Origin of the sequence: Pseudorhodobacter wandonensis, assembly GCF_001202035.1 — a bacterium.
In the GTDB taxonomy this organism is placed as follows: domain Bacteria; phylum Pseudomonadota; class Alphaproteobacteria; order Rhodobacterales; family Rhodobacteraceae; genus Pseudorhodobacter; species Pseudorhodobacter wandonensis.
Genome location: NZ_LGHT01000004.1, coordinates 1 through 55972, shown reverse-complemented (window position 1 = coordinate 55972; position 55972 = coordinate 1). Strand labels below are relative to the sequence as shown.

General features: G+C 58.2%; 54 protein-coding genes, 1 tRNA gene and 2 pseudogenes (1 of these 57 cut by a window edge). 31 read left to right on the top strand and 26 right to left on the bottom strand.

What is annotated here, in order from left to right; translation table 11 throughout:
• The 3 genes in view from AKU79_RS00390 to AKU79_RS00380 are tightly spaced (at most 4 nt apart) and all read left to right on the top strand, a layout consistent with a single transcriptional unit that may run on beyond the window.
• Positions 1-644, top strand: partial view of an ABC transporter permease gene (locus AKU79_RS00390; protein WP_050521611.1) — the 3' portion only. Its footprint begins 181 nt before the window's first position; only the last 644 of its 825 coding nucleotides appear in the window; its start codon lies off the left edge, out of view; it ends in the stop codon at positions 642-644.
• Entirely contained in the window at positions 641-1210 is a 570-nt protein-coding gene (locus AKU79_RS00385) for a nitrous oxide reductase accessory protein NosL (protein WP_050521610.1), read from the top strand. Before AKU79_RS00390 ends, AKU79_RS00385 begins: the two co-directional genes overlap by 4 nt.
• A gap of 4 nt (positions 1211-1214) precedes the next feature.
• A complete protein-coding gene (locus tag AKU79_RS00380) occupies positions 1215-2123 on the top strand; it encodes an FAD:protein FMN transferase (RefSeq protein WP_050521609.1) in 909 nt (302 codons plus the stop codon).
• Positions 2124-2133: 10 nt separating this feature from the next.
• Here AKU79_RS00380 and AKU79_RS00375 read toward each other — a convergent pair whose 3' ends face one another.
• The 3 genes from AKU79_RS00375 to AKU79_RS00365 are packed head-to-tail and all read right to left on the bottom strand — an operon-like array spanning position 2134 to position 4727.
• Positions 2134-2793 (bottom strand): NnrU family protein, encoded by a 660-nt coding sequence (locus AKU79_RS00375; RefSeq protein WP_050521608.1) that lies wholly within the window; start codon positions 2791-2793, stop codon positions 2134-2136.
• A gap of 3 nt (positions 2794-2796) precedes the next feature.
• On the bottom strand, positions 2797-3993 hold the full coding sequence (locus AKU79_RS00370; protein ID WP_050521607.1) for an NnrS family protein: 1197 nt from the start codon (positions 3991-3993) through the stop codon (positions 2797-2799).
• Positions 3990-4727 carry a 5-formyltetrahydrofolate cyclo-ligase gene (locus AKU79_RS00365; protein ID WP_050521715.1) on the bottom strand — a complete coding sequence of 246 codons (738 nt, stop codon included), beginning with the start codon at positions 4725-4727 and terminating at the stop codon, positions 3990-3992. Before AKU79_RS00365 ends, AKU79_RS00370 begins: the two co-directional genes overlap by 4 nt.
• Before the next feature lie 89 nt (positions 4728-4816).
• Between AKU79_RS00365 and AKU79_RS00360 the strand changes: the two genes are divergently transcribed.
• Positions 4817-5233 carry an RrF2 family transcriptional regulator gene (locus tag AKU79_RS00360; protein ID WP_050521714.1) on the top strand — a complete coding sequence of 139 codons (417 nt, stop codon included), beginning with the start codon at positions 4817-4819 and terminating at the stop codon, positions 5231-5233.
• Between the two features lie 55 nt (positions 5234-5288).
• Here AKU79_RS00360 and AKU79_RS00355 read toward each other — a convergent pair whose 3' ends face one another.
• Both AKU79_RS00355 and AKU79_RS00350 read right to left on the bottom strand, forming a co-directional pair.
• A complete protein-coding gene (locus AKU79_RS00355) occupies positions 5289-5588 on the bottom strand; it encodes a phasin family protein (protein WP_197087156.1) in 300 nt (99 codons plus the stop codon).
• A gap of 239 nt (positions 5589-5827) precedes the next feature.
• On the bottom strand, positions 5828-6727 hold the full coding sequence (locus tag AKU79_RS00350) for a nucleoside hydrolase (protein ID WP_050521605.1): 900 nt from the start codon (positions 6725-6727) through the stop codon (positions 5828-5830).
• 196 nt (positions 6728-6923) lie between these two features.
• Here AKU79_RS00350 and AKU79_RS00345 point away from each other — a divergent pair, with 196 nt between their 5' ends.
• A complete protein-coding gene (locus AKU79_RS00345) occupies positions 6924-7847 on the top strand; it encodes an aminotransferase class IV (protein ID WP_050521604.1) in 924 nt (307 codons plus the stop codon).
• Here the strand turns inward: AKU79_RS00345 and AKU79_RS00340 are convergent.
• Positions 7844-9157: an XRE family transcriptional regulator gene (locus AKU79_RS00340; RefSeq protein WP_050521603.1), complete on the bottom strand. Its 1314-nt coding sequence runs from the start codon at positions 9155-9157 to the stop codon at positions 7844-7846. The two genes, AKU79_RS00345 and AKU79_RS00340, sit on opposite strands and share 4 nt — an antisense overlap.
• A gap of 220 nt (positions 9158-9377) precedes the next feature.
• Here AKU79_RS00340 and AKU79_RS00335 point away from each other — a divergent pair, with 220 nt between their 5' ends.
• The 5 genes from AKU79_RS00335 (at position 9378) to AKU79_RS00315 (ending at position 14624) form a co-directional block, all read left to right on the top strand.
• Complete coding sequence (locus tag AKU79_RS00335; RefSeq protein WP_050521602.1) at positions 9378-10739, top strand: substrate-binding protein; 1362 nt, start codon at positions 9378-9380, stop codon at positions 10737-10739.
• A gap of 130 nt (positions 10740-10869) precedes the next feature.
• Positions 10870-11901, top strand: coding sequence for a branched-chain amino acid ABC transporter permease (locus tag AKU79_RS00330; protein WP_050521601.1), 1032 nt, complete (start codon positions 10870-10872; stop codon positions 11899-11901).
• A 3-nt stretch (positions 11902-11904) separates the two neighbouring features.
• Positions 11905-13089, top strand: a complete 1185-nt coding sequence (locus tag AKU79_RS00325) for a branched-chain amino acid ABC transporter permease (RefSeq protein ID WP_050521600.1) — start codon at positions 11905-11907, stop codon at positions 13087-13089.
• Between the two features lie 11 nt (positions 13090-13100).
• On the top strand, positions 13101-13856 hold the full coding sequence (locus tag AKU79_RS00320; protein ID WP_050521599.1) for an ABC transporter ATP-binding protein: 756 nt from the start codon (positions 13101-13103) through the stop codon (positions 13854-13856).
• Positions 13857-13868: 12 nt separating this feature from the next.
• The gene (locus AKU79_RS00315) at positions 13869-14624 is read left to right on the top strand and encodes an ABC transporter ATP-binding protein (RefSeq protein WP_050521598.1); all 756 of its coding nucleotides are present in this window, start codon (positions 13869-13871) and stop codon (positions 14622-14624) included.
• A gap of 321 nt (positions 14625-14945) precedes the next feature.
• On the opposite strand, the gene AKU79_RS00310 is transcribed toward AKU79_RS00315, so the two are convergent.
• Together AKU79_RS00310 and AKU79_RS00305 are read right to left on the bottom strand one after the other, a co-directional pair.
• Entirely contained in the window at positions 14946-15272 is a 327-nt protein-coding gene (locus AKU79_RS00310) for an AzlD domain-containing protein (RefSeq protein ID WP_050521597.1), read from the bottom strand.
• Positions 15269-15994 (bottom strand): AzlC family ABC transporter permease, encoded by a 726-nt coding sequence (locus AKU79_RS00305; RefSeq protein WP_050521596.1) that lies wholly within the window; start codon positions 15992-15994, stop codon positions 15269-15271. The genes AKU79_RS00310 and AKU79_RS00305 overlap by 4 nt, the downstream gene beginning before the upstream one ends.
• 134 nt (positions 15995-16128) lie before the next feature.
• On the opposite strand from AKU79_RS00305, the gene AKU79_RS00300 reads away from it, so the two are divergent.
• Positions 16129-16869: an SDR family oxidoreductase gene (locus tag AKU79_RS00300; protein ID WP_050521595.1), complete on the top strand. Its 741-nt coding sequence runs from the start codon at positions 16129-16131 to the stop codon at positions 16867-16869.
• Positions 16870-16959: 90 nt separating this feature from the next.
• Here the strand turns inward: AKU79_RS00300 and AKU79_RS00295 are convergent, their stop codons facing one another.
• Positions 16960-17883, bottom strand: coding sequence for a sugar kinase (locus tag AKU79_RS00295; protein WP_050521594.1), 924 nt, complete (start codon positions 17881-17883; stop codon positions 16960-16962).
• The gene (locus AKU79_RS00290) at positions 17880-18389 is read right to left on the bottom strand and encodes a DUF2478 domain-containing protein (protein ID WP_050521593.1); all 510 of its coding nucleotides are present in this window, start codon (positions 18387-18389) and stop codon (positions 17880-17882) included. Before AKU79_RS00290 ends, AKU79_RS00295 begins: the two co-directional genes overlap by 4 nt.
• 63 nt (positions 18390-18452) lie before the next feature.
• Between AKU79_RS00290 and AKU79_RS00285 the strand changes: the two genes are divergently transcribed.
• From AKU79_RS00285 to AKU79_RS00255, 7 genes are all read left to right on the top strand, one after another.
• Positions 18453-19322 carry a formate dehydrogenase accessory sulfurtransferase FdhD gene (locus AKU79_RS00285; protein WP_050521592.1) on the top strand — a complete coding sequence of 290 codons (870 nt, stop codon included), beginning with the start codon at positions 18453-18455 and terminating at the stop codon, positions 19320-19322.
• Positions 19315-19926, top strand: coding sequence for a molybdenum cofactor guanylyltransferase MobA (mobA, locus tag AKU79_RS00280; protein ID WP_050521591.1), 612 nt, complete (start codon positions 19315-19317; stop codon positions 19924-19926). Before AKU79_RS00285 ends, mobA begins: the two co-directional genes overlap by 8 nt.
• A complete protein-coding gene (gene mobB / locus AKU79_RS00275) occupies positions 19923-20414 on the top strand; it encodes a molybdopterin-guanine dinucleotide biosynthesis protein B (RefSeq protein ID WP_050521590.1) in 492 nt (163 codons plus the stop codon). Before mobA ends, mobB begins: the two co-directional genes overlap by 4 nt.
• Positions 20411-22537 carry a molybdopterin-binding protein gene (locus AKU79_RS00270; RefSeq protein WP_231580061.1) on the top strand — a complete coding sequence of 709 codons (2127 nt, stop codon included), beginning with the start codon at positions 20411-20413 and terminating at the stop codon, positions 22535-22537. The genes mobB and AKU79_RS00270 overlap by 4 nt, the downstream gene beginning before the upstream one ends.
• A gap of 145 nt (positions 22538-22682) precedes the next feature.
• Complete coding sequence (locus AKU79_RS00265) at positions 22683-23189, top strand: NUDIX hydrolase (RefSeq protein WP_050521589.1); 507 nt, start codon at positions 22683-22685, stop codon at positions 23187-23189.
• A gap of 100 nt (positions 23190-23289) precedes the next feature.
• The gene (locus AKU79_RS00260; protein WP_050521588.1) at positions 23290-23724 is read left to right on the top strand and encodes a DUF1178 family protein; all 435 of its coding nucleotides are present in this window, start codon (positions 23290-23292) and stop codon (positions 23722-23724) included.
• A 172-nt stretch (positions 23725-23896) separates the two neighbouring features.
• Positions 23897-24142 (top strand): DUF2934 domain-containing protein, encoded by a 246-nt coding sequence (locus tag AKU79_RS00255; protein WP_050521587.1) that lies wholly within the window; start codon positions 23897-23899, stop codon positions 24140-24142.
• Positions 24143-24279: 137 nt separating this feature from the next.
• Here AKU79_RS00255 and ubiG read toward each other — a convergent pair whose 3' ends face one another.
• On the bottom strand, positions 24280-25020 hold the full coding sequence (gene ubiG, locus AKU79_RS00250) for a bifunctional 2-polyprenyl-6-hydroxyphenol methylase/3-demethylubiquinol 3-O-methyltransferase UbiG (protein WP_050521586.1): 741 nt from the start codon (positions 25018-25020) through the stop codon (positions 24280-24282).
• Positions 25021-25081: 61 nt separating this feature from the next.
• On the opposite strand from ubiG, the gene pip reads away from it, so the two are divergent.
• Positions 25082-26053, top strand: coding sequence for a prolyl aminopeptidase (pip, locus tag AKU79_RS00245; protein WP_050521585.1), 972 nt, complete (start codon positions 25082-25084; stop codon positions 26051-26053).
• A gap of 184 nt (positions 26054-26237) precedes the next feature.
• On the opposite strand, the gene AKU79_RS00240 is transcribed toward pip, so the two are convergent.
• The 3 genes from AKU79_RS00240 to AKU79_RS00230 form a co-directional block, all read right to left on the bottom strand.
• The gene (locus AKU79_RS00240; protein ID WP_050521584.1) at positions 26238-27068 is read right to left on the bottom strand and encodes a DUF481 domain-containing protein; all 831 of its coding nucleotides are present in this window, start codon (positions 27066-27068) and stop codon (positions 26238-26240) included.
• 230 nt (positions 27069-27298) lie between these two features.
• Complete coding sequence (locus tag AKU79_RS00235) at positions 27299-28180, bottom strand: LysR family transcriptional regulator (protein WP_050521583.1); 882 nt, start codon at positions 28178-28180, stop codon at positions 27299-27301.
• A gap of 63 nt (positions 28181-28243) precedes the next feature.
• Positions 28244-28717, bottom strand: a complete 474-nt coding sequence (locus AKU79_RS00230) for an RrF2 family transcriptional regulator (protein ID WP_050521582.1) — start codon at positions 28715-28717, stop codon at positions 28244-28246.
• 382 nt (positions 28718-29099) lie between these two features.
• Here AKU79_RS00230 and rimP point away from each other — a divergent pair, with 382 nt between their 5' ends.
• From rimP to infB, 4 genes are read left to right on the top strand one after another with little or no spacing between them, the layout of a single operon-like run.
• Complete coding sequence (rimP, locus tag AKU79_RS00225; protein ID WP_050521712.1) at positions 29100-29720, top strand: ribosome maturation factor RimP; 621 nt, start codon at positions 29100-29102, stop codon at positions 29718-29720.
• A gap of 31 nt (positions 29721-29751) precedes the next feature.
• A complete protein-coding gene (gene nusA / locus AKU79_RS00220) occupies positions 29752-31365 on the top strand; it encodes a transcription termination factor NusA (RefSeq protein WP_050521581.1) in 1614 nt (537 codons plus the stop codon).
• A gap of 14 nt (positions 31366-31379) precedes the next feature.
• Positions 31380-32015, top strand: coding sequence for an RNA-binding protein (locus AKU79_RS00215; RefSeq protein ID WP_050521580.1), 636 nt, complete (start codon positions 31380-31382; stop codon positions 32013-32015).
• The gene (gene infB, locus AKU79_RS00210) at positions 32012-34543 is read left to right on the top strand and encodes a translation initiation factor IF-2 (RefSeq protein WP_050521579.1); all 2532 of its coding nucleotides are present in this window, start codon (positions 32012-32014) and stop codon (positions 34541-34543) included. The genes AKU79_RS00215 and infB overlap by 4 nt, the downstream gene beginning before the upstream one ends.
• A 437-nt stretch (positions 34544-34980) precedes the next feature.
• Here the strand turns inward: infB and AKU79_RS19415 are convergent, their stop codons facing one another.
• The 4 genes from AKU79_RS19415 to AKU79_RS00190 form a co-directional block, all read right to left on the bottom strand.
• Positions 34981-35121 (bottom strand): hypothetical protein, encoded by a 141-nt coding sequence (locus AKU79_RS19415; protein ID WP_050521711.1) that lies wholly within the window; start codon positions 35119-35121, stop codon positions 34981-34983.
• Positions 35122-35216: 95 nt separating this feature from the next.
• Complete coding sequence (mutT, locus tag AKU79_RS00200; RefSeq protein WP_050521578.1) at positions 35217-35615, bottom strand: 8-oxo-dGTP diphosphatase MutT; 399 nt, start codon at positions 35613-35615, stop codon at positions 35217-35219.
• 110 nt (positions 35616-35725) lie between these two features.
• Complete coding sequence (gene argJ / locus AKU79_RS00195; RefSeq protein WP_082223851.1) at positions 35726-37108, bottom strand: bifunctional glutamate N-acetyltransferase/amino-acid acetyltransferase ArgJ; 1383 nt, start codon at positions 37106-37108, stop codon at positions 35726-35728.
• 25 nt (positions 37109-37133) lie between these two features.
• Entirely contained in the window at positions 37134-38021 is an 888-nt protein-coding gene (locus tag AKU79_RS00190) for a peptidylprolyl isomerase (RefSeq protein WP_082223850.1), read from the bottom strand.
• A 200-nt stretch (positions 38022-38221) separates the two neighbouring features.
• On the opposite strand from AKU79_RS00190, the gene secA reads away from it, so the two are divergent.
• The 3 genes from secA to AKU79_RS00175 all read left to right on the top strand — a co-directional run bounded on the left by secA (position 38222) and on the right by AKU79_RS00175 (position 43611).
• Positions 38222-40927, top strand: coding sequence for a preprotein translocase subunit SecA (secA, locus tag AKU79_RS00185; RefSeq protein ID WP_050521577.1), 2706 nt, complete (start codon positions 38222-38224; stop codon positions 40925-40927).
• A 175-nt stretch (positions 40928-41102) separates the two neighbouring features.
• On the top strand, positions 41103-42104 hold the full coding sequence (locus AKU79_RS00180) for a hypothetical protein (RefSeq protein ID WP_050521576.1): 1002 nt from the start codon (positions 41103-41105) through the stop codon (positions 42102-42104).
• A gap of 19 nt (positions 42105-42123) precedes the next feature.
• Entirely contained in the window at positions 42124-43611 is a 1488-nt protein-coding gene (locus AKU79_RS00175) for a phosphate ABC transporter substrate-binding/OmpA family protein (protein ID WP_050521575.1), read from the top strand.
• A 1-nt stretch (position 43612) separates the two neighbouring features.
• Here AKU79_RS00175 and radC read toward each other — a convergent pair whose 3' ends face one another.
• The 5 genes from radC to pyrF all read right to left on the bottom strand — a co-directional run bounded on the left by radC (position 43613) and on the right by pyrF (position 49238).
• Positions 43613-44377: a RadC family protein gene (radC, locus tag AKU79_RS00170; protein ID WP_050521574.1), complete on the bottom strand. Its 765-nt coding sequence runs from the start codon at positions 44375-44377 to the stop codon at positions 43613-43615.
• Positions 44378-44547: 170 nt separating this feature from the next.
• A complete protein-coding gene (gene dnaJ, locus AKU79_RS00165) occupies positions 44548-45696 on the bottom strand; it encodes a molecular chaperone DnaJ (protein WP_050521573.1) in 1149 nt (382 codons plus the stop codon).
• A gap of 75 nt (positions 45697-45771) precedes the next feature.
• The gene (dnaK, locus tag AKU79_RS00160; protein WP_050521572.1) at positions 45772-47676 is read right to left on the bottom strand and encodes a molecular chaperone DnaK; all 1905 of its coding nucleotides are present in this window, start codon (positions 47674-47676) and stop codon (positions 45772-45774) included.
• Positions 47677-47906: 230 nt separating this feature from the next.
• A complete protein-coding gene (locus tag AKU79_RS00155; RefSeq protein ID WP_050521571.1) occupies positions 47907-48527 on the bottom strand; it encodes a TIGR02466 family protein in 621 nt (206 codons plus the stop codon).
• Positions 48528-48539: 12 nt separating this feature from the next.
• Positions 48540-49238 (bottom strand): orotidine-5'-phosphate decarboxylase, encoded by a 699-nt coding sequence (gene pyrF, locus AKU79_RS00150; RefSeq protein ID WP_050521570.1) that lies wholly within the window; start codon positions 49236-49238, stop codon positions 48540-48542.
• Positions 49239-49368: 130 nt separating this feature from the next.
• Between pyrF and AKU79_RS00145 the strand changes: the two genes are divergently transcribed.
• Positions 49369-50142 carry a hypothetical protein gene (locus AKU79_RS00145; RefSeq protein ID WP_050521569.1) on the top strand — a complete coding sequence of 258 codons (774 nt, stop codon included), beginning with the start codon at positions 49369-49371 and terminating at the stop codon, positions 50140-50142.
• On the opposite strand, the gene AKU79_RS00140 is transcribed toward AKU79_RS00145, so the two are convergent.
• Positions 50143-50343, bottom strand: a complete 201-nt coding sequence (locus tag AKU79_RS00140) for a hypothetical protein (RefSeq protein ID WP_050521568.1) — start codon at positions 50341-50343, stop codon at positions 50143-50145.
• A gap of 213 nt (positions 50344-50556) precedes the next feature.
• On the opposite strand from AKU79_RS00140, the gene clpB reads away from it, so the two are divergent.
• Positions 50557-53169: an ATP-dependent chaperone ClpB gene (gene clpB / locus AKU79_RS00135; RefSeq protein WP_050521567.1), complete on the top strand. Its 2613-nt coding sequence runs from the start codon at positions 50557-50559 to the stop codon at positions 53167-53169.
• Positions 53170-53238: 69 nt separating this feature from the next.
• Here the strand turns inward: clpB and AKU79_RS00130 are convergent, their stop codons facing one another.
• Complete coding sequence (locus AKU79_RS00130; RefSeq protein ID WP_050521566.1) at positions 53239-54096, bottom strand: N-formylglutamate amidohydrolase; 858 nt, start codon at positions 54094-54096, stop codon at positions 53239-53241.
• A 232-nt stretch (positions 54097-54328) separates the two neighbouring features.
• Between AKU79_RS00130 and AKU79_RS00125 the strand changes: the two genes are divergently transcribed.
• From AKU79_RS00125 to AKU79_RS18770, 3 genes and pseudogenes are all read left to right on the top strand, one after another.
• Positions 54329-54403: transfer RNA gene (locus AKU79_RS00125), tRNA-Val, on the top strand.
• A gap of 96 nt (positions 54404-54499) precedes the next feature.
• Positions 54500-54625: a type B 50S ribosomal protein L36 gene (gene ykgO, locus AKU79_RS00120; RefSeq protein ID WP_050521456.1), complete on the top strand. Its 126-nt coding sequence runs from the start codon at positions 54500-54502 to the stop codon at positions 54623-54625.
• Between the two features lie 105 nt (positions 54626-54730).
• Positions 54731-55435, top strand: a pseudogene (locus AKU79_RS18770) (fatty acid desaturase); the annotation flags it as partial.
• A 69-nt stretch (positions 55436-55504) separates the two neighbouring features.
• Here the strand turns inward: AKU79_RS18770 and petB are convergent.
• A pseudogene (gene petB / locus AKU79_RS00115) lies at positions 55505-55972 on the bottom strand (cytochrome b); the annotation flags it as partial.

Here is a 55972-nt window from a genome sequence, read left to right as displayed (position 1 = left end):
CGCTTTCCGTTTATCTGGTGCCGTTGGTCGCACTGCTGATGTCATTCGACGCCGTTGCAGGCGAGGTAGAGCGCGGCACGCTGCCTTTGCTGCTAACCTATCCTGTGGCGCGGTGGGAATTGCTGCTGGGCAAGCTGGTGGCGCATCTGGCGATTTTGGCATTGGCGATTCTGGCGGGCTATGGCGCGGCAGCATTGGCGGCTATTGTCACCGACCCGCGCGCGGTGGCGGGCTTGGCTGCGTTGTGGCGGCTAACGTGGACCAGCGTTTTGCTGGGGGCTACTTTCCTGTGTGTCGGCTATGCGCTGTCATCGCTGGCCCGCAGACCTTCGGGGGCGGCGGGGCTGGCGATCGGGGTTTGGCTGGGGCTGGTTGTGCTGTATGATCTGGGGCTGCTGGCGGCGATTGTGGCCGATAATGGCGGCGTTTTCAGCACCCGCGTTTTCCTCTTTGCACTGCTGGCCAACCCGGCCGATGCGTTTCGCCTGTTCAACCTTGCGGCGTCAGATGCCACGGCGGCTGCGGCAGGCGTTGGCGGGGCGGCAGCCAGTATTCCGCTTTGGCAATCGCTTGCTTCGATGCTGGCGTGGCCCGTCGCGGCGCTTGTTTTGGCGGCCGCAGCATTCCGGCGGGTGGTGCCATGAAGCGCTTTGCCCTGATCGTTTGCCTGTTGCTGACCGCGTGCAAAGAGGACGTGGCGCAAGATGTGTCGCCCGTCACGCTGAACCCGCAAGCCGTAGGGCATTACTGCCAAATGGAGCTGCTGGAACATGAGGGCCCAAAGGGGCAGGCGCATCTGGCGGGCCTGCCCGGCGCACCGATTTTCTTTAGCCAGGTGCGCGACGCCGTGGCCTATATGCGGATGCCCGAACAAAGCCACGCAATTCTGGCGGTTTGGGTCAATGACATGGGCGCAGACGGGGCCACCTGGGCCAAGCCGGGCGTCGATAACTGGATCAAGGCGCAAGACGCGACCTATGTGGTTGGCGCCGCTGTCAAAGGCGGCATGGGCGCGCCCGAGCTGGTCCCGTTTTCCGACCCCGCCCGTGCCCGTGCCTTTGCCACGGCCAATGGCGGTACGGTGATGGCGTTTGACCAGATTCCGGATGATGCCGTTCTGGCGCCTGTCGATCAGGATGCCGAAGCACAACAAACAGATACCGATTTTGAACAACGTCTGCGTGCCTTGTCGCGCAAGACCGGAGGGTAATACCATGACAACACGCCGCCGCTTTCTGGCGATCAGCGCCGCCGCCTTTGCTTTGCCAAACGCAGCCCGTGCGCAACCCGTCTATACATGGACAGGCATTGCTTTGGGGGCAGGGGCCACCATTCGTCTGGCCCACCCCGATGCGGCCGCAATCACCACTCGCGCCGCAGCCGAGATCGCGCGGCTTGAAGGGATCTTTAGCCTCTATCGCGCCGACAGCGCACTGTCGCAGTTGAACCGCGATGGCAGCTTGGCCGAGCCGCCGTTCGAGCTGTTGGAATGCCTGTCCATCGCGGGGGCTGTGCATCACGCAACCGGCGGGCGGTTTGACCCGACGGTGCAGCCGCTCTGGGCTGCCTATGCCGAGGCAGGGGTACAAGGCCGTGCACCCGAAACCGCTGTTTTGGCCCACGCACTGGCCCTGACCGGCTGGGCAGGGGTAACGCTGGACGCCGCCGCGATCACCTTGCGCCCCGGTATGCAGCTTACGCTGAACGGTATCGCGCAGGGCTATATCGCCGACCGTGTGGCGGGCCTTTTGGCAGCCGAAGGGCTGACCGATATTTTGGTTGATACCGGCGAATTCCGTGCCGTTGGCGGGCAGCCCCAAGGCGGCGCTTGGCCCGTGAAACTGGCGCAGGGCGGCGAGGTGGCGCTTGCCTCGCGTGCGCTTGCAACCTCGGCCCCGCTGGGCACGCAGTTTGATGCGGCGGGCACCTTGGGCCATATTCTTGACCCGCGGACCGGGTTTACAGCAGCGCCGATCTGGCGCGGGATCAGCATTTCTGCGCGCTCGGCCGCCGTGGCGGATGCACTGTCGACGGCAGCGTGCCTGATGGACAGTGCAGATCAGATCACAGCCAGCCTTGCGGGCTTTCAGGATTGCAGACTGGAATCGGCGGTTCTGGCCTAAGGCTAAGGCGTTACCCGAAAGGGTACACGCCAAACAGCAGTGGATGCACCCAAACCAACAAGGCATAGGTCAGTGCGGCAAGGCCCGTGCGCAGTGCCCCGTTGGCTGTAATGCGGGGCAGCGGCCAACGGGCCGTTGCAGCCCTTAGCGCCAACCATTCGGGCCCCATGTTGCGCTTGTGGCGGCGGTCGATCATCCAAATTCCCATCAGCGCGAACAGGGCAAAAGCGCCGAACATCAGTACATGTGCAAGGTCGCCATTCGGCACCATATGCGCCACCGCCCAAAGCGCCATCGCCACCAGCAAAGGGTGGCGCATCCAGCCGACGATACCGGGATGCGCAGGGTCAAATTCGGCATTGTGTGCCCCGCCAAATGAAAACGGGTTCGGCCTGCCCAGCGACAGCGCCGCAATCAGGCACACCAGCGCCATGGCAATCTGCGGTACCAGTAATTGCCACGGCGCCCAGCTCCAGAGCTCGACAAACGGCGCACGCCCTGCAGCGACAATCAGCCAAGCCAAAGCTGCAATCGACAGCATCGAATAAAGGCCAAGAAACAGCGGCGCGCCAATACGCGCCTCTATCGGCTGGCGAATTTTGGGCCGCAACGGCAGGGAATGCGTGACCAGAAAGCCAACGGCGGACAGGATAAATTCAAGCCAGCCCATTGCCTAAACCTTGGCCCTTGCCCGCAGCAACAGCGGGCCATAAACCACGGCATACCCCGCAAAGCCAAGGCACCACAGCAGGCCTGCCAGATCGTAAAACACCATCGCCTGCGCCGCGAACAGCCCCGCCAGAAACCGCGCGACAACGGCACCCACGATCGCAGCATAGATCAGAACGGTGCCCGTGCCCGCCGTCAGGGCCTGGCCCGTGTGGCCCAGCGTTGCCCGCGTCATCACCGCGACAGTCATCGTGCCAATCGCGCCGGCCATCCACAGATGCTGGGCTGCGATACTGCCGGTCAGGTCAGGCCATAACGCCGATACCCCCATTACCAATGCCCCCAGCGGGATGAACCCATAGGCCAGATGCAATATCCAGACCAGCGGCTCGCGCCTTGTGTGCCAGCCACGCCACCGCCACAGACGCGCCGTTTGGGCCACCGCGCATGCAATCAACAACAGGCCCGTCACAGGTTGCAAAGGTGCGATAACCCACAGCACAATCGCCGCCAGTGTCACCAACACGGCCAGTTTATCAAACTTCCCCATCGGCGCGGGCCGTGCGGCCAACCCCGCCTTGACCAGCCAGTTGCGGGTAAAGGACGGCACAATCCGCCCGCCAATCAGCATGATCAGCGCGATCCCAGCACCCAGCCCAATCCGCAGCCCGACCCCTGCGGCGGCATAGCCCCCCTGCGCGGCCTCATAGTGAAACACCGCATTTCCAAGCATGAAAACCGTCAGAATGCCCAGCACCGCAAGGTTTTTCCAGTTGCGCCCCAAGATGATTTCGCGCGCCAGATAGCCCCAAAGCGTGGCCATGCCCGCAAGGTCAAGCATAGCAATCGCCAAAGGTGGCCAACCCGCCGAAAACATCACGGCAAGCCGCCCCAGCAGCCACAACCCGACCAGCCCCGCCAAAGGCCAGCCAACCACAGGCAGCCGCCCCGACCAGTTCGGCACTGCCGTCAGCAAGAACCCCCCGATCACCGCCGAGACATACCCGAACAGAAACTCATGCGCGTGCCACGACACAGGGTCAAAGGCCGTCGGCAGCGTCAGCGCGCCTGCCAGCATCGGCACCCAAAGCACCATGGCAAGCAAAGCCCATAGCGCTGCCCCAAGGAAAAACGGGCGAAAGCCATAGGTCAGGATGGCAGGGCCGCGCCAGGCGCGCATCTGTTCGGCTGTCGTGGTCATAGGGCCTCGGTGGGTGAAGGAATGGGAAACTGAATGCCGACCTCGGTCAGAATGGCGTTCAGCACAATGTCATGCGGTTGCGGAAAAATCGTCGCCAGCCGCGCCGATTGAAACCCGATGCCAATGGCAAAGGGACGCAGTGCAAGCGCAGCCAGCGTCCTGTCAAAATAGCCGCCGCCATAGCCAAGCCGGTAGCCATTTCCATCCCAGCCAACCAGCGGCGCCAATGAAATATCGGGTGTGCAAACCTCGGCCTCAGGCGGGGGGACCGGAATGTCCCAATCGCCGCGCAGCATGCGGGTTTCGGGTGTCCAGCGGCGAAACACCAAAGGCGCGGCCTTTTGTTCGACCAGCGGCAGGCAAACCACGACCCCTGCGGCGTGCAGATCGGCCATCACCGGGCGCAGGTCAGGCTCGCCCTTGATTGGCCAATAGCCCGAGAACACCTTGCCGCGCAGGTCGCCAAACTGCTGTTTCAGCAACGCGCGCAGATGCAGCCCAAGCGCCGCACCAATCTGCGCCCGCGCCTCTACCCCAAGCGCCTGCCGCGCCGCCCGCAGCTGCTTGCGCTCGGCGCTGCGCCAGCGCGCCACATCGCGGGCTTGTTGCGGGTCCACCGCCAGCGGGTCAAAGTAATCCGGTGCAATCTCACCGGCAAGGCAGGGAGGTGAGGCATAGCTGCCGGGCAGCTCAGGCTCTGCTTTGGGGGGCGGATTGGTACGTGGGTCGGCCATAGCGGCGCCTTGCGACAATTCATGTTGCAACACAGCGTAAACCTGTTAATAGGTATTGTAAATACCTATTCATGGATCGGACCCCGCCCATGCGCCTGACCTCATTTACCGACTATGGCTTGCGGATGCTGATGCGGATGGCCAGCGCCCCCGACAGCGCCTTTTCAACTGCCGATCTGGCACAGGAATTCGGGCTGCCGCGCAACCATCTCAGCAAAATCATGCAACGGCTTTCACGTGAAGGGATTGTCGAGACGCGGCGCGGCGGCGGCGGTGGGGCGATACTGGCCAGACCACCACAAGAGATCCGCCTCGGCGATGTGGTGCGCCTGCTCGAGGCTGACCAACCGTTGGTCGAGTGTTTTCAGACCGCGCCAAACAACTGCACGATTGATGGCCAGTGCCGCCTAAAGGCACATCTGCGCGCGGCCGAACGGGCCTTTATGGCCCATCTTGATGGCGCGACTCTTGCCGATATTGCACTGGCCGCGCCCCTGACCCAGTAGCGGCCAAGGGCCAGCGTAAACGGATACGCGCCCGATCAGCGCGCCAAAATCCAGATTAAAGTGGCACGTCGTCATAGGCGCGCTTCCACGAATAGGCAGCACTTTTTAAACTGTCCGACGCGCCAGACGTCAGGATAGTCATCATCTTGGCCGTCGCGCCGCTGTAATCTTCCAGCGTCTTTTTGTGAAATTCGGCCTGCACTTTCTGAAGCTCTTCAAACGATTTGCACGCCAGCATGGCCTGTTGGGTTTCGATATCCTGTTGAATGCGTGCTGACAGGAACTGCATTGTTTCGGTGGCGACAGCAAACATCGCCTGCATTGCCTGCGCCTGGATCGGGTTCAGGGCGGCCATAGGGTTGGTTTCCGACGGTTTTTTCATTGCTTTGCCTTTCTGCAATCATGACCAAGGACATGCGGGCAAGACTGGTACAAACTCGTGCGGCGCTTGCCTTGTTCACTTGTTGAGTCTGCAGTTTATACCTTCTCACCCAGTCTTGCATTGATTCCTGTCAAATTGCCGACCTGCTGTTCCCTGTTCGGGCTGACCGTCGGGTGCCGGATTGTCGTGCAGGGAATGCAAGGCAAACGGGGTCAGCTGCTAAGCCCGTGCAACAGGGCTGCGCGCAGGGCGGGGGCATCCAACCCCATCGCAACCTTGATACGCAGCGGGCCGGGTATCAGCGCCCCAGTGTCAACATCGACAGCCAACCCGCGTTCCTCAACGCGGAAAAGCTGCGGGTTTTGCGCGAAAAGCGGCACGCAGGGGTCATGCAAAGGGCGGCTTTCGGCGCTGTTGGCCGCGAAATAGGCCTCGATCAGCTCGGCCACGGCAATTGCGGGGGTGTGGCCAGTGGCGTGCAGCGCGGCAATATAGGTGGCATCGGCACGCAACTGGCGCGTGGCATCCAACGGGATCAGCGTCAGGTCAAGCCCGGCCGCCAGCACCAAGGCCGCGGCCTGCGGGTCATGCGCAAGGTTGAATTCGGCCTTTGCGCCAACATTGCCCGGCTCATCGACCGCGCCACCCATTGCAATCACACGGCGGATGCGCGCGGCGGCGGCAGGCGCATGTTGCAGCAACAGCGCAAGGTTGGTCAGCGGGCCAAGGCAGTGCAGGTCGATGCTGTGCGGCGGGTGCGCCTCTAGTATTGCTTGCATGGCAGCTACGGCGTCATGGCTGCGCGGGGCTTGGGCCGGTTCGGGAAATTCAACCCCGCCCAAACCGTCATTGCCGTGAATGCCGGTTTCTGGCCGTGCCTCACGCCCCAAAGGTGCTGCGGCGCCTGCATGCACAGGCGTATCAACCCCCGCCAGCGCACAAATGCGGCCCGCATTGCGCGTGGTCACCGACAGGCCGATATTGCCCGCAACTGTGGTAATCGCCACCACATTCATCCCAGCATGACCCAAGGCATATAGGATGGCAATGGCGTCATCGATGCCGGGATCGGTATCGATGATCACAGTGTTCACATGGGCAGGCTTTGTCATTTCGGGCGGCCCCTTGGGTCAGAGAGTGCAGCAGCGTTCGACGAATCTTTCCTTGAAAGGACAGGCGATTTGCAATCCATTGGCAAGCGCCTTCGCAGGGGGTAGCGTGGTAAAGTGGCGGCCGCCCTTGAACCGCGCGCATCGGCCAGACAGCAACCGACCCGCCCTAACGGGCCCTGAACAAAGAGACTATCATATGAACACCGGCTCCAAGAAAACCACCCATGACGCCGAACAAGACAGCCGCAACCGCGACATCAAGATCTATGTGAACGGCAAAATCGTGCACCGCGATGAGGCCAAAGTGTCAGTCTATGACGCGGGCTTCATGCTGGGCGACGGGATGTGGGAAGGTATGCGCCTCTACAACGGCAAATGGGCGTTTTTTGACGAACATATGGACCGGCTGTATGACAGCTGCAAAGCGGTGTCATTGGATATCGGATTGACCCGTGCGCAAATGGCGCAGGCACTTGCCGATACGGCTGCGGCCAATGGCATGACCCATGATGCGCATTGCCGCCTGATGGTAACACGGGGGATAAAGGACAAACCGTTCCAACACCCCGCCTTGTCGCGGTCCGGCCCGACGGTTGTCATTCTGATCGAACATTCCAAACCCGCTGCCGATGTGCAGAAAAAGGGCATCCGCCTTGCCGCAGTGCCACAGGTGCGCGGGTTGCCGCACAGCCAAGACGCCAAGTTCAATTCGCATTCCAAACTGAATTGCATCATCGCCTGTTTGCAGGCTGAGGCAGCAGGCGCAGATGAGGGCCTGATGCTCGACCCGCATGGCTTTGTGAATACCACCAACGCTTGCAACTTTTTCATCGTCCGCAAAGGCGAGGTTTGGACCAGCACGGGCGATTACTGCATGAACGGCGTCACCCGCCAAAAGGTGATCGACCTGTGCCGCGCCAATGCCATTCCGGTGTATGAGAAAAACTTTTCGCTGTATGAGGCCTATAGCGCCGATGAGGCCTTTCTGACCGGCACCTTCGGCGCGCAAACGCCTGTGGCCTCGATAGACGGACGGCCGATTGGCGATGGCACGATGGGGCCAATGACCCTGCGGCTGCGCGGGCTTTACAAAGACCTTGTGGCCGCGGCAACCGCCTAACCGCGGGGCCTTTCAGCAGGTTCGCGGCGGGCAGGGCAAGTCTCGGCATAACACACGCGGCAGGTGCGACCAACCACGCCGACGGCATCCACCTGCGCCTGACCCTCGGCCAATGGGGCCTGCGGAATAATAAGCATATGCGATTGCATCAACAGGTTGTCGCCCAGCCCGCTATCGTCGGATGGTGTGGCGATGGAATAGGTCAAAACCGTTTCGCTTTCGCGCCCGCTTTGCCGCAGAAACCGGCGGATAGGGCGCAATGGCTGCGTCGAGGCCTGAAACAGCGGCAACATGGCACAAGCACCCGAGTGGCGCGGCACCGAAAAGCCTTTGACCTGCTTTTTCAAAATCAGAGTCCCCGAGGCATCCGCTATGAACAGCCCGACAGGTGTTGGCAGCATCTCTTGCGGCACCGAAGCGATCCGCCTCAACGTGGTTGCCAGGTCGGCACCGACCATGCGGGCAATGGCAATCGGGTCCAACCCGCGACGGCGCAGCGCGGCTTTCAGATCGGCCATCGGAATCTTGCGCGCGTCGCGGATATAGCCTGTCAAATGCGTCACGGCCAGCGCGCGCGCGGCAGATGATTTCAGCCGCGCCGAGCCAAGTATTACCTCTTCGATAGCCGCCACATCCCCGGCTTCAAGCGGCGCAAAATGGTGCGCGTTGTCATCCAGAAACTGCTCCATCTCATCTGGGGGCAGTGCGGCCCCTGCCGCCGCACCTGCGTTGATGCTTAGATAGTCAACCAAGGCCTGCGCCCCGCGTGACAGTCGCGCACTGTCTTCGATGATGTTGCGCTGAAACCTTTGCTGCCACGCGGGTTCCAGCTTTGGCTCGTCTTGCAGAATGCTCGCGCTTGACCGGATCGCGGTGACGGTTGACAAAAGCTCGTGCAGGGCATCGGCAAGCTGGCTGTCATTGGCCAAACGGTCGTTCAGCGTTTCGGTCAGTTGCTCCAGCGTTTGCACGCGGCGGTGGCGCGCGGCCAGCAACCGCGCCCAGGCCGGAAACCGGCCCGAAAACACCTCGGACGCGTCGTAAATACCGTTCAACCCCGGCTCGCTTATCTGGGCGTCGCGCAGGGTATCGGTCAGGCGCGCATCGGCCCCTTCGGCCAAAACCGACGGGTCCACAGCCAGCGCTGCCGCGATATCGGAAAACAGTTTGCCGCCGATTCTGCGCCGGTTGTGTTCGATCTGGTTGAAATAAGATGCCGAGATTCCAACCTGTTTCGCAAGATCGGCCTGCTTGATGCCAAGCCTTAGGCGGTGTTCGCGGATCGATGTGCCGGAAAGCTGCTTTTGCACAGGTAAATTCCCTACCAAGATCAAGGCCCTACTATGCGCATTGTAAATTTATTCGCAAAATTTGCAAGTGCAGCGCAAAAATCTTCGCAAAATTTTTATTGCGTGTAAGGTAGTTGTTGCGAAATTTTCCATTTTGGGTCGATACTAACCTTGCGCAGAACTGCGCGTGGAAGGCGCATCGGGAGGGATGTTTCCACAAAAAACGAAAAGGGAGGATACTATGTCAAATAGCAGATTCACGCGTCGCGGGCTTCTGAAGACAAGTGCTGTCGGTACCGCTGGTTTGGCTATGCCGATGTTTTTCACGTCGCAGGCCAATGCTTTCACCAACGAGCCTACAGGCAGCACCGTTACACTGGGTTTCAACGTTCCTCAGTCCGGCCCCTATGCCGATGAGGGCGCGGATGAGCTGCGCGCATTCCAGCTTGCGGTCGAGCATCTGAACGGCGAAGGCGACGGCGGTATGCTGTCCACCTTCTCGTCCAAGACGCTGGATGGCACGGGGATTTTGGGCAAAAAGGTTCAGTTCGTAACCGGTGATACACAGACCAAATCGGATGCGGCACGGGCGTCAGCCCAGTCGATGATCCAGAAAGACGGCGCTGTGATGATCTCGGGCGGTTCGTCTTCGGGCGTGGCCGTGGCTGTGCAGGCGCTGTGCCAAGAGGCCGGCGTTATCTTCATGGCGGGTCTGACCCACTCGAACGACACCACCGGTAAGGACAAAAAGGCCAATGGCTTCCGCCATTTCTTTAACGCCTATATGTCCGCTGCCGCGCTGGCACCTGTTTTGGCACAGCTTTATGGCACAGACCGCAAGGTCTACAGCCTTACCGCCGACTATACATGGGGCTGGACACAGCAGGAATCGATCAAAGCCGCGACCGAGGCGATGGGCTGGACCACGATCAACGACGTGCGCACGCCGCTCGCCGCAACCGACTTCAGCTCGTACATCGCACCTGTCTTGAACTCGGGTGCAGATGTTCTGGTGTTGAACCATTACGGCGGAAACATGGTGAACTCGCTGACCAACGCTGTCCAGTTCGGCCTGCGTGACAAGCAAGTCAACGGCAAGAACTTTGAAATCGTTGTGCCGCTGTATTCCGAGTTGATGGCCAAAGGCGCAGGCAAGAACATTGCCGGTATCGTTGGTTCGCAGAACTGGGACTGGAAGCTTGAGAACGAAAAAGGCGCCCGCTACACAGGCACCAACGCGTTCGTTCAGTCCTTCGGCGCCAAATACGGCTTCCCGCCATCGCAGGCCGCACAGACCTGCTATGCGCAGACGCTGCTTTACGCCGATGCGGTTAACCGTGGCAAATCCTTCAACCCATGTTCCGTTGTCGAGGCGCTGGAAGGCTTTGAATTCGACGGTCTGGGCAACGGCCCAACCTTGTACCGCAAAGATGACCACCAGTGCTTTAAAGACGTTGTTGTTGTGCGCGGCAAAGAGAACCCAGAGAACGAGTTTGATCTGGTGGAAATTGTCGAGGTTACGCCCGCAGACAAGGTTACTTACGCACCCGATAACCCCATGTTCGCCGGTGGCGATCTGGGTGCTTGCAACCCGGGCGCATAAGCTAAGGCAAACCAAAATGGGCCGGTTGCGTGCGTGTCACGCAGCCGGTTTTGGCCCAACTGCTCCAGCGCGGCGCTGGTGCATTCGCTTTGGGCACACTCCATAAAAATAATATTCCAGGGTGGAGACGATGGACGCAATAATTCTGCAAACCCTTAATGGGCTGGACAAAGGGTCGGCCTACGCCTTGATCGCTTTGGGCCTGACACTGATTTTTGGCACGCTTGGCGTCGTCAACTTTGCCCATGGTGCGCTGTTCATGTTGGGGGCGTTTTGCGCGGTGACCGTGTCAAAGCTGTTCCAACTGTCGCACAAGGCCTCCGAGGCCACGGGTGTGGATTTCATGGGCCAGCCCAAATTCGAAGACGTGCTTTATGTCAAAGAATGGTTTGGCAATGATTTGGGGGCCTGGCTGATCGATTGGTCGGTGCCGCTGTCTATCCTCTTTGCCATCCCGATTATGATCGGCATCGGTTTCATCATGGAACGCGGTCTGATCAAGCATTTCTACAAGCGGCCACATGCCGACCAGATCCTCGTGACCTTTGGTCTGGCCATCGTGCTGCAAGAGGTGGTCAAGTATTTCTACGGCGCAAACCCGATTCCGACCCCATCGCCCATGGCGTTTCGCGGCTCGTTCGATTTTGGTGTGATGCTGGGCTTTGACCCGAATGTGATCATCTACCCTTACTGGCGCATGGTCTATTTTGCCTTTTCACTGACGCTTGTGGGCGGGGTGTTTGCCTTCTTGCAATTCACCACCTTTGGCATGGTTGTCCGCGCCGGTATGGCCGACCGCGAAACCGTGGGCCTGTTGGGCATCAATATCGACAAGCGCTTTACCATCATGTTCGGCATCGCGGCGGCGGTCGCGGGGCTTGCGGGGGTGATGTATACGCCGATCAACTCGCCCAATTATCACATGGGCATGGATTTTCTGGTGCTCAGCTTTGTTGTGGTGGTTGTCGGCGGCATGGGCTCACTGCCCGGCGCGGTTCTGGCGGGGTTCATGCTGGGCATTCTGGAAAGCTTTGCCTCGCTGAACGAGGTCAAGGATATCATTCCCGGCATCGACCAAATCATCATCTATGTTGTTGCAATCATTATCTTGCTGACCCGGCCACGCGGCCTGATGGGACGCAAGGGCGTGATGGAGGAATAATCAATGCTAGGACTTAACCGCAGAGATTTCGCCATGCTGCTGCTGGTAGCAGCGCTTGCCTTGTTCGCCCCGTTCATCCTGAACCCCTTTCCCACGGCCAGTGGCCTGTCGCAGTTCAACGCGGGCTACCCCGATTTGATGCAACGCTTTGTGATCTTTGGCATCTTTGCCATCGGCTTCAACATTCTGTTTGGCCTGACCGGCTATCTGTCCTTTGGTCACGCCGCTTTCCTTGGTGTGGGCAGCTATTCGGCGGTGTGGATGTTCAAATTGCTAAGCATGAACGTCTTGCCCGCCTTGGTCCTGTCTGTGGTGATTGCGGGGCTGTTTGCGCTGCTGATCGGCTATGTATCGCTGCGCCGTTCGGGCATTTACTTTTCGATCCTGACGCTGGCCTTTGCGCAGATGTCGTTCAACCTTGCCTATTCGGTGCTGACGCCCATCACCAACGGCGAAACAGGCCTGCAACTGGCACTGGATGATCCGCGCATCCTGGATGCCGCCAACACCGCAGGCTCAGTGCCGGTGACAAGCCTGTTCGGCCTTGAAATGCGCTCGGCCGTTACCCTCGATCTGGCAGGGTGGAGCTTTACCTTCAGCGTCGGCTATTACCTGTGTGCCCTTATCATGCTGGTGGCGTTCTACATCTCGGTGCGCCTGTTCCGTTCGCCCTTTGGCATGATGCTGCGTGCGATCAAAACCAACCAGCAACGCGTAAACTATACCGGCCTGAACAGCCGCCCCTATACACTGGCTGCCTTTGTGATCTCGGGCATGTATGCCGGTTTGGCCGGTGGTTTGCTGGCCTGCATGGACCCGCTGGCCGGTGCCGACCGGATGCAATGGACAGCCTCGGGCGAGGTGGTTCTGATGACCATCCTTGGCGGGGCAGGCACCTTGATCGGGCCGGTTCTGGGTGCAGGATTCATCAAGTATTTCGAAAATATCTTCTCAAAAATCAACGACAGCATCCTGCATCAATGGTTCTCGTTCCTGCCTGACTGGATGGAAAATCTGCTGGTCAACATCTTCTATCCCTTTGTCGGCAAAGGCTGGCACCTGACGCTGGGCATCCTGTTCATGCTGGTGGTGATCTTTCTGCCCGGTGGCTTGGTACAAGGTGGCCAGAAAATCGCGCGCAAACTTGGGTTTGGCAAAAAGTCAAACTCTGACACGCCAGCCGAATAAAGGAACAGCACATGGGTATTCTAAACGTACAAAATGTGAATAAGCGGTTCGGCGGGCTAAAGGCGCTGAGCAATGTCAATCTGGACGTCAAGGAAAACACCGTCCACGCCGTGATCGGGCCAAATGGCGCAGGCAAATCAACCTTGCTGAACTGTCTGGTCGGCAAACTGATCCCCGATACCGGCACGGTCACCTTTCAGGACAAATCTGTCCTTGGCAAAAAACCGTTTGAGATTAACCAGATGGGCATTAGCCGCGTGTTCCAGACGCCGGAAATCTTCAGCGATCTGTCGGTGCTGGAAAATGTGATGATCCCATGCTTTGCGCGGCGCGACGGGTCGTTCAAGGTGAATGCGCTCAGCAATATGATGGGCCAGCGCGACATGGTTGATCAGGCCGAACAAATGCTGATCGACCTGCATATGATCGACAAGCGCAACATGCACGCGGCCTCGATGTCGCGTGGTGATAAACGGCGGTTGGAAATGGCGATGTGTCTGGTGCAACAGCCCCGGCTTTTGCTGCTTGATGAACCCACCGCAGGCATGGCCCGCGCTGATACCAACAACACCATCGACCTGCTGAAACAGATCAAGGCCGAGCGTGACATCACCATGGTCATCATCGAACACGATATGCATGTGGTGTTCTCCTTGTCCGACCGGATCACTGTTTTGGCCCAAGGCACCCCCTTGGTCGAGGATATTCCGGAAAACATCAAAGGCCATCCCAAGGTTAAAGAAGCCTATCTTGGCGAAGCAGCATAGGAGACATCAGCTATGAATGAACGTCCGGATTTTTCGCATAACCGCAACCAGGCCGAAACCGCGCCCGCCTTTCTGTCGGTTTGGGATGTGCAGGCCTATTATGGCGAAAGCTATATCGTGCAAGGCGTCAGCTTTAACGTGCATGAGGGTGAGATTTTGGCCCTGCTGGGCCGCAACGGGGCGGGCAAAACCTCGACCCTGCGCACCATTGCGCGGCTCGACAATCCGCGGATTACACATGGCGAAATATGGTTGGATCACCAGCCTTTGCACAAAATGAAAAGCTATGAGGCCGCAATCGCCGGCGTTGGTCTGGTGCCAGAAGATCGCCGCATCATCCCCGGCCTGACGGTTGAAGAAAACCTGAAGCTGGCACAAATCACCAAACCCGTGGGTTGGAGCATCGAGCGTCTGTATGAACTGTTCCCCCGCTTGGGCGAACGCCGCACCCAAGACGGCGTTACCCTTTCAGGCGGCGAGCAGCAAATGCTGGCCATCGCGCGGGCTTTGGCGCGGGATATCAAGCTGCTTTTGCTGGATGAACCTTACGAAGGCCTTGCCCCCGTGATCGTGGACGAAATTGAAAAAACCCTGCGTCTGATCAAAGCGCAAGGCATTACCACCATTCTGGTCGAGCAAAACGCTATCCGGGCGCTTGCGCTTGCTGACCGCGCGATCATCCTTGATACCGGAACCGTGGTCTTTGATGGCAGTGCCTCGGAAGTTCTGGAAAACAAGGCGCTGCGCGAAGAATACCTTGCGATCTAAGACTTCGCGGCGTTACAGGCGCCGCCAAAGTAAAACAAACCGGCTACCATTGGCCCTGTTGTGGCCAATGCGGCCGGTCACGACAGCAGTCTGAAAAACAATGCGATCCAAACCATTGTTCCGAACAGGATTCCGGGCCCAAGCCACCATGCCGTATTTTCCATTTGCTACCTCTCGATCTGGGGGTTCAGCTTTCGCTTTGGTAATGTCGGGCCGGTCGTGGCCCTGTGCCCCAACCTTAACAATCCAAAGGTTAACAAAAGCTTTAGGCCGAGAAGGTTGGCCGAAAATATCCGCTATCATTGCGGGCCTTAGCCGCGCCTAGCCACCCCACGCCCATTGCAGCCCCCATAAGCTGCCCATACCGACCCCGATCGCCCAAAGGACGCCCAGTCGCCAGCCCGCCACCAGCGCGGCCAACGCTGCAACCATGCGCAACGGGTCCGGCTGCCCGCCTGCCGCTGCAGGCCAAATGATCATCGGTGTCACCAGTGCCGGCAGCACCGCAACGCCGACATAGCGCAAATGCACCAGCAACCATTCGGGCAGTTGCCGCCCGCCCAGCAGCCCCAAAAACGAAAACCGGATCAGATAGGTGCCGGCGCCCAGCACCAGCGTTACCAGCCAGAATGTGCTGTCATCAATCATCCCGCCACCTTCGCCCGCATCCGGCGCTTTTGCCAAAACTCTACCTGTGCGCCGGCCAGCATCGCCAAAATTGCCGCCACAATCAGCCCGAAATTCCACGGCAACCCCGCAAACGCGATCGCCGCCACAATGGAAACGCCGGCCGCCACGATATAAGGCAAGCTGCGCAGCATCGGCGCAAACAGCGCGATAAAGCACACCGGCACCGCAAAATCAGGCGACAAAGACGCCGGAATGGCCTTGCCCAGCAGCGCGCCCAAAAACGTACAAATATACCAGGGAATACAGACAATGGTGATGCAGCCGAAATAATAGCTCACCTTTTCGCCCAACGGCATTTCGGGCTTGGCCTCATAGGTCTGCACCGAAACCGCATAGACCTGATCGACCATCACATAGGCCATCAGCGCCCGCAGGCGCAAAGACGCCTTGCCCAAATGCGGCACCAACGCCGCAGAATACATCGCCATCCGCATGTTCACCGCCAGGGATGCCAGCAGCACCACAAACACCGGCGCACCCTCTTGCAGCAGGCTCAGCGCGGTAAACTGCGCCGATCCCGCAATCACAATCGCCGACATCGCGACCACCTGTATCAGGTCCAGCCCCGCATCGGTGGCCACCATGCCAAACAGCGCCGAAAACGGCACCACGATCACAATAAACGGGCTGCAATCGCGCAACCCATGCCAAAAGGCACGGCGGTTCCAGTCAATTTTCAAAATGCTTTCCTAATCTATCGGCATTGCTCAAAGCTGTGGGGCAGGGGGTTCGGGCTTGCACCAAGCGCTACCAAACCGCAACATGCACCCAAGCTGCAACCCACAATCCACCACGATCACACGGAAAGCCCGTCATGACACCCCAATCCATCCTTATCACCGGCGCTGGCTCGGGCATCGGCTGCGCCACCGCACAGGCTTTTATTGCCGCAGGCTGGCGCGTAGGCCTGATCGGCCGCCGCAAGGAACCCCTTGCACAAACCGCCAACGGGCATAGCAATGCGCTCATCCTGCCCTGCGATGTCACAAACCCCGAACAGGTCGATGCCGCCTTTGATACAGCCGCCCAAACCTGGGGCCGCATCGACGCGCTGTTCAACAACGCAGGCACCGGGCTCCCCGCCACGCTCATCGACGAAATCAACGTCCAAGACTGGCTCCACCTCTCCAACGTCAACATCACCGGCATGTTCCTCTGCGCCCGCGCCGCCTTTCGCCACATGCGCACCCAATCTCCACAAGGCGGGCGTATCATCAATAACGGCTCGATCTCGGCCTCGGTCCCGCGTCCCGGCTCGGCCCCCTACACCATGTCAAAACATGCCGTCACCGGCCTGACGCGCACGCTCTCGCTTGACGGTCGCCCGTTCAACATCGCCTGCGGTCAAATTGACATCGGCAACGCCCTCACAGAAATGGCCGCCCCGATGACCAAAGGCGTTCCCCAAGCCAACGGCACCATGGCGGTCGAGCCTGTTATGGACGTCAAACACATCGCCACATCCGTCCTCCACATGGCAAACCTGCCGCTGGACACCAATGTCCAGTTCATGACCGTCATGGCCACAGCCATGCCCTTCATTGGTCGCGGCTAACGCCCCGGCTTTCTTTTCGGCAAAAATATCCTCAGGGGGTGAATTTTCCGTCAGGAAAAGAGGGGGCAGAATGCCCCCTAACCCTGTTTCCTAAATCTTAACCTCACACAACGCCCCGCGCTGCCCGATGACTTGCGCCGCCATCCGCGCCCCGGCCTGAACTGCGGCCGCAACATCGCCCCCTGCCAGCCAAGCGGCCAGAAAACCCGCGTTGAAACTGTCACCCGCCGCCGTGGTATCCACAATCGCGCTGACAACTTCCGGCGCATGGGTGGCGTAAACACCGCCTTCGCGCGTCAACATCTCACCGCCACCGTTTTTCACAATCACCAACCCTGCGCCCACATCGGCATAGCGGTCGGCCGTCGCCTTCAGGTCCGCATCGCCAAAGAACGTGGCTTCATCTTCATGCGAGGGCAAAACGATATCCGACAATGCCGCGGCTTCCATCACCACACGGCACATCGTCGCCTCATCCGCCCACAAACGCGGCCGCAGATTGGGGTCAAACACCACCCGCGCGCCCGCCGCCCGTGCAGCTGCCATCGCGGCATATAGGGTCTCGCGCCCCGCGCCTTCCAAGATCGCCAGCGTGATTCCCGACAGATACACCACCCCCGCATCGGCCAAACCCGCCGCCAGCCGCGCCGCATCTTCGGCCAACAGCCGCGCTGCCGATTGCCCGCGCCAATAGGCAAAGCTGCGCTCGCCATCCTTCAGCTCGATCAGGTACAACCCAACCGTCCGCCCCGGCACCCGCGCAATATGGCGCGTCCCCACACCGGCATCCGCAAAAAACTGCACCATCCGGTCCGAAACCGCATCCTGCCCGACAGCCGTCAAATACTCGACCGCAAAATCATCTGGCATTGCGCGCCGCAAATACCACGCCGTGTTCAGCGTATCACCGGCAAAACCCATCCGGTAATCGCCCGCCGCTGCGGCGGGTGCAAACTCTACCATTGCCTCGCCAATACAAGTGATCTGGCGGTTTTTGGGAACAACAACTGTCATCTAAGGCCCTTTGCTTGGCTCATGCAAAATTGCAAAACTGCATCACGCGAACAGGTCAGCGCAACGCCAAACCCTTCCGCAAATTCATCAAACGCGGCTTGATAGCCTGTATTTACCGCAGTCAAAACTGGAATACCAGATGCGAGCGCTTGGCCGATCACAGGCCGAAACCCGCGGCCCTCGGCCTCTTGCCGGCCAAATTTGTTCACGATTAACAAATCCGCCCCGCCCTCCAGCGCATGCTCTACCAGCCCCACCGCCCGTGCCAACCCCGCAGGGTCCAACCGGCAGCCTTTGGCCAAACTGCCAAGGCTCTGGCTGATCCGTATCACCTCGGCCCCCGTCAGCACATGCAAATCCATGTGGCAGGGGCGGTCTGGGTCGAATTCCTCATTCACCTGCACCACGCCCGCCACCAACAGGCCCGCGCGCCGCAGCTCTGCCGCGACCTCGGCCAAAACCAAATCGGCTTGGCCCCGCTCTCCGCCTGTCACATAGCCCAGCATCGCGCCCCTCTTGCAACTGCTGTCACTGGCATACAAGATGATGCAAGCCGATGAAAGCACCCTATGACACCTGAATTTCCAATCCTTCCCAACCCCACTGATCCGCGCCTGACCCGCGCAATCACCGGCACCGACCAAACCGGTGCGCAAGTGACGCTTTCGGTGGTCGAGGAACGCCCGCTGACCATCTACCTCAATTCCCAGGAAATCGTCACAGCGATGACCATCGGCGACTATCCTGAATATCTTGCGCTTGGTTTTCTGCGCAATCAAGGCATGCTGCGCGCCGATGATGTGGTGACAGGTATCGACTATGAGGATGACATCGAAACCGTCGTCGTCCGCACCCAACGCAAAACCAGCTATGAAGAAAAAGTCAAAAAGAAAACCCGCACCTCGGGCTGCGCCGTTGGCACGGTTTTCGGCGATATGATGGAGGGGCTGGATGGCCTGACCCTGCCGCAAACCCCTGTCCGCGCCTCATGGCTTTACGCATTGGCGCATCAAATCAACACCGTGCCGTCATTGTACCTTGAGGCCGGCGCCATTCACGGCACAACCCTGTGCCAAGGTGATACGCCACTGGTTTATATGGAAGACGTGGGCCGCCATAACGCCGTTGATAAAATCAGCGGCTTTATGTTTCAGCATAACATCCCGGCAAGTGATAAAATCCTGTACACCACAGGGCGGCTTACCTCGGAAATGGTAATTAAAACCGCGCTGATGGGCATTCCCACGCTTGCCTCGCGCTCGGGCTTTACCGCTTGGGGCGTTGAAATCGCACGCCAAGTTGGCCTCACCCTGATCGGTCGGATGCGCGGCCAACGCTTTGTCTGCCTAAGCGGCGAGGATCGCTTGATCCGCGATGCCGACCTTTCGCAGCCAGACGAAGACCGCAAACACCGCCGCAAAGGGGCGCAGGATGACTAAACTACCAGCCGTGATCCTTGCAGGTGGCCGCGCAACCCGTATGGGCGGCGGCGACAAAGGGCTGCGCGTGGTGGCAGGGCGGCGCTTGATTGACCATGTGATCATGCGCCTGTCTGCCCAATGCGCACCCCTTGCCATCAATGCCAATGGCGACCCCGCGCGGCTGGTCGAATTTGGCCTGCCGGTTTTGCCCGACAGTCTGCCCGACCATCCCGGCCCTTTGGCAGGGGTGCTTGCAGGGCTTGATTGGGCCGCCAGCCTTGGTGCGCCTGCCATCATCACCGCTGCGGCCGATACGCCGTTCTTTCCGCCAGACCTTGCGGTGCGGCTTGCCGCCCACGCAGGGCCAACTGGCCTGTGTCTTGCGGCCAGCGCCGACCCGTCTGGCAAAATGCACCGCCAACCCACCTTTGGCCTTTGGCCGGTTGCCCTGCGCGATGATCTGCGCCGCGCCTTGACCGACGGCTTGCGTAAAATCGTGCTCTGGACTGACAGCCACAATGCAGGCACCGCCGAATTTTCCAGCCAGCCCTTCGATCCTTTCTTTAACATCAACACCCCGGACGATATCATCGCCGCCGAAGCACTGATGGGGCAGGCATGAAACTTTACGGCGTTACGGGCTATAAAAACGCGGGCAAAACCGGTTTGATGGAACGGTTGGTCACGGAGATCACCGGACGCGGTTTCAGCGTTTCCACCATCAAGCACGCCCATCACGCCACCGACATCGACCACGAAGGCCGCGACAGTTACCGCCACCGTCAGGCTGGCGCGGGGCAGGTGCTTGTGTCCTCGCCCGTGCGCTGGGCCTTGATGACCGAGCTGCGCGGCGCGCCCGAGCCGTCACTGGATGACCTGCTGACCCGCCTGAACCCCGTCGATCTGGTGCTGATTGAGGGCTATAAATCCGCGCCCCACCCAAAGGTTGAGGCGCACCGTATGGAAACGGGCCGCCCCCTGCTGGCGCCGACAAACCCGACCATCCGCGCGGTCGCCTCCAATGCCGCCCCCGATGTCGCCTGCCCGCTGTTCCACCTTGATGACACCGCCGCCATAGCAGATTTTATCCTGTCCGAGGTGGGGTTGTGAGCTTCGATCAGGTCATCGTCCTCGATTGGTCTGCCGCGGGCAAACCGACCATGGGCAAAGATTCCATCTGGATCGGCCACGCCACAGCAACCGGCGTCACAGCCGAAAATATCGCGACCCGCAGGCAGGCCGAAACCCGCCTTGCCGCGCTGGTCGATGCCGCCCTTGCCGCAAACCAACGTCTGCTGCTTGCTGCCGATTTCGCCTTTGGCGCGCCAAAGGGTTTCACCCAAACCCTGACCGGCCGGCCCCATGCCTTGGCACTGTGGGATTGGCTTGCCGCCCGCATCACCGATACCGACAGCAACGCCACCAACTACCGCGAAATCGTCACCGAAATGAACGCGCGGTTTTCAGGTGATGGCCCGTTCTGGGGCAATGGCCAAAAGCACGAAACCCCCGGCCTGCCGCGCACCAAACCCGCCCATCCGCCCGAACTCGCCGAACACCGCACGGCCGAGCAACTGGGCCACGAAGGCGGCCTGCGCCCGAAATCCCTGTGGCAGCTTGCAGGGGCAGGGGCCGTCGGCGCGCAATCCCTGACCGGCATCCCGATGCTGCACCGCCTGCGCACCCGCCATGCAGGCAAAGCCGCCGTCTGGCCGCTAGAGCCGTCCGACGCCACCCCCATCGTCATCGCCGAGGCCTATCTTTCACTGCTGGCCCCCGCGGTCCGCGCGGCCATCGCCCAAGGCATGGTTCAAGACGAGGCCCAAGTGCGCCTTCATGCCCAAGCCTTTCTAAACCTTGCCAAAAGCGGCCAAATCGCCTCGCTCATGGCCCCCGATCAGCCCAACCATACCCTACAAATCGAAGGCTGGTACTTGGGCGCAGGGCAGGCGGCAACCGTGCGTGCGGGCCTTGACATCCTGACGCCACCCCGCCTGCGCAACGACTGCTTTGCCATGCCCCAAGGTGTTGCCTGGACCCCCGTGGATGAGGCTCTGGCCCGCCTGCGGGCCACGCTCCACCCCGTCACACAGGCCGAAACCATCCCGCTGGCCGATGCCCTCGGCCGCGTGCTTGCCGCCGATGTGACCGCCCAACGTGCCAACCCGCCGCATGCCAATTCTGCCGTCGATGGTTACGGCTTTGCCCATGCCGCCACAGGTGCTGGCATCTGCCAACTGCCTCTCGCAACAGGTCGCGCCGCAGCAGGCCAACCCTTTACTGCCACAGTCCCGCATGGCCATGCCATCCGCATCCTGACCGGCGCGATTTTGCCGCAAGGCGTCGATACCGTGGTGCTCGAGGAAGACTGCGCCATCAGCCCCACCGCCATCGCCTTTGACGGCCCCATCAAACCCCGCGCCAACACCCGCAAAGCGGGCGAAGACCTGCCCCAAGGCGCCCCCGCCTTGCACATCGGCCACAAACTCCGCGCCCCCGATCTGGCGCTGCTGGCCGCCACTGGCACAACCTCGGTGCAAACCTACCGCCGCCTGCGTGTCGGCGTGCTGTCGACCGGCGATGAAATCGTCAGCCACAACGCAGCCCCGCATCAGATCTATGACGCCAACCGCCCGATGCTGTGCGCCCTTGCGACAGGCTGGGGCTTTGACGCCATCGACCTCGGCCACGCCCCCGATGACCCAACAGCCATCCGCGACCACCTGAACCGTGGCGCAGAAACCACCGATGTCATCCTTACCTCGGGCGGCGCATCTGCGGGGGATGAAGATCACGTCTCGCGCCTGCTTGCCGCCGAGGGCAATCTTTCCAGCTGGCGCATCGCGATGAAACCCGGTCGCCCCCTTGCGCTGGCGGTCTGGCAAGGCACCCCTGTTCTCGGCTTGCCCGGTAACCCCGTCGCTGCCCTGACCTGTGCGCTGATTTTCGCGCGGCCAACGCTGTTCACGCTTGCGGGCGCCGGATGGGTTGAACCGCAACGCTTCACCCTTGCCGCCGCCTTTTCCAAATCCAAAAAGGCCGGCCGCCGCGAATACCTGCGCGCCCGCCTGAACGCGGCCGGTCAGGTGCAGGTTTTCCCCTCCGAAGGCTCGGGCCGCATTTCCGGCCTTTCTTGGGCCACGGGCCTTGTCGAACTGCCTGATGACGCCGCCGAAATCACCCCCGGCACGCCTGTCCAATACCTGCCTTATAGCGGCTTTGGCCTAACCTGAATCGCCATCCTTTTGCCGCAGCAGGGTGCTATACCTTGAAAAATGGCCTGTTTTCAGCATATATTCATACCCAAGCTGCAAATCTGGCCGCCGCACTGGCAGACCAAAAGAACAAACAGCAAAACAGGCAACCCCAAAGGATAGCATGCCCAAAACGATCGAATCCGCTGCCGAACCCCGCGCCCAAATCGCGGCCCTGTGCTGGCGCGCAGGCAAGTCAGGGGCCGAGGTTTTGCTGATCTCCAGCCGTGAAACCGGTCGTTGGGTCATCCCCAAAGGCTGGCCGATGGATGGCCGCTCTGCCCCCGAGGCCGCCGCGATTGAGGCATGGGAAGAGGCAGGCGTAAAGGGCCAGATCGCCACGGCAAAGCTGGGCCATTTCACCTATGACAAAACCCTGAAACGCGACACCAAAAACGAATGCAGCCAGCCCTGCATTGTTGAGGTGTTTCCGCTTCAGGTCGAAAAGCTTGCCACCGATTTCCCCGAACAGCGCCAGCGCCGCCGCAAATGGTTCGCCCCCGACAAAGCCGCGCGCAGGGTGGCCGAAGCCGAGCTTAAGGCATTGCTTGCAGGCTTTAATCCGGCCTTGCCCGCAGGCGCCCAACCTGCTGAAATCCGCCCGCAGAAACGCCGCAAAGGCAAATCCTAGGCGCAAGCCCGAACCTTTTGCCCAAGGCTTGCGTCCCGCGCGAAATAGCTTAGGAAGAGGGCGGGCCTATTCGCGCCAAAACTGTATTTCAAGGTCAAGAATGATCCGATATTCGCTCAAATGCGCCGCCGAACACAGCTTTGACAGCTGGTTCCAATCGGCCAGCGCATTTGATGCCTTGGCGGCTGCAGGTCACGTGACTTGCCCGACCTGCGGCAGCGCAGAGATCAGCAAAACCCTCATGGCACCTGCTGTCAGCCCGGCCCGCAAAAGCCCTGCGTCCGGCGTGGAAAACCAACTGTCTGTCCCCGCCAACCCGCAAGAACAGGCGCTTGCCGCCTTACGCGCCGAGGTCGAGGCGAATTCGGATTACGTTGGCAAAAGCTTTGCCGTCGAGGCGCGCAAAATGCACGAAGGCACCACGCCCCCCCGCGCCATCCATGGCGAGGCGCGGCTGGATGAGGCCAAAAAGCTGGTCGAAGACGGCGTGCCCGTCGTGCCGCTGCCGTTCCTGCCCCCTCGCAAACTCAACTAGCGCCCCCAACAGCGCCGGATCGCCCGCCAATTGCGGCCCCTATCCCAAAAACAGACTAGCGCCACACGCCACGTGGGGTTAGAATTTGCGGTAGGGACGTTGCAAAAACCCCAATTTCGGGGTATGTTAGCGCTATCATAAAATTATCTGACCATGATATTTAGGAGATCCCATGCCAAATAAGAAACTTGACGAAGCAAAACTGCGCGACGCTGCCTATCAGCTTTGGTTGGCCGAAGGTCAGCCCGAAGGCAAGGATCAAGAGCATTGGCACAGGGCCGCCGAGGCGCTGGCAACCTCTGACGCAAATGCCGAACCCAAAGCCCCGCGCAAGGCCGCCCCCAAAGCCGCCGCCAAGCCCAAAGCGCCCGCCAAACCCAAAGCACCGGCCAAACCACGCAAGCCCAAAGCCACCTGAGGCGCAATCAAAGTAGGTCGGGGTTCACCCCGACTCCCCCCCTGCCGTTGAACAAATTAATTTTCGGTAAACAAAAACCCGAAACTTATTTACAATCAACGCGTTATAAATATGTCCGCGCGCGGTCACCACGCCTTTCAGGCAGGCTTCACACTCGCCGTCACATAGTTCACCGATAGGTCCCGATCCGAAAGCGACCAATTCCAGCTGATCGGATTAAACACCATTCCTTTGCGGTCCACCGGCCGCAAAGCCGCTTTTTCCAGCATCAGATACAGCTCGTCCGGCGTGATAAATTTCGCCCAGTCATGCGTCCCTTTTGGCAGCCACCGCATCACCCATTCAGCCCCGATAATCCCCATCATAAAGCTTTTGGGGTTGCGATTCAAAGTCGAGCAAATCATCAGCCCCCCCGGTTTCAAAAGCCCCTGACAGGCCGTCAGAAAGGCCTGCGGATCGGCCACATGCTCGACCACTTCCATATTCAGAACCACATCGAAAACCTCGCCATTCTTGGCCAAATCTTCGGCCGCGCAGTGACGGTAATCGATCGTCAGCCCCATCTGCTCGGCATGAAGTTTCGCGACCGGAATATTCCTTGCCGCCGCATCTGCCCCCACTACCTCGGCCCCCAGACGCGCCATCGGTTCCGAAAGCAGCCCGCCACCGCAGCCAATATCAAGCAGCCGCAGCCCCTTGAACGGCAGCGGCGCGGTCAAATCGCGGTCAAATTCCGCTGCGATCTGTGCCGTGATATAATCCAGCCTGCAAGGGTTCAGCATATGCAGAGGTTTGAACTTTCCGGCCGGATCCCACCATTCCGCCGCCATCGCTTCGAATTTTGCGACTTCGGCGGGGTCAATCGTGTTTAAATCCATCTCTCACTCCTTGCAGTTTCGGGCCGGGAAAGGCAGGCTTGGCGTATCATATAGGACGAACATGGACCATAGATCAGGGCAAAAGAGCGCGGCTCAATATTTATATCCCCCGCTGGAACCATTCGACCAGAAAGTGATGGCCGTGGGCGGCGGGCACAGCATCTATGTCGAACAATGTGGCCGCCCCGATGGTATCCCTGTTTTGGTGGTTCATGGCGGGCCGGGCGGCGGGTGCAGCCCTGCCATGCGGCGGTATTTTGATCCGGCGGTGTATCGGATCATTCTATTCGATCAACGGGGGTGTGGCCGGTCGCGGCCGCATGCCTCGGTAGAGGAAAATACAACCTGGCATTTGGTCGCCGATATGGAAGCCATCCGGACCGCGCTGGGCGTGGACCGAATGATCCTTTTTGGCGGCAGCTGGGGCGCGACTTTGGCCCTGATTTACGCAATTACGCACCCGGAAAGCGTTGCCCACTTGGTGCTGCGGGGGGTGTTTATGATGACCCAAGCCGAGCTTGACTGGTTTTACGGTGGCGGCGCGGGACGATTTTTTCCCGATTTATGGCACCAATTTGGACAGGCTATTCCCGAGGATGAGCGGGGCGACCTGATCGGGGCGTATCATCGCAGGCTTTTCTCGGGGAAAGTCGCCGAGGAAATGCGCTACGCCCGGCTCTGGGCGAACTGGGAGAATTCTCTTGCCACGATTGGCTCTACTGTAGCAGCCGGCGAGGGGCCTTCGGATTATGCGCGGGCCTTTGCACGGCTAGAGAACCACTATTTCGTCAACAAGGGCTTTTTGCAAGATGATGGCTGGATCTTGAAAAACCGCCACCGGATTGAGGGAATTGAGGCTGATATCGTGCAAGGCCGTTACGATATGGTTTGCCCGCCAGTCTCGGCCTATCAGTTGGCAGAGGGGTGGATGAATGCCCGTCTTAATATGGTTCCGATGGCCGGGCATGCGCTATCCGAGGCGGCGATCTCGGCGGCGTTGGTGGCAGTGATGGACGGGTTGAAACCTCAATAAATCGCGTGCGGTCCGCATTGAGTGTGCAGCCCAGGTTTGGGCCTTTGATTGGACGGGCTTCGCACAGGAAAGAGGCGCAGGGATTCCCCTGCGCCTCTCTTAAAAAACACACAATCGTTAATAACTACCCCACCTAGTCTGCGATTTCCCTATTTCCCGAAAAACCACTATGGCGGGATGCCTATTAGAAGCCGTAAACCAAGGATACGGCCAGTTTGTTATCCGACTGGATAGCGCGGCTGTCATTATACTCGGTCAAATAGCTGACGCGGGTCGAGAACGCGTCGGTCATTTTTACGTTCAGACCGATTTCGTTGTTGATGCGCAGCGCCGCTTTCGATTTTAGAATGTCGGTGTCGTTGGTCACAAACAGGTTTTCGTTGATGCTGTAGAAAAAGCGCGACGAAATGATGCCGGCGGCCTCGGATGCCGAAGTGTCGTTGCCGTATTTCATGTAGCTTTTGCCAATACCAGCCTGAACACGCCAAGTCATGTCTTCGTTGTTCACAACGCGGTAGCCCGGACCAAAGCCCAAGAAGGCGTCTTTTTTCAGGTCGGTCGCAGCAGTTGCAAGGCCGTCGGTTTCAATGCGTGCCAATGCGAACACATAGAATTTGTCGTTGATGTAGTAGTTTGCATCATAAACAGCAAAGATGTCTTCTTTGGTCGAAACATTGGATGCTTCCTGGAAATCGATAGCGATGCCAAGGGTCTGAACCATCGGGCCAGACGCATAGCGCAGACGTGTGCCAACGGTCAGATCTTGGCTTTCGCTGTTACCGGTTTTGCCCGAATAGGACAAAGATGCCGAGCCTGACAGGCCTGGGCGGAATTCTGGGTTGCCAAAGCGCGAAGCGTCGCTCGAGCGTGCCATATCTTTGGCAACATCGCGGTCAATGTCGTCAATCGTGTCATTCAGGGCAGTTGTGCCCAGCAGCTCTTGGGCGAATGCGCCCGAAGTTGCGAGTGCAACGGCCATTGCGGCGATCGTGCCAGTCTTGAATACGTTATTCATGGCTTTTCCCTTTCAAGGTAAGTTGTCCGTGCCGTGTGCAAGGACGTTTTTTGCCTGTGAAATGGGTATAGAACGAGCAAGATAGGTAACATATTTTTAATTAAATCATACATAAGACAAGAATTACTTGTGTTCGAATGTCTTGAAAACGTACATATCAATTGCCAGCACTATAAGGAGCTGGCATTAATATATTGAAAAATATGAATTTAATTGGCGTTTGGCGCAGCCTATTGCAGATCGCGCAGGCAAGCGATGTCAGAGTCAAACTGCATGATCAGGGTTTTAAGTGTTTTTTTCGCAACATCTGCGATGTCTTGTTCAAGATCTTCGCGCCAAACGGACCAAATTGGATAAGCAAAGTGCGGGGCACCTTTGACAACATGTAGCGAACCTTCGTCCAGGAATCGCTTAACGTAGCGTGCAGGTAGGTAGGCGGCGCAGCGGCGATTGATAATATAGAGCGCCGAAAGCACGCCCATATCTAGTGATAGACCCGGGTTGGTGAGATGGGGCAGGTGCAATTGGTGGAAGGTCAGAAACTCGGGGCTCCAATCTACATAGGCGTAGTGGCCCACCAGTTCGTCAAGTGTCGGGTTAGGCCATGACGCGACAAGGATCAGTTCCTCATCTGTGACCTTTTCGACGTGCAGGCCGTGGCGCAATGTCGGGCGGTAAGACAGCGAAATTTGCATCACGCCTTCGGACATAGAGCGGGTCAGACCAGCGGGCATGCCGAGTTCGGCATGGATAGCGAGGTTAGGCAGCTCGGCGCGAATTGCGTCTATCCAGCGAAAGCCGATGCGGGGCCAAAGCGCAGTTTGGGCGCCAATGGTTAGCGAGCGGGTAAAACCGTCAGGAATGGCAACGTGTTGGCGCGCCTGTTCCCAATTGCGCAACAGCAGTTGTGCGAAGGGTTCAAACTCGGCGCCAGCCGGCGTAAGTTCGGCACCGGCCTTGGAGCGGGTAAAAAGCGGGCGGCCAAGTTGATCTTCGAGGCGTTGAACGCGCAATGAAACAGCCGATTGCGTGACGAACAGCCGGTCCGCCGCCGCGGCAAACGAGCCCGAGGTCGAGACTTCGATAAAGGTGCGGATAAGGTTTAGATCCATATCCCAGATGTGACGCGCATCTGGGGCAATTGGCAAGCCCGTTTAGCGCGTTTGGATGATCGGTCAGGCAAGCGCAGACTCGGTGCAGGTGTTTCGCAAACGATCGGGAACGGCAAGCAGTGCGGTTAACCCGCAATTGCCTTTGGTCAGATCTTCGAGTGTGACCATGTCGAGCTCGTGATAAAACGCCTCAACCGCGCGCGAAAGATAACCGCGCAATCGGCAGGTTTCGGACAGCGGGCAAGTGTTGGTCTCGGCCGCAAAGCATTCGGCAAAGGGCACGCCGGACTCGAATACGCGAAACACATCGCCAATCGAGATTTGGGCGGCAGGGCGGGTTAGCCGCAAGCCGCCGCTACGGCCGCGGATGGTATCGACAAAGCCGAAACCTTGCAGCGCATTCACGACTTGAAGCAAGTGATTGAGCGAAGCATTGCAGGCGTCGGCGATTTCAGCGCTGCGCAGGGTGATGCCGTCATTCACCGCGCAGGCCATTAGGACGCGGACGGCAAGGTTGGTTTTCGTGGTCAGGCGCATAAAACGGGCTTTCTGGCTGCGATTATAGCTGCATATCGGCTGAGAATGGCGATGTATTTGATCTGAGTCACATCGCCCCTTAAATCAGGGCGAAGTCGTATCTGGCATATCTGTTTGGGCTCGCTTTGGCCCTAACCCGCATGCCCGTGCCCGATGCTTTGGGCGCACGGGCCGCTGGTGCTGTGGGCGGCGGCTTGAATTGGCTTGGGCCATGCGCGGGGTGGCGTTGGTGGCCCCAGAGTCTGCTTGCAATTGTTGGGGGCTTGGCCTATATGACCCTCAACAGCTGTTTCAGGGTCCAAACCTGAAGCTACCGGAACCTGATGCGGGCCTGTCGGCCCGTTTTTTGTTTTGGGATACCTTTTGCCAATGGAGGCAGCCAATGTCTGACCTGATCGCCAAAACCGCTATTGATCGTCGCCTTGCCGAGATCGTGACCCCCGCCATTGAGGATTTGGGGTTCGAACTGGTGCGCATCCGCTTGATGAGCGGTAAGGAAAAGATATTGCAGATCATGGCCGATCGCCCCGAAGGCGGGATTATCGTTGAAGACTGCGCAACGATTTCGACCGCCGTTTCGGCGATTTTGGACGTGGAAGACCCGATTGAAGACAATTACACGCTGGAAGTTTCCAGCCCTGGCATTGACCGGCCGCTGACACGGTTGAAAGATTTTGACATGTGGGCCGATTATGAGGCGCGGATTGAAACGACCGAGCTGATCGATGGCCGCCGCCGGTTCAAGGGCTTTTTGCGCGGGACCGAAGGCGAAGAAGTGTTGATCGAACTGGAAGATGGCAAAGAAACTGTGACCATCGGCCTGCAATTCGACTGGTTGTCGGATGCCAAACTGATTTTGACGGATGAGCTGATCGCAGAAATGCTGCGTCAGAAAAAGGCCGATCCGGCGTTTGACGCCAGCGCCTTTGACGAGATTGACGAAACCGAAGGGGATGAGGCCGACGCCTCTGATTCTGACGAGATCCCCGTAACCAAGCACTAACGGCACAGGCCGACCCTCTGGGAGAGAACCAATGGCAATTACCTCTGCAAACCAGCTTGAACTGTTGCAAACGGCCGAGGCCGTCGCACGGGAAAAGATGATTGACCCGGATCTGGTGATTCAGGCGATGGAAGAAAGCCTCGCTCGGGCGGCAAAAAGCCGTTACGGTGCCGAGCTGGATATCCGCGTGGCGATTGACCGTCGCACCGGCCGCGCGACCTTTACCCGCGTGCGGACAGTCGTGGCGGATGACGAGGTGGAAAATTACCACGCACAGATGAACGTCAAGGATGCAAAGGCACATTTGGCCGACCCGCAGATTGGCGACGAGATTATTGACGAAGTGCCACCGGTTGATCTGGGCCGAATCGCTGCGCAATCGGCCAAGCAGGTGATTCTGCAAAAGGTCCGCGAAGCCGAGCGTGACCGTCAATTTGAAGAATTCAAAGACCGCAAGGGCACGATCATCAATGGTCAGGTCAAGCGCGAGGAATATGGCAATATCATCGTTGATATCGGCCGTGGTGAGGCGATTCTGCGCCGCAATGAAAAAATCGGCCGTGAGAGCTATCGCCCGAACGACCGCATCCGTTGCTACATCAAGGACGTGCGCCGCGAGGCCCGTGGCCCGCAGGTTTTCCTGTCGCGCACCGATCCACAATTCATGGCTGAATTGTTCAAGATGGAAGTGCCGGAAATCTACGACAACATCATCGAGATCAAAGCCGTTGCCCGTGACCCAGGGTCGCGCGCGAAAATCGCTGTGATTTCCTATGACAACTCAATCGACCCAGTGGGTGCCTGCGTTGGTATGCGCGGCAGCCGTGTGCAAGCCGTTGTAAACGAATTGCAGGGCGAAAAGATCGACATCATTCCGTGGAATGAAGATCAGGCAACCTTCCTTGTGAACGCGTTGCAGCCAGCCGAGGTTTCCAAGGTTGTGATCGACGAAGAAGCGGGCAAGATCGAAGTGGTTGTACCGGATGAGCAGCTGTCGCTTGCAATCGGTCGCCGCGGCCAGAACGTGCGTTTGGCCAGCCAGTTGACCGGTTTGGATATTGATATCGTGACCGAGACCGACGAATCGGCCCGTCGCCAAGCAGAGTTTGCGCAGCGTACTGGCCTGTTCATGGAAACGCTGGATATCGATGAGATGATGGCGCAGTTGCTGGTTTCCGAAGGCTTTGTGACGCTGGAAGAAGTGGCCTATGTTGACCTTGAAGAGCTGACCTCGATTGATGGATTCGACGAAGGCACTGCAGGCGAGTTGCAAGCCCGTGCCCGTGACTACCTTGAGGCCGCAAATACCAAAGCGCTTGAGGCTGCAAAGGCGCTGGGTCTTGACGAAAGCTTGATGAATTTCGAGGGTTTGACCCCGCAAATGCTGGAAGCTTTGGCGAAAGACGACATCAAGACGCTGGAAGATTTCGCGACCTGTGCTGACTGGGAACTGGCCGGTGGCTGGACCACAGTTAAAGGCGTGCGCGTCAAGGATGAAGGCGTTTTGGAAAAGTTTGACGTAAGCCTGGAAGAGGCGCAAAATCTGGTAATGACCGCCCGCGTTATGCTGGGTTGGGTAGACCCGACCGAGCTGGAATCCGACGACGTTGAAGACGACGACGACACCGAGGAGGAAGAAGCCTAAGGGCTTCTGTCGCTATGGCGCGGGGTGGTCGGGAAAAAGACCGTGAGGATGGGCCGGAACGCCGGTGCATCGTCACGGGGGAAAGCCAGCCGAAGGCGGGGTTGATTCGCTTTGTGGTTGGCCCCGACGCGGTGGTGGTGCCGGATGTTCTGGGCCGCTTGCCCGGCCGGGGTATTTATGTGGCATCCAGCCCTGCGGCGATTGCCAAGGCCGCGACCAAGGGGTTGTTTTCCCGCGCGGCGCGGCAACCGGTCAAAGCCCCCGAAGGGTTGGCCGAATTGGTTGAGACGTTGTTGGTGCGGCGCGTTACGGATTTGCTAAGCCTTGCCCGCAAGGCTGGCGACGCAGTGACGGGCTATGAAAAGGTAAAAGAGTGGTTGGTGAAGGGGCAAGCGATTGCACTGATCCAAGCCAGTGACGGATCAGAGCGCGGCAAAGCCAAGTTGCGCCCCCCGGAACGAAAGAACGGATTTATTGGCTGCCTGACCTCGACGGAAATGGGTTTGGCATTCGGCCGCGAACATGCAATACACGCGGCGCTTGCCGCTGGTGGATTAGGCCAACGTGTTGTAGACGAAGCGGCAAGGCTTGCGGGTTTCCGTGAGCAAGCAGGCGGAAACTCCGCCGATGAGGATAGACAAGACGCATGAGCGATACAGACGGTAAAAAACCCCTCGGCCTTGGTGGCACCCCCCGTTCGGGGCAAGTGAAGCAAAGCTTTAGCCATGGCCGCACGAAGAGCGTTGTGGTGGAAACGAAGCGCAAGCGCGTTGTCGTGCCAAAGGCTGTTACGCCCGGCGCGGCCCCTGCACAGGGCAGTAAATCGCATTTGGGCGATCCATCCAAACGGCCTGCGGGCATTTCCGATACGGAAATGGAACGCCGTCTGGCGGCCTTGCGTGCTGCAAAGGCGCGTGAGGTTGAAGATAACGAACGCCGCGCCGCCGAAGAGCTGGAGCGCGAGCAAGAGCGTGCGCGCAAGCGTGAAGAGATTGAAGCCAAAGAACGCGAAGACCGCGAGCGCGAAGAGGCATTGCAGGCCCGCGCCGATGAAGAGGCGCGCGTGAAGGCAGAGGCCGAGGCGGATGCCAAGCGCATCGAAGCAGCCAAAGCAGCCCCGCGGCCCAAGCCTTCGGCAAGTGCCCCGGCGCCTGCCGCGGATGAGCGCGGCCCGATGGGTGCCAAGCCCGGCCTGACACCAGCGCGCAGCAAGAACGACCGCGACCGCGACAGCCGCGCCGACGATGGCGGCCGTGGCAAAGCCAAGGGCGATGACAACCGCCGTACAGGCCGTTTGTCGCTGAATGACGCTTTGGCTGGTGAAGGTGGGCGCACTCGCTCAATGGCCGCCATGAAGCGCAAGCAGGAAAAAGCCCGTCAAAAGGCACTTGGCCAGCAATCGCGCCCTGAAAAGCAGGTGCGTGACGTGAAAGTGCCGGAAACGATTGTGGTTTCGGAACTTGCAAACCGGATGGCCGAACGCGCCGCCGATGTTGTGAAAAGCCTGATGAAAATGGGCTTGATGGTCACGATGAACGAACCAATCGACGCTGATACCGCCGAATTGGTGATCGAGGAATTTGGTCACAAGATCGTGCGGGTCTCGGACGCGGATGTTGAGCAAGTGATTGAAACGGTTGAGGATGACGCCGCAGATTTGCAGCCACGTCCGCCAATTGTGACGATCATGGGCCACGTTGACCACGGTAAAACCAGCCTTTTGGACGCGATTCGCAGTGCCAAAGTGGTGTCTGGCGAAGCTGGCGGGATTACGCAGCACATCGGTGCCTATCAGGTAAGAACCGACAGCGGTGCCTTGCTGACTTTCCTTGATACCCCCGGCCACGCGGCGTTTACGTCGATGCGGGCACGTGGTGCGCAGGTCACCGATATTGTTGTGCTGGTAGTTGCAGCCGATGATGCTGTGATGCCGCAAACGGTTGAGGCGATCAAACACGCCAAAGCGGCAGGCGTTCCAATGATTGTGGCCATCAACAAGATGGACAAACACGACGCCAACCCAACCAAAGTGCGCACCGATCTGTTGCAGCATGAGGTTGTGGTCGAGGCTATGTCGGGCGACGTGCAAGACGTAGAGCTATCGGCCAAAACCGGTATGGGCATCGACAAGCTGTTGGAAGCCATTGCTTTGCAAGCTGAAATCCTTGAGCTGAAAGCCAACCCGAAACGCGCGGCTGCAGCTGCGGTGATCGAGGCCAAACTGGACGTGGGCCGTGGCCCTGTTGCGACCGTGTTGGTCAGCAACGGCACGCTGCGCCGTGGCGACATCTTTGTTGTGGGCGAGCAGTGGGGCAAAGTCCGCGCGCTGATCGACAGCAAGGGCGACCGCGTTGAAGAGGCAGGGCCATCGACGCCAGTCGAAGTGCTGGGCCTTTCGGGTACACCTGCGGCCGGCGATGTGCTGAACGTGGTTGAAACCGAAGCACAGGCACGTGAAATCGCGGATTATCGTGAGAAAGCCGCCAAAGACAAGCGCGCCGCAATTGGTGCTGCAACGACGCTGGAACAGCTGATGGCGAAAGCCAAAGCTGATAAGGATGTGTCCGAGCTGCCGATTATCGTGAAAGCGGATGTTCAGGGCTCGGCCGAAGCGATCGTTCAGGCGATGGAAAAAATCGGCAACGATGAAGTGCGCGTGCGCGTGCTGCACTACGGCGTTGGTGCGATCACCGATTCGGATGTTGGCTTGGCCGAAGCGTCGAACGTGCCGATCATCGGCTTTAACGTGCGGGCGAACGCCAGTGCGCGGCAGTCGGCAAACCAAAAGGGCGTTGAGATCCGTTATTACTCGATCATTTATGATCTTGTGGATGACATCAAAGCTGCGGCCTCGGGCTTGTTGAAAGCCGAAGTGCGTGAAACCTTTATCGGTTATGCGCAGATCAAAGAGGTGTTCAAGGTCACCGGCGTTGGCCATGTGGCGGGCTGTATCGTTACCGAAGGCGTTGCGCGCCGCTCGGCCGGTGTACGCTTGCTGCGTGATGACGTGGTGATCCATGAGGGCACGCTGAAGACGCTTAAGCGTTATAAGGATGAAGTGAAAGAGGTCATCTCGGGCCAAGAATGTGGCATGGCGTTTGAACGCTATGAAGACATCCGTCAGGGCGATGTGATCGAGATCTTTGAACGCGAAGAGGTAGAGCGGCGGTTGGAGTGATCTGCCCCTCGTTAGTGCGAAATATTGAAATGGCCGGGCTGATAGCCCGGCCATTTGCATATTCTGACCGTTTTTTTAAGCTGCTGTGTGGGGGGCGATTGGCCTAGGGCCTGATTGCAACGGACACAGCGCGTTGGGCGATGCAGTGCGGGGCAGGGTATGTCTGAGGCGCTTATGTCAATAAAATAGCCGAGGGCATATTGCGAATGCACCCGGCCGAACAAATTACTGCGGTTGAACTATGGCTTGCAGGCTTGGGCATCACGCGCCGTTCAGGGACACCATTACAAAACCTAGCTGCCTGTCAGAGAGAGGGGGCGACACCATTTGCACATACGAGCGTTTTGCGAACGATAGTGTCAAACACCTTTGCCGAAAAGCGCTGGTTGCTCCCTTAAGGTTGGCTATGATCCGGTTAAGATCACAAGCCAACCGGCTTAGGCTGCTGCTTGCTTGGAGATGGGTTTGCCCACGTAGTTCTTTTCATCAACACGAACCACCATTTTACCGTTCGGCAGTTGTTCGACCATTAGGCCCTGCACGAAGACACAGCTTCCAATTGAAATTGTACGTAACATAGCAAATCCCCTAGCTAACGATACACGAAATATAGACAAAAATATGTCCATTTCTAGTCACTATTTTGCGGGTTTGCGCGAAATTTGATGCAGAATCAGAGCCAATCCCGGAGAATCGGGATGATTGGTAAGTCTGCGGGTGGCATTGGGTATTCGTGAAGCTTTTCAGGGCGGACCCAAGCCAGGCGCTGGCCTTCGCGCCCCGAGGTGATTCCATTCCATTTGCGACAGGCAAAAAGCGGCATGAGCAGGTGAAAATCGGGGTAGCTGTGGCTTGCAAAGGTAAGGGGGGCAAGGCAGGAGGCCCAAGTGTCGATGCCAAGCTCTTCATTCAGCTCGCGGATCAGGGCAGCTTCGGGGGTTTCGCCCGCTTCAACCTTGCCGCCGGGAAACTCCCATAGGCCCGCGAGCGATTTGCCCTCGGGGCGTTGGGCAAGAAGGACGCGCCCATCGGGGTCGATGAGAGCGACTGCGGACACGAGGATGATTTTCATGCTATTCTTTCTGGTCTGGCACTGGGGGCCTTGCGCCACGGTCGTCCATTGCGCTTGACCCAATGGCGCGCAATGGACGACCCTCGGAAGGTATTTTTACCAAGATGAAATCACGAGCGGTAATCGGCATTGATGTCGATGTAGCCATGGGTAAGGTCGCAGGTCCAGACGGTTTTCTTGGCCTTGCCCATCCCCATATCGACCCCAATGACGAGCTCGTCGTTTTTCATATAGGCCGAGGTGGCATCTTCGGAGTAATCAGGGCTGCGCCAGCCATTTTTGGCGACGACCAGATCGCCAAAGCGGATCGAAAGCTTGTCGCGTTCGGCCAATGCGCCGGATTTACCGATGGCCATAACAACGCGGCCCCAATTGGCATCTTCACCAGCCACAGCGGTTTTGACGAGGGGCGAGTTGGCAATGGCCATGGCGGCGAGATGGGCATCATGGTCAGTGGCGGCGCCGGTGATTTGAACTTCGACCAGCTTGGTTGCACCTTCACCGTCACGGGTGACTTGCTTGGCCAAATCGAGCATGACGCCGTGAAGCGCGGTTTCAAAGGCTTTGGCTTTGGCACCTTTCAGGGGGGCAGCGGGGCTTTGACCCGTAGCACAGAGCAAGAGCGCGTCAGAGGTGGAGGTGTCGCTATCAACCGTGATGGCGTTAAAGGTGCTGTCTACATTGCGTGACAGCATCTTTTGCAGCATATTCTGCGAGATTTTGGCATCGGTGAAGATATAGACCAACATGGTGGCCATATCGGGCGCAATCATGCCTGAGCCTTTGGCGATACCGGAAATGTGGATCTCGCCGCCATCGCCTTGGATGGTCGCGGCGGCGCCTTTGGCAAATGTGTCGGTCGTCATGATCGCCGCGGCAGCCATATCGACAGCATCGGCCTTAAGCCCGGCAACCAAATCGGGGATGACGGCGGTGATGCGGTGATGGGGCAGTGGTTCGCCTATAACACCGGTGGAGGAAGAGAAAACGCGGTTGGCGGGGATGCCAAGTGCCTCGGCCACGCCGCCGGTGACAGCATCAACCGATTGCTGGCCGAGGGCACCGGTAAAGGCGTTGGAATTGCCCGAATTCACGATGATCGCGGCACCGGCATCAAGCGGCGCCTTTTGCGCGAGCTTGGCCTGACAATCCAGCACGCAGGCCGCGCGGGTTGTGGATTTGGTAAAAACACCTGCGATGGCTGTGCCGGCCGCAAGGCGCACCAGCATGACATCTTTGCGGTTCAGGTATTTCACGCCTGCCTCGACAGCCGAAAATTCGGCACCCGCGATTGTCGGCAGTTTGGGAAAGCCGCCTTTGGGGGCAAGCGGGGATACTTTTTTGCCCGCTTTCACAGGGGCAGGGGCAGAGGGGGCAGTGGTGGCCGCGACAACGGCTGCGGCATCATGGACCCGCAACTCCAGCTCGGACTTTAGAACTTTGAGCCGCTTTTTCAATTTTTTAGCGGTGGTCTTCCAGTCGGTCTTGGCCATTTCAATGCCCCCTGTTGTACAATGTTTATTTATCAAGCAGCGATTGGTCACGCATCAAGGCTGGGTCGAACCCTTCGCCCGGACGCTCGATCTTTGCCGCGTCGGTGATGGCTTTGACATGGGCCTCGACGGCGGCTTGTTCGATCTCGGACGCCAGTTCATCGCGCATTTCATCAAGTGTAGGCGCGGCTTTGATGCGGGTTTCGGTCAGGTTGATAAGGTGCCAGCCAAACTGTGTTTGCACCGGGTCCGAGACTTTGCCGACTTTCATAGCCAGAACGGCATCTTCAAACGGCTTGACCATCATACCTTGGCTGAACCAGCCCAGATCACCGCCATTTGCAGCGGCACCATCGGAAGAATGCGCCTTGGCCAGTTCGGCAAAGCTGGCACCTGCGTCGATTTGCGCTTTCAGGTCTTTGGCTTCTTCCTCGGTTGCGACGAGGATATGGGCGGCGTGGTATTCCTTGGTTTCAACCGCATTGGCGAATTTGGCGTCATAGGCCTTTTGCAGGGCCTCATCGGTGACAGCGGCCTCGGCCACGCCTTGCAATGCCACACCGGCCAAATAGCCGCGCTGGTCATTTTCAATCGCAAGGGTGTCGCGCAGGGTGATCTTGGGTTCGGCGCTTTGCGCAAGGGCAGCTTGCTGGATCAATTGGTTCAGGATGCCTTTGTACAGCACGTCATCGGGCAGGTTTTGGTATTGTTCGGGCAGGTTGGCCCGCAGCACGATCAAGTGACCCAAAGTGATCGCTTTGCCGTTCACAGTTGCAATCACGGCATTTGCGCCGCCTTCTGGCACTACTACGGCCGCTTTTTCGGCTGTTGCGGTCTCTTGCGCGGCAAGGGGTGCTGCGCCGAGGGCCATTGCCAAGGCAATAGCTGCCGAAAAAGTCACTGATTTACCCATTTTTATTGTCCTTAGGCTGAAGCTGCGCGGGTGCGCAACATTGACTTGCCCTGCATCGCCGCTTACATCGCGAAGGTCGAGTAAGCAGTCTTCAAAGCTTGCCCCCTATTTAAGGGACCTTATGGGTGCGGGCAAGGCCAGACGCTTGAACGATCATGTCAGGAAGCCCTGATATTGCTGGAATGGGCCACGGAGAAATTATGCTGGGTATTGGAACACTTGCCAAAAAGGTCTTTGGAACGCCAAACGACCGCAAGGTTAAATCGGTTCGCCCGCTGGTCGCAAAGATCAACGCGCTAGAGCCAGAGTTCAAGGCGTTTTCGGACGCAGAGATCAAGGCCAAGACCGAGGCACTTGCTGCCCGTGCACAAAATGGCGAGAGCCTTGATGCGTTGTTGCCGGAAGCCTTTGCCAACTGCCGCGAGGCCGCGCGCCGTGCTTTGGGCCTGCGCGCCTTTGACGTGCAGCTAAAGGGCGGGATTTTCCTGCATCAGGGCAATATTGCCGAGATGAAAACCGGCGAGGGCAAGACGCTGATGGCGACTTTCCCGGCCTATCTGAACGCGCTGGCGGGCAAAGGTGTGCACATTGTCACCGTGAACGACTATCTGGCCAAGCGCGATGCGGAATGGATGAGCAAGGTTTACGGCGCTTTGGGGCTGACCACCGGTGTTGTATACCCCTACCAGGACGACGCAGAAAAGCGCGAGGCGTACCGCGCCGATATTACCTATGCGACGAACAACGAACTGGGCTTTGACTATCTGCGCGACAACATGAAAGCCAGCATCGAGGAAATGTCACAGCGTGGGCATTTCTATGCGATCGTCGACGAGGTGGACAGTATTTTGATTGATGAGGCGCGGACGCCTTTGATCATCTCTGGCCCAAGCCAAGACCGGAGCGAGCTGTACACAGCTGTGGACAAGCTGATCCCCGAAGTGTTGCCCGAGCATTTCAAACTGGACGAAAAGACCCGCAACGTGACCTACACGGATGAGGGCAACGAATTTCTGGAAGAGCGTTTGCTGACTGCTGGTCTGCTGCCGGAAGGGCAGAACCTGTATGACCCTGAAAGCACGACTTTGGTGCATCACGTGACCCAAGCCCTGCGCGCACACAAGCTGTTCTTGCGCGACCAGCAATATATCGTGCGGGACGGCGAAGTGATGCTGATCGACGAATTTACCGGCCGCATGATGCGTGGCCGCCGCTTGTCGGACGGTTTGCATCAGGCGATCGAGGCCAAGGAAGGTGTGGCTATTCAGCCCGAAAACGTGACTTTGGCATCGGTGACGTTCCAGAACTATTTTCGTCTCTATGACAAACTGGGCGGGATGACTGGCACAGCCAGCACCGAAGCCGAGGAATTCATGGAAATTTACGGGCTGGGTGTGGTTGAAGTGCCGACCAACCGCCCGATTGCCCGCGTCGATGACCATGACCAGGTTTACCGCACCGCGCGGGAAAAATATGAAGGCGTGGTAAAGTCGATCAAAGAGGCGAATGCCAAGGGCCAGCCGATTTTGGTGGGGACGACCTCGATTGAGAAATCCGAGTTCTTGTCGGATATGCTGAAAAAGGAAGGCGTTGCGCATAACGTGCTGAACGCGCGTCAGCATGAGCAAGAGGCCCAGATCGTTGCCGATGCTGGCAAATTCGGCGCCGTCACAATTGCGACCAACATGGCTGGTCGTGGCACCGATATTCAGCTTGGTGGCAACGTCGAGATGAAGGTTTTGGAGGCATTGGCCGCCGACCCCGAAGCGAACCCCGATGAGATTCGCAAGCGGATCGAGGCAGAACATGCCGATGAAAAAGAGCGCGTGAAAGCGGCGGGCGGATTGTTCGTGCTGGCAACCGAACGCCACGAAAGCCGTCGGATTGACAACCAGTTGCGGGGCCGCTCTGGCCGTCAGGGCGATCCGGGACGGTCTTCGTTTTTCTTGTCGCTGGAAGATGACCTGATGCGGATTTTCGGGTCCGAGCGTTTGGACGCGGTTCTGTCCAAACTGGGCATGAAAGAAGGCGAAGCGATTGTTCACCCCTGGGTCAACAAATCGCTGGAGAAAGCGCAGGCCAAGGTTGAAGGCCGCAACTTCGACATCCGCAAGCAATTGCTTAAATTCGATGACGTGATGAATGATCAGCGCAAAGCGATCTTTGGCCAGCGTCTGGAAATCATGCAAACCGAAGACTTGGCCGAGATTGCCGAGGATATGCGTCATCAAGTGGTTGAGGATTTGGTAGATCACTATCTGCCTGCGAAATCCTATGCCGATCAATGGGATGTCGATGGGCTGCACGCCGCAGTTATCGACAAGCTGGCGCAGGATCTGCCGGTTGCCGATTGGGCCAAAGAGGAAGGCGTTGACCAAGAACTGATGCTGCAACGCATCGAGGAAGCCACAGACAAGGCGATGGCCGAAAAGCAAGACGCCTTTGGCACCGAGACGATGCGCAACATTGAAAAGCAGGTGTTGTTGCAGACCATCGATACCAAATGGCGCGAACATCTGGTGACGCTTGAGCATCTGCGCTCGGTCGTGGGGTTCCGGGGGTATGCGCAGCGCGACCCGCTGTCCGAGTATAAAACCGAAGCCTTTGCGCTGTTCGAATCGTTGCTGAACTCATTGCGCCAAGACGTGACGCAGCGCCTGTCCCAAGTGCGCCCCCTGACCGCCGCCGAGCAAAAGGCGATGATGGAGCAGTACCAAGCCCAGCAACGCGCCGCCGCAGGTGGTGTTGCGACACATCCCGAGGCCGAGGTTGCCGAGGCCGTTGAGGTTGCAGAGAACGGCTTTGACGAGAATGACCCTGCAACGTGGGGTGATCCGGCGCGGAATGATCCTTGCCCATGCGGTTCGGGCAACAAATTCAAACATTGCCACGGGCGCCTTACCTGAAACCTGTCTGACAATGCTGATTGAATTGAAACGGGGGCAAATACTTGCCCCCGTTTTCTTTTGCGGCAAAGCCCACGTCACAATTGCATAAAACATTTCCTATTTTTGCCATGGCCGCGCCTTGCTTGGTGTTTATCAAAGTAGGCAATAGTACCGACCCTGCGGGAGATCTGGAATGGAACTGAAGCGCAAAATTGCGATGGTCGCGGCCACTCTTGCCGTGGCGGCGGGTGCCGGACAATTTATACAGAACGGCCTTGGTGTGCAGTTTGGGCAGGGGGCGACCGCCAAAGCGCCTGCTGTCGCAGAAATGGCGCCGGAGCCACAAGAGATTGTTCCTTTGGCGGCAGGGATGGGCCCTATGCCAAGTCTTGGTGCTATCCAGAGTCAGGATGTTTTGCCTGCACCCATATTGCCAGACACAGCTTTTGCGCCAACAGCGGCCCCGCTTATGGCACCGGCCACAGCAACTGCGGAGGTGGCAACCGATGGGCCTGTCGATGGCAAATGTGATGCTTCCTTGGACGCAATCGCAATCGATCACGCAATGCTGGAGCTGACACTGATTGCACCCTGCCACGTATCCGAGCGCGTGGTTGTGCGCCATGGTGGCCTGACGATTACTGCGATGACCTCGGAATCAGGGGCGCTGTTTGCGGTGATTCCTGGCATGGAAGCATCAGGCGCGGTTTCGGTATTGTTTGCTGACGGGAATGCGGTAGAGACAGCCGCGCCTCTGCCAGATTTGGCGCAATATCGCAGGTTTGCGGTCCAATGGATGGCCGACGATGCGTTCCAGTTGAATGCCTTTGAAAACGGCGCGGGTTTTGGTCAAACCGGCCATGTAAATGCAGAGCATACGCAGCGCCCCATGCCCAATATTCCAACCAAGGGCGGCTATCTGAGTGTGCTGGGCGACCGCACTTCGCCAATGCCGATGCTGGCCGAAGTGTATACCTATCCGTCGAATGCCACCGAAACCGTTGACTTGACGATTGAGGCCAGTGTGACCAAAGCCACCTGCGACCGAGAATTGCTGGGCGAAGTGTTGCTGAGCGAGGCAGGCGAGGTGACAAAGACAGATTTGACCATGACAACCCCAACTTGTGATGCGGTTGGTGACGTTCTGGTGTTGAACAATCCGCTGCCTGACCTGAAACTCGCCGCATCGAACTAGGGTTTTTGCGCGGGGTCTTATGCGGCAGATTATTGGGTGCGCTGCGGCATTCGCCGCGCTTCTTCTTGCGCCCTTGGCGTATGCGCAGGATGTCACGCTGACCGCGCTAGATGGCGGCTTGGCGCTGACTGGTCACATGATCAGTTTTGATGGCGCGTTCTATCGCGTTGAAACCGAATATGGCGGGCTGACGGTGGATGCCGATGCGGTTATTTGTACGGGGCCCGCTTGCCCGAAACTGACAGCGCCTTTGGCAAGGATCACCGTTGTTGGCCCTTCGGGGCCAGAAAAGCGATTGCTTCCCAGCTTGTTTGCGGGCTTTGCCGCCGCGCGCGGCCTGAACTATGTGGCCGGCGGCGTCGCTGAAATTCGTGACCCGGCTAGCGGCCAACCGCTTGCTTTGATATCGTTTTCGCCGATGACATCGGATGCGGCACTGGCGGCTGTGTTGAACCAGCAGGCATCAATGGTTGTCGGGTTCGAAGCATTGCCCAAACTGCGCAACACCGTGGTGGGGACAGAGGCTCTGGTCCCGATTGTTTCGGCTGAAAACCGGTTTCCGGCTATCAGCAGTATCGATTTGGCGGCTGCGCTTGCTGGTACAATTACCAATTGGCAGGATTTCGGTGGTCCCGATATGCCGATTGTTGTGCATGGGTTGAAGGGGGATGCGGCTCTTGGTTCAGCGATCCGCGCAAGGGCAGGGGTTTTGGCCGATGGCCCACGCCATGCCACAGCAACCGAACTGGCCGCCGCCGTTGCGCGTGACCCTTGGGGATTGGCGCTGACGGGGCAATCGGACCTAGGGCCTGCACGGGTCCTGGCGCTGACCGATTCTTGCGGGTTCCCGATGTTGGCCACGGCGATGGCCGTAAAGGCCGAGGATTATCCTTTGGCCGTGCCGCTGTTTCTGGGGGGGGCGCGGCACCGTCAGCCCTTGATGCTGCGTGAATTCATGGACTATCTGGCGACCGATAGTGCGCAATCCATTGTGGCAGCCGCTGGTTATATTGACAAACGTATCGGAACAGCGCCGCTCACGGATGACGGCCAGCGCTTGTTGGGCGCAATCCGAAATGCGGGCAACGAGGTATCGCTTGCCACGTTGCAACGCCTCGCCGCAGCGATGACCGGGGGGCAGCGTGTGTCGATGACATTTCGCTTTCAAGATGGTTCGTCGCAGCTCGATGCCCGTTCGCGTGAGGCGCTCTCCGATCTGGCCCGCCACATTGCAGCGGGACGGTTCAAGGGTGAAGATTTACAGTTTGTCGGGTTCTCTGACGGCGCAGGGGAAGCCGACGCAAACCTTGCCCTGTCCAAAGACCGTGCCGAGGCAGTTCGCCGTGCCCTGCATGCCGTGGCACCTGACCTGACCGAGGCGCAACTGCCCAAGACGCAGGCCTTTGGCGAGGCGATGCCGATGGCCTGCGATACCACCGCAACCGGCCGCCGCATAAACCGACGGGTAGAGCTGTGGTCGCATCCCGCGCCAGATGCTGAACCATAACCTATAAATACCCCGAGGCGCGAAAGCTCAGTTCCTGTTCTTTGCCGATGATAAGATGATCGTGCAACGTAATGCCCAAAACTTGCGCTGCATCCTGAATTTGACCCGTCATGCTGATATCCGCCTCTGACGGGGTCGGGTCACCTGATGGATGATTGTGAACCAGTATCAGCGCACTAGCGTTCAGTTCCAAGGCGCGCTTTACCACCTCTCGCGGATAAACCGGCACATGATCCACTGTGCCACGGGCCTGTTCCTCATCAGCGATCAACACATTCTTGCGGTCCAAAAACAAAATGCGGAACTGTTCGGTCTCGCGGTGGGCCATAGCTGTATGGCAATAATCTATCAGTGCATTCCAGGACGACAACACCGGTTTGTTCATCACCCGCGCCCGCATCATCCGCTGGGCCGCTGCTTCGACGATTTTCAACTCCTGCACAACGGCATCGCCAACGCCCTGCACTGTGACCAACCGGGCCGCAGGGGCGGTGACAACGCGATTGAAGTCGCCGAATGTATCGAGCAACACCCGCGCCAATGGCTTTACATCTTGCCGTGGAATGGCGCGAAACAAGATCAGTTCTAGCAACTCATAATCCGGCATTGCCGCGGCCCCACCATCCATAAAGCGCGCACGCAGACGCTTGCGGTGATCCGAAATATAGGACGGCAGCTTGCCTGACAAAGGCGTTACCGGCACAGCCTCATCCATCTCCGCAAATAGCGGCATATTGGTTTCATGAAAGGCGTTGCTCTGGCTCATGCCCACAGGCTGCCACAGCCTTTGTAAAGATTGTGTTAATGAAAACACCCACCGGTTTCATCTTGGCAAAAATACCTGATCCCGGCCTCAACCTAAATCCGATGCGCAGATGCAGTAGCCCCGTCAGGGCCAAATCCGGGGGTTCGATGCCCCCGAATTTGGCAACCCTGTTAGCCTTTCATCCCGTCCCAAAAGGTTTTCACCTTGGAAAAGAAGGTCTGCCCTTCGGGATTATTGTCTTCTGACAGCTTTTCAAACTCGCGCAGAAGTTCCTTCTGCTTCGAAGTCAGGTTCACCGGTGTCTCAACCGCCAATTCAATCAGCATATCGCCAACTCCACCACCACGCAGCGCGGGCATACCTTTGGAGCGCAGACGCATCTGCTTACCTGTCTGGCTGCCACTTGGCACCTTCACCCGGCTTTTGCCGCCATCGATTGTTGGCACCTCTACCTCACCACCCAGCGCGGCTGTGGCCATGGTTACCGGCACGCGGCAGAACAGATGCGTACCGTCGCGTTGGAAAATCGCGTGCTCGCGCACTTCGATAAAGATGTACAAGTCACCCGATGGCCCACCACGCAAACCGGCTTCGCCTTCGCCAGCCAGCCGGATACGCGTGCCGGTTTCAACGCCTGCCGGAATGTTAACCGACAAAGCACGGTCTTGTTCTACGCGGCCGGCACCTGCGCATTTCTTGCACGGGTTTTTGATGGTCTGGCCCATGCCGTTGCAGGTTGGACAAGTGCGTTCAACCGTGAAAAAGCCTTGTTGCGCCCGTACCTTACCCATGCCCGAACAGGTGGGGCAGGTTACTGGCTCGGCACCACCCTCGGCGCCCGAGCCGCGGCAGGATTCACAGGCGACCGAGGCCGGTACGTTGATGGTTTTCTGGATACCCGCAAAAGCTTCTTCCAGCGAAACACGCAGGTTATAGCGTAGGTCAGACCCGCGTTGCGCACGCGAACGGCCGCCACCTCCGCGTTGCCCACCCATGAAATCGCCGAACAGGTCTTCGAACACATCCGAAAACGCACTGGCGAAATCGCCATTGCCGCCGCCGGGTTGCCCGCCGCGTGGCCCTCCCATTCCGCCTTCAAAGGCAGCATGGCCATAGCGATCATAGGCGGCCTTTTTTTCGGCATCCTTTAGCACCTCATAGGCCGCGTTCACTTCTTTGAACTGTTCTTCGGCCTTGGGGTTGTCGGAATTGCGGTCGGGGTGAAGCTCTTTCGCCTTGTTGCGATAGGCCTTCTTTAGCTCATCTGCGGATGCACCGCGCGAGGCCCCGAGCACTTCGTAAAAATCTCGTTTTGCCATAGCAAACCTCTGCTCTTTGAACGGCAGAGGGGCGGCCCGTTTATCTAGGCCGCCCCACCTGTCATTCTTGCGGTGTTACTTGCGCTTTTTCTCGCCCAGGTCTTCGAAATCGGCATCGACGATATCATCGTCAACCGAGCGCGCCTCGTCCGGCTCTTCACCGCTGTCGGCCTCTTGGCTGGCTTTGTAAATCGCCTCGCCCAGCTTCATTGCAGATTCCGTCAGGTTCTGCATTGCGCCTTTGATCTTGCTGGTATCGTCGGTTTTCAGCGCGTCTTCCAATGGCTGCATCGCAAGCTCGATGGCTTCGACAGTAGACGGATCTACCTTGTCGCCATGTTCTTCGAGCGACTTCTTGGTCGAGTGCATCAGGCTTTCGGCCTGGTTGCGGGTCTCAACCAATTCGCGACGTTCTTTATCAGCCTCGGCATTTTCTTCGGCGTCTTTCACCATCTTTTGGATGTCTTCTTCGGACAAGCCGCCAGACGCCTGGATGGTGATGTTCTGTGCCTTACCGGTGCCTTTGTCTTTGGCACCCACGGAAACGATACCGTTTGCGTCAATATCAAAGGTCACTTCGATTTGCGGCATCCCACGTGGAGCGGGCGGGATGTCTTCGAGGTTGAACTGACCAAGGATTTTGTTATCCGCAGCCATTTCACGCTCGCCTTGGAACACCCGGATCGTCACGGCGTTCTGGTTGTCTTCGGCGGTTGAGAAGACTTGGGATTTCTTGGTGGGAATGGTGGTGTTGCGGTCGATCAGGCGGGTGAATACGCCACCTTGGGTTTCGATACCCATCGACAGCGGGGTCACGTCCAGCAGAACAACGTCCTTGACGTCGCCTTGCAGAACGCCGGCCTGAATTGCAGCACCCAGTGCCACAACCTCATCAGGGTTCACACCCTTGTGCGGCTCTTTGCCAAAGAACTTGGTTACTTCTTCAACAACGCGCGGCATGCGGGTCATACCACCAACAAGCACAACTTCGTCGATGTCAGATGTGGACAGGCCGGCATCTTTCAACGCAGCTTGGCAAGGTTTGATCGACGCTTTGATCAGATCGCCAACCAGGCTTTCCAGTTTCGCACGGGTCAGTTTCATAACCATGTGCAGCGGCTGGCCGTTCGACCCCATCGAGATGAACGGTTGGTTGATTTCGGTCTGCTGGCTGGACGACAGTTCGATTTTCGCCTTTTCAGCCGCTTCTTTCAAACGCTGAAGCGCCATTTTGTCTTTGGTCAGGTCAACCGAATGCTCTTTTTTGAACTCATCCGCGAGGTAGTTCACGATGCGCATGTCGAAATCTTCGCCACCAAGGAAGGTGTCGCCGTTGGTCGATTTTACTTCGAACAGACCGTCGTCGATTTCCAGAATGGTGATATCGAAGGTACCACCACCAAGGTCATAGACCGCGATGGTTTTTGATTCTTTTTTATCAAGGCCGTAAGCCAGCGCAGCCGCAGTCGGCTCGTTGATGATGCGCAGCACTTCGAGACCAGCGATTTTGCCGGCGTCTTTGGTGGCCTGACGCTGGGCGTCGTTAAAGTAAGCCGGAACCGTGATAACAGCTTGGGTTACTTCTTCGCCAAGATAGCTCTCGGCGGTTTCTTTCATCTTGCCCAGAATAAAGGCCGAGATCTGGCTGGGTGAATATTTCTCACCGCGTACTTTTACCCACGCGTCGCCGTTGCCGCCGTCTACCAATTCGTAGGGCAGGTTTTTCTTGTCTTTTGCAAGGTGGCTGTCATTGATCGGACGGCCGATCAGACGCTTAACCGCAAAGATAGTGTTTGATGGGTTGGTCACAGCTTGGCGTTTGGCGGGCTGACCGACAAGACGTTCCGATTCTGTAAAACCAACGATTGAAGGCGTTGTACGCGCACCTTCGGCGTTTTCAAGAACCCGGGGTTGCGAACCATCCATGATAGCTACGCAAGAGTTGGTTGTCCCGAGGTCGATCCCGATGACTTTGGCCATGATAAATACCTCTTCATATTCGGCGATGTTATGGGGGTCAGGCCCATTATGGCCCCTGATCCCCGATCCCAGTTGTAGACGGCTAGGCACGGCCGCCTTTTCCGGCTACCGGCTGTATATAGGGGCCGCGCCTAGGCCCTGCAAGCACCCCATGCGGTGGTTTTTCACCTCATTTGCAGGAAATTTTGCGGGATTTGGTTCATTTGGCCCGGTTTCACGCGGTTTGGGCTTTATTCCCAACCATAGTTAAAGCTGATGCTGATACGGTCATCCTCGCCCATGTTCATAGGCACCTCATGGCGCAGCCAGCTTTCCCATAGCAAAATATCGCCTGGCGCGGGCGATTTATAGATAAAGCTGCGCAGATGTTCGGGCGCGTCTTTGGTGCGGGCGGGTGCTGCCATCATCATCGGCAGGCGCGGATCTTCCAGTTTTAGCGCACCTGCGCCTGGGGGAACCGAGACATAAGTTGTGCCGCTGATAACGCTGTGGGGGTGGATGTGCGAGCTATGCGTGCCACCCTGCGGCAGTATGTTGATCCAGATTGAATCGAGTTTCAGCTTCTTGCCGTCAAGGTCAAAGGCAAGATCCTTGGCAAAGGCTGCGACATGTTTGTCGATGATTTTCACGAGGTCTTTGAACGTCGGGTCGCGCCACGCCAGATCGGCAAGCGAAGCATAGGACGTGTAGCCGGGGAACTGGTTTTCTTCGCACCAATCCTGCCCTGCGGTGTCATCCTCGGCGATGGCAAGGCAGGTGTCTTCCAACTCTTCAGGGGTGGGGGCGTGGCCCTGTTCGGCAAGGGCGGCGCGATAGAAACGGGTGACGAACAGGCTGTCAATCTGGGGCATGTTTGGCTCCTTTCAGGTGCGTTTAGGCAGTTCGGAAACCAAGACCTGGGCAGCCAGACGTGGGTCGGAATGTTGCCAGATCGGGCGGCCGACGACGATATGGTCGGCCCCTGCGGCAATGGCGCTGGCGGGGGTCGCTATCCGTTTTTGGTCATCGGCCGATGAACCGGTCGGACGCACGCCGGGCGTCACGATCAGCCGCCCCTTGGCGATGGGCAGGGCACGAATAAGGGCCGCCTCATGTGGACTGGCGATCACGCCATCGGCGCCTGCCTCTAGCGCATTATGGGCGCGCTCCAGCGTGATGTCGCCAATGTCGCCAGGTTTGATCAGGTTTGCATCAAGGTCGGCGCGGTCAAGCGAGGTCAGCACAGTGACGCCGAGGATTTTAAGGTTGGTCCCTGCCGCGCCTTGTTTTGCCGCGCGTACCACTTGCGGATCACCGTGGACGGTCAGGAAATCGAAATCAAACTGGGCAATGCCGCGCACCGCAGCCTCAACCGTTGCGCCGATGTCGAAAAACTTCATATCCAGAAAAATGCGCTTGCCGTGTTCTTGCTTCAGCTCATTCGCCAGTGCGAGCCCGCCACCCGTCAACATGCCCAAGCCGATTTTGTAAAAGGAAACGGCGTCACCAATTTTGCGGGTCAATTCCTGCCCGTGGACAATATTTGGCACATCCAGCGCCACGATCAAACGGTCATCGGCCATGTCATTCCCCTTATTTTCTGTAAAATCGCTGCGTGATGGGCGCTATTGTGCGGGCTGTCAAGCATCGCGCATTGACTTGCCCCCTGCCGCGCAGTTGAATCGACGCAAAAGTAATATATTGAGGCCGAGTATGCACGTCAGTTTGGAATTTGAGCGCCCAGACGAGGGGCCATCATCGGGACCGGTGACGGTTGGTTGGTTTTTGACCAAAGACAAAGGCGCGATTTTATATGACCCGCCAGAACGCCTGACTGTGCGCCAGACCAGCAAAACCCACGCCAAATCGGCCAGCCGTTGCCCGGCGGTTATCCAGATGGAAAGCCGCTATTTCGTGGTGAAATGCCCGTTTGATTTGCACATCGGCTTTGGTCGCGATGAAAAGGGCAAGACGCATTTGATCAATCGGGCAGGCGCGGGGTCTGCCATTCGGGCGAGCAAGATTTCCGAGGTTCTGGTTTTGGTAAATGAGGCCGAATGGCGATTTGCCGACCGGCCGACGATTCAGATGATGTTGCCCTATTGCTTTATTTCGGATGAAACCGTGTACCTGACGCAGCTGGGAACCTTTGCGCATTACCGCGCTGACCCGTTGCCCGGAACGATTTTCGGCGGGCGCTTTCCGGTAAACCTGTGGCCGCGACCGCTGATGTGGGCGTTTGAGTGGCATGACCCGACCAAAGACCTGATTCTACGTCGGGGGGAGCCGCTGTTTTACTGCCAGTTTGAAGCAAATGGCCCCGATCGCCCGATCCAAATGGTCGAGGCCGAGCGCACAGAGGCGCTGGAGGCCTATATGGACAAAATTTCGGGCGCAGTGAATTATGTCAACCAGACATTTAGCCTGTTCAAAGCTGCAGAATCGGTAAGGCCCGCCAAGCTGCTGACACCGAAAAAACGCGAATAATCAGCGCAAAATCTGCCGTTCCGCAGCGTGAACCAGGCCTTTGACAAGGGCCTGATACCCGATGCTTTGCGCGGCGGGCAAGGTAACGCCGATGCGCAGCGGAACCGGCAGGCCGGGGGCAAAAAAATCGACAGCCGCTTCGAAATGCTTGCGGGCGGCATCATAGACGACATAGGCAATTCGGGTGGCTGTTGTGGCCATAGGTGTGTCCTTATGCGTTAAAGGCCGGTTAGCCGGTGCGCTATAGATAACAATGCATAAATGAAGATTTGGTTTCCGAAATTTTAGCCCCTTGTGCTTCACAACTGCTTGAAACAGTGCTGCCGTGCACCCAAATAATAGTCGAGGCCCGAAGAGGGGATGTGCCGCAACAGGGCATTCCAAATGGCGGGAGCTTTAAAAAGGAGAATACTGATGAACATGGAAAAGTTCACAGAGCGGTCGCGCGGATTCTTGCAGGCTGCCCAAACGATTGCGATGCGCGAAAGTCATCAAAGACTTGCCCCGGAACATTTGCTGAAAGCCCTGATGGATGATGATCAGGGAATGTCGGCCAACCTGATTCGTCGTGCGGGCGGCGACCCTGTGCTTGTCGTTCAGGCGCTGGATTTGGCGATGGGCAAAATGTCCAAAGTGTCGGGCGATGCCCAGCCGTATATGGACCCTGCAACTGTGCGCGTATTGGACGAGGCCGAGAAAGTCGCCAAAAAGGCTGGCGATAGCTTTGTTCCGGTTGAGCGGATTTTGGTCGCCTTGGCGATGACCAACACGAATGCCAAGGATGCGTTGGTGGCTGGCAAAGTGAATGCGCAAAGCCTGAATGCCGCGATCAATGACATTCGCAAAGGTCGTACCGCTGACAGTGCCAGCGCCGAAGATACCTATGAGGCGCTGTCGAAATATGCGCGTGACCTGACCGAGGCTGCCGAGCAGGGCAAGATTGATCCGATCATCGGCCGCGATGATGAGATTCGCCGCACGATGCAGGTGCTTTCCCGCCGGACCAAGAACAACCCCGTGCTGATCGGCGAACCGGGCGTGGGTAAAACCGCGATTGCCGAAGGGCTTGCCTTGCGGATTGTCGATGGTGACGTGCCGGAATCCTTGCGCAACAAAAAGCTGTTGGCGCTGGATATGGGCGCGTTGATCGCGGGTGCCAAGTATCGTGGCGAGTTTGAAGAGCGTCTGAAAGCGATCCTTAAGGAAATTGAGGGCGCGGCGGGTGAGATCATCTTGTTCATTGACGAGATGCACACGCTGGTTGGCGCTGGCAAGGCCGATGGCGCAATGGATGCCGCGAACCTGATCAAACCGGCTTTGGCACGGGGCGAGCTGCACTGCGTGGGCGCGACCACTTTGAACGAATACCGCAAATATGTGGAAAAAGACGCAGCCCTTGCGCGGCGGTTCCAGCCTGTAATGGTCGAAGAACCGACGGTCGAGGATACGATCTCTATTCTGCGCGGCATTAAGGATAAGTATGAAATGCACCACGGCGTGCGTATCTCGGATTCGGCCCTGGTTGCAGCGGCAACCCTGTCGCACCGTTATATCACCGACCGGTTTCTACCGGACAAGGCGATTGACCTGATGGATGAAGCCGCATCCCGCTTGCGGATGGAAGTGGACAGCAAGCCCGAGGAATTGGACGCGCTGGACCGTCAGATCTTGCAATTGCAGATCGAAGCGGAGGCGTTGAAGAAAGAAGACGATGCCGCATCCAAGGACCGTTTGGAAAAGCTGGAAAAAGAGCTGGCAGATCTGATGGAGCGGTCGGACAGTATGACCGCGAAATGGCAGAATGAGCGTGACAGCCTTGAGGCCGGTCGCGAGTTGAAAGAAAAGCTGGACCGCGCACGGGCCGAATTGGACGTGGCAAAACGTGAGGGCAACCTCGCCAAGGCGGGTGAGCTTTCCTATGGCATCATTCCGCAGCTGGAAAAGAAGCTGGCGGAAAGCGAAGGGCAGGAATCGGATGCGCTGGTATCCGAGGCTGTGCGCCCCGAGCAGATCGCCGAAGTGGTTGAGCGCTGGACGGGCATTCCGACAACCAAAATGCTGGAAGGTGAACGCGACAAGCTGCTGAAAATGGAGGATGAGCTGGGCAAGCGGGTCATCGGCCAACGTCAGGCGCTGAAAGCGGTAGCCAATGCCGTGCGGCGCGCGCGCGCCGGTCTGAATGATGAGAACCGGCCTTTGGGCTCGTTCCTGTTTCTCGGGCCAACCGGTGTGGGTAAAACCGAGCTGACCAAGGCTGTTGCCGAGTATCTGTTCGACGACGATCAGGCGATGGTGCGCATTGATATGTCTGAATTCATGGAAAAACACGCCGTTAGCCGCTTGATTGGCGCGCCTCCCGGTTATGTTGGCTATGACGAAGGCGGGGTTTTGACCGAAGCCGTACGCCGCCGCCCCTATCAGGTGGTGCTGTTCGATGAGGTTGAAAAGGCGCATCCGGACGTGTTCAACGTGCTGCTGCAAGTGCTCGATGATGGCGTTTTGACCGATGGTCAGGGTCGCACCGTGGACTTCAAGCAAACGCTGATCATTCTAACGTCGAACCTTGGGGCGGTGGCATTGTCGCAACTGCCCGATGGGGCAGACCCGGCACCCGCACGGGCGCAGGTGATGGAGGCGGTGCGCAGCCATTTCCGGCCCGAGTTCCTGAACCGTCTGGATGAGACGATCATCTTTGACCGTCTGGCACGCGAGGATATGGCGGGCATTGTGACCATTCAGCTGAAACGGCTGGAGCGTCGCCTTGCTGGGCGCAAGATTACGCTGGATCTGGATAAGGAAGCGCTACAATGGTTGGCGGACGAAGGCTATGACCCAGTGTTCGGGGCGCGACCTTTGAAGCGGGTGATCCAACGCAGCCTGCAAGACCCGCTGGCCGAAATGATCTTGGCCGGTGACGTGATGGATGGCAGCACGATTGCTGTCTCATCCAGTGCCGAAGGGTTGTTGATTGGTGATCGTGTCAGCGCGTCAAAACGCGAAAAGCCTGCAATGTCGGTTGTTCATTAAGCGGCACTGAAACAGCAAAAGAAGCCCCGGCATGTTGCTGGGGCTTTTTCATGTGGACGATTCTGCGGGTTATTCTGCGGCGAGAGGCTGCTCTTGATCACGGGCACCGGTTATTTGTGCGATCACGCCTGAAATCAACGCTTGGAACGCGGCAAAATCTGCGCGGGGTTCAACGCGGGCCTCATCCATGTAAAGCGATCGGTCGATTTCAACCTGCACCACATGCTGGCCGCTGCTTGGTTTGCCATAGGCTTGGGTAATATAAGCGCCGGCAAAAGGGGCGTTGCGGGCAACACGCAAGCCCGCGGCGGTAAAAGCGTCTTCAAGCTGTGACATGATGCCAAGACCGGCAGCTACACCAAACCTGTCGCCCAAGACGACGTCAGGGCAAATCTTGCTGGCGCGGCTGTGTGACGTAATCGCCTCATGCGGCATCGAGTGGCAATCGATCAGAATGGCTTTGCCAAATTGCGCGGTTGTCTGGCGCATCAGCATGTGCAGTTGCTGGTGATAGGGGTGCCAAAACCCGGCCAAGCGGGCCTCGGCCTCGGCCCGGGTGATGCGGCCGGAATAGATCGCCTTGCCGCCGGCAACCACCCGCGGCACTACGCCGAGGCCCGAGTTGATGCGCGGATTATGATGCGAGGACGAAACACCTTCGATCACAGCCGGATCCAGCTCATCTTTGGCACGGTTCAGATCGACAAAAGCGCGGGGGGCGCGGGACGCAAGCAACGGTGCACCATAGGCAGGGGCAGCCGCGAAAAGTTGATCAACATAGGCATCTTCAGAGGAACGCAATGTCAGCGGGTCTAGCCTGCTTTGGGTGCCAAAGGTGGATGCGTAATCACGCCCGCTGTGTGGCGAAGAAAAGACAAAAGGCACGCTATGCCGTTCAGGGAAGAATAGATCGAATGCTTGTGACAAAGGCGGGCCTCCTTGTCGAAGGTATAGCGCAGAAATTTGTTTTGCCAAATCTTTACAGAATCTTCTGTCAAATTGTTGCAACGTTACGCGGGTTTCATCATCCCGAACAAAAGCTCTTGAATATACGCGCGACTCCTTTTATAGCCACGCCAACCGACGCGGTTCCGCCCGCGTCCTTTTCTTTGGTAACTTGGGTCCAAGGGCAAGACATGGCGGAATCGTTGCGGGCTGTGGGCGGTTAGCTCAGCGGTAGAGCACTACGTTGACATCGTAGTGGCCACTGGTTCGATCCCAGTACCGCCCACCATCTTGCCACCTAATTGGTTGCAGGTTCATCGTTCCCGCGCTATGTGGGGGCACAAGTTTTAATCGGCGCACGCGCGCCGCGATAAGGAGAAGGCCCATGAAGGTCAAAAACTCGCTCCGCTCGCTGAAGTTGCGTCACCGCGACTGCCAGGTCGTGCGCCGCAAAGGCCGTGTCTATGTTATCAACAAGACACAAAAGCGTTATAAGGCGCGTCAGGGCTAATACCTTGGCTGACGCATAATGCATGCTAAAGTTAAAAAACCGCCGAGTGGAAGCTCCGGCGGTTTTTTTCTAGCCGGGGCGTAAGTGTGTTGTCGCGTTGGGTTGATGTGCTGGCAGACTGCGACACAAAGCCCACCTGAGGCCGAGCGAGATTGCAACAACGCGTGGATTAACTTAACGGTATTGTGGGACGGTATAAGTGCCAAGAGACCAATAAGTCGCTGGCCACACTACAGGGAAGAGATTAGCCGAATGAATATTCAGAATATGAGCGATGCCGCTCTCTCTGCCGCAGCGGACCAGAATCGGTCTGCGCGTGAATGGCTTCCAATTCTTGCCAAATACCGCGATCCGAATACAACCCGCAGCGCGTTTGAGCTGGCGGTGACCGTATTTCCGATACTGGCACTCTGGGCAGTGGCTATATGGTTGCTGCAGTATAGTTACTTGGCGTCGCTGGTTTTGGGTGCGTTTAACGGCCTGTTTCTGGTGCGTCTGTTCTGTATTCAGCATGACTGCGGCCACGCCTCATTCTTTTCAAACCGCACGCTTAGTGATTGGGTCGGCCGTTGCCTTGGGGTGTTGACCCTGACCCCTTATCACGTTTGGCGCCGCCAGCATGCGATCCACCATTCTGCCTCGGGCAACCTTGACATGCGCGGGATTGGTGATGTGACCACGTTGACTGTAGATGAATACCTTGCCCGCTCGGCCTTTGGGCGCTTTATGTACCGGATATATCGCAGCCCGTTCACGCTGTTCCTGATTGGGCCGGCCTATATCTTTTTGGTACAGAACCGCATTCCTTATGGGTTGATGAAGTCGGGTGCATCGTTTTGGATTTCGGCGATGGGCACCAATTTTGTTTTGATATCGGGCTGCTTTCGAGGTGCGGCGCACTTCAACACCTGTCGGGTTGTTGTTGCCGGTCGAATGGAAAGCCCAGATGTGAATGGCGACAAGGGCCGCAATCACGAAAGGCAGCAGATAGTGCAAGCTGAAGAAACGGTTCAGCGTGGCGTTATCAACGGCTGGGCCGCCCAACAACCAAGTCTGAATCGATTCGCCGATGCCCGGAATAGCGCCGAACAGGCCGGTAATAACCGTCGCACCCCAAAAGGACATTTGCCCCCATGGCAGAACGTAACCCATAAACGCCGTGCCCATCATCGCCAGATAGATGATCATACCGATGATCCACGTAATCTCACGCGGGGCTTTGTACGAACCGTAGTACAGGCCGCGGAAAATGTGCAGATACACAGCGATAAAGAACAAAGATGCACCGTTTGCGTGCAGATAGCGCAGCATATAGCCGCCGTTCACGTCGCGCATGATGTGCTCAAC

Excerpts from the sequence above, each read along its gene's own strand:
- radC (WP_050521574.1), bottom strand. The coding sequence starts at position 44,377 with ATGAGCCAGAGCAACGCCTTTCATGAAACCAATATGCCGCTATTTGCG.
- infB (WP_050521579.1), top strand. The coding sequence starts at position 32,012 with ATGAGCGATACAGACGGTAAAAAACCCCTCGGCCTTGGTGGCACCCCC.
- AKU79_RS00330 (WP_050521601.1), top strand. The coding sequence starts at position 10,870 with ATGGACGCAATAATTCTGCAAACCCTTAATGGGCTGGACAAAGGGTCG.
- AKU79_RS00350 (WP_050521605.1), bottom strand. The coding sequence starts at position 6,727 with ATGACAAAGCCTGCCCATGTGAACACTGTGATCATCGATACCGATCCC.
- AKU79_RS00290 (WP_050521593.1), bottom strand. The coding sequence starts at position 18,389 with ATGCTGGGCTATGTGACAGGCGGAGAGCGGGGCCAAGCCGATTTGGTT.
- AKU79_RS00190 (WP_082223850.1), bottom strand. The coding sequence starts at position 38,021 with ATGGGTAAATCAGTGACTTTTTCGGCAGCTATTGCCTTGGCAATGGCC.
- argJ (WP_082223851.1), bottom strand. The coding sequence starts at position 37,108 with ATGGCCAAGACCGACTGGAAGACCACCGCTAAAAAATTGAAAAAGCGG.
- AKU79_RS00315 (WP_050521598.1), top strand. The coding sequence starts at position 13,869 with ATGAATGAACGTCCGGATTTTTCGCATAACCGCAACCAGGCCGAAACC.
- AKU79_RS00230 (WP_050521582.1), bottom strand. The coding sequence starts at position 28,717 with ATGCGCCTGACCACGAAAACCAACCTTGCCGTCCGCGTCCTAATGGCC.
- AKU79_RS00155 (WP_050521571.1), bottom strand. The coding sequence starts at position 48,527 with ATGCCCCAGATTGACAGCCTGTTCGTCACCCGTTTCTATCGCGCCGCC.
- AKU79_RS00320 (WP_050521599.1), top strand. The coding sequence starts at position 13,101 with ATGGGTATTCTAAACGTACAAAATGTGAATAAGCGGTTCGGCGGGCTA.
- mutT (WP_050521578.1), bottom strand. The coding sequence starts at position 35,615 with ATGAAAATCATCCTCGTGTCCGCAGTCGCTCTCATCGACCCCGATGGG.
- AKU79_RS00325 (WP_050521600.1), top strand. The coding sequence starts at position 11,905 with ATGCTAGGACTTAACCGCAGAGATTTCGCCATGCTGCTGCTGGTAGCA.
- AKU79_RS00215 (WP_050521580.1), top strand. The coding sequence starts at position 31,380 with ATGGCGCGGGGTGGTCGGGAAAAAGACCGTGAGGATGGGCCGGAACGC.
- AKU79_RS00385 (WP_050521610.1), top strand. The coding sequence starts at position 641 with ATGAAGCGCTTTGCCCTGATCGTTTGCCTGTTGCTGACCGCGTGCAAA.
- AKU79_RS00335 (WP_050521602.1), top strand. The coding sequence starts at position 9,378 with ATGTCAAATAGCAGATTCACGCGTCGCGGGCTTCTGAAGACAAGTGCT.
- AKU79_RS00175 (WP_050521575.1), top strand. The coding sequence starts at position 42,124 with ATGCGGCAGATTATTGGGTGCGCTGCGGCATTCGCCGCGCTTCTTCTT.
- ubiG (WP_050521586.1), bottom strand. The coding sequence starts at position 25,020 with ATGGATTTAAACACGATTGACCCCGCCGAAGTCGCAAAATTCGAAGCG.
- AKU79_RS00285 (WP_050521592.1), top strand. The coding sequence starts at position 18,453 with ATGACACCTGAATTTCCAATCCTTCCCAACCCCACTGATCCGCGCCTG.
- AKU79_RS00295 (WP_050521594.1), bottom strand. The coding sequence starts at position 17,883 with ATGACAGTTGTTGTTCCCAAAAACCGCCAGATCACTTGTATTGGCGAG.
- AKU79_RS00360 (WP_050521714.1), top strand. The coding sequence starts at position 4,817 with ATGCGCCTGACCTCATTTACCGACTATGGCTTGCGGATGCTGATGCGG.
- AKU79_RS00375 (WP_050521608.1), bottom strand. The coding sequence starts at position 2,793 with ATGGGCTGGCTTGAATTTATCCTGTCCGCCGTTGGCTTTCTGGTCACG.
- AKU79_RS00310 (WP_050521597.1), bottom strand. The coding sequence starts at position 15,272 with ATGATTGATGACAGCACATTCTGGCTGGTAACGCTGGTGCTGGGCGCC.
- ykgO (WP_050521456.1), top strand. The coding sequence starts at position 54,500 with ATGAAGGTCAAAAACTCGCTCCGCTCGCTGAAGTTGCGTCACCGCGAC.
- dnaK (WP_050521572.1), bottom strand. The coding sequence starts at position 47,676 with ATGGCCAAAGTCATCGGGATCGACCTCGGGACAACCAACTCTTGCGTA.
- nusA (WP_050521581.1), top strand. The coding sequence starts at position 29,752 with ATGGCAATTACCTCTGCAAACCAGCTTGAACTGTTGCAAACGGCCGAG.
- secA (WP_050521577.1), top strand. The coding sequence starts at position 38,222 with ATGCTGGGTATTGGAACACTTGCCAAAAAGGTCTTTGGAACGCCAAAC.
- AKU79_RS00140 (WP_050521568.1), bottom strand. The coding sequence starts at position 50,343 with ATGGCCACAACAGCCACCCGAATTGCCTATGTCGTCTATGATGCCGCC.
- mobB (WP_050521590.1), top strand. The coding sequence starts at position 19,923 with ATGAAACTTTACGGCGTTACGGGCTATAAAAACGCGGGCAAAACCGGT.
- AKU79_RS19415 (WP_050521711.1), bottom strand. The coding sequence starts at position 35,121 with ATGTTACGTACAATTTCAATTGGAAGCTGTGTCTTCGTGCAGGGCCTA.
- rimP (WP_050521712.1), top strand. The coding sequence starts at position 29,100 with ATGTCTGACCTGATCGCCAAAACCGCTATTGATCGTCGCCTTGCCGAG.
- AKU79_RS00255 (WP_050521587.1), top strand. The coding sequence starts at position 23,897 with ATGCCAAATAAGAAACTTGACGAAGCAAAACTGCGCGACGCTGCCTAT.
- AKU79_RS00370 (WP_050521607.1), bottom strand. The coding sequence starts at position 3,993 with ATGACCACGACAGCCGAACAGATGCGCGCCTGGCGCGGCCCTGCCATC.
- AKU79_RS00300 (WP_050521595.1), top strand. The coding sequence starts at position 16,129 with ATGACACCCCAATCCATCCTTATCACCGGCGCTGGCTCGGGCATCGGC.
- AKU79_RS00145 (WP_050521569.1), top strand. The coding sequence starts at position 49,369 with ATGCACGTCAGTTTGGAATTTGAGCGCCCAGACGAGGGGCCATCATCG.
- AKU79_RS00260 (WP_050521588.1), top strand. The coding sequence starts at position 23,290 with ATGATCCGATATTCGCTCAAATGCGCCGCCGAACACAGCTTTGACAGC.
- pyrF (WP_050521570.1), bottom strand. The coding sequence starts at position 49,238 with ATGGCCGATGACCGTTTGATCGTGGCGCTGGATGTGCCAAATATTGTC.
- AKU79_RS00380 (WP_050521609.1), top strand. The coding sequence starts at position 1,215 with ATGACAACACGCCGCCGCTTTCTGGCGATCAGCGCCGCCGCCTTTGCT.
- AKU79_RS00240 (WP_050521584.1), bottom strand. The coding sequence starts at position 27,068 with ATGAATAACGTATTCAAGACTGGCACGATCGCCGCAATGGCCGTTGCA.
- AKU79_RS00265 (WP_050521589.1), top strand. The coding sequence starts at position 22,683 with ATGCCCAAAACGATCGAATCCGCTGCCGAACCCCGCGCCCAAATCGCG.
- AKU79_RS00365 (WP_050521715.1), bottom strand. The coding sequence starts at position 4,727 with ATGGCCGACCCACGTACCAATCCGCCCCCCAAAGCAGAGCCTGAGCTG.
- mobA (WP_050521591.1), top strand. The coding sequence starts at position 19,315 with ATGACTAAACTACCAGCCGTGATCCTTGCAGGTGGCCGCGCAACCCGT.
- dnaJ (WP_050521573.1), bottom strand. The coding sequence starts at position 45,696 with ATGGCAAAACGAGATTTTTACGAAGTGCTCGGGGCCTCGCGCGGTGCA.
- AKU79_RS00345 (WP_050521604.1), top strand. The coding sequence starts at position 6,924 with ATGAACACCGGCTCCAAGAAAACCACCCATGACGCCGAACAAGACAGC.
- AKU79_RS00180 (WP_050521576.1), top strand. The coding sequence starts at position 41,103 with ATGGAACTGAAGCGCAAAATTGCGATGGTCGCGGCCACTCTTGCCGTG.
- clpB (WP_050521567.1), top strand. The coding sequence starts at position 50,557 with ATGAACATGGAAAAGTTCACAGAGCGGTCGCGCGGATTCTTGCAGGCT.
- AKU79_RS00355 (WP_197087156.1), bottom strand. The coding sequence starts at position 5,588 with ATGGCCGCCCTGAACCCGATCCAGGCGCAGGCAATGCAGGCGATGTTT.
- pip (WP_050521585.1), top strand. The coding sequence starts at position 25,082 with ATGGACCATAGATCAGGGCAAAAGAGCGCGGCTCAATATTTATATCCC.
- AKU79_RS00235 (WP_050521583.1), bottom strand. The coding sequence starts at position 28,180 with ATGGATCTAAACCTTATCCGCACCTTTATCGAAGTCTCGACCTCGGGC.